We start from the raw sequence: 54203 nt of genomic DNA on the forward strand, positions 1-54203 counted from the left end.
CTTCGACCCGTTCCCCGGAGTGGTGACTCACCTTGGCGACGTGCCGCTCAAGTGCTGGGCGGCCGAGCTGACCGACGGGACCGGGGCGCCGGGCACGGTGCTCGCGGTCGACGAGCGCGGCCCGGTGGTCGCCTGCGGCGAGGGGGCGTTGCGCCTCACGCAGCTGCAGAAGCCGGGCGGCAAGCGGCTGCCGGCGCGGGAATTCCTGCGCGGCCATGCGGTCGAACCCGGCATGGTGCTGGAACGCCGCGTGGCTTGAATTCCGGTCCCGAAGCCGCAACTGGGCGGCTGCAGATCCTCAGAAAAGACTCATCGATAGCGAGGTCCGATAGATGTTCAACATGCTGAAGACCGCCGTGCTGATGGCGGCCATCACCGGCCTGTTCATGGCCATCGGTTCGTTGCTGGGGGGCCAGCAGGGCATGGTGATCGCGCTGGTGATCGCGCTCGGCATGAACTTCTTCAGCTACTGGTTCAGCGACAAGCTGGTGCTGAAGATGTACAACGCGCGCGAGGTCGACGAGACCACCGCGCCGCAGTTCTACCGGATGGTGCGCGAGCTGGCGCAGCGCGCGAACCTGCCGATGCCGCGCGTCTACATCATCAACGAGGACGCGCCCAACGCCTTTGCCACCGGCCGCAACCCGCAGAACGCGGCGGTGGCCGCCACCACCGGCCTGATGCGCATCCTCACCGAGCGCGAGCTGCGCGGCGTGATGGCGCACGAGCTGGCCCACGTGAAGCACCGCGACATCCTGATCAGCACGATCAGCGCGACCATGGCCGGTGCGATCTCGATGCTGGCCAACTTCGCGATGTTCTTCGGCGGCCGCGACAGCGAGGGCCGTCCGGTCAACCCGGTGGTCAGCATCCTGGTGATGATCCTGGCGCCGCTGGCCGCGAGCCTGATCCAGATGGCGATCAGCCGGGCGCGCGAGTTCGAGGCCGACCGCGGCGGCGCGGAGATCTGCGGCGACCCGCAGGCGCTCGCTTCGGCGCTGGACAAGATCCAGCGCTACGCGCGCGGCATCCCGCTGGAGGCGGCCGAGCGCCACCCCGAGACCGCGCAGATGATGATCATGAACCCGCTGTCCGGCGGCGGCCTGAGCGGGCTGTTCAGCACCCACCCGAGCACCGAGGAGCGCATCGCCCGCCTGATGGCGATGGCCCGCGGCGCGATGGCACGCTGACCGGAGCCCGGCACGACGACGCCCGGCCCGCCGCCGGGCGTCCTGCTTTTCGGGCTCAAGTTTGCGCGCGGACGGCCGAAGACCTGGGAACGAACTTCCTGCCTGCCATGCGTCATCCGTCCGCCTTCCTCGCCAGCCTGCTCGTGGGTGCCGCACTCCTGGGGTGCGACGCGCTCGGCATCGAGTCGGCCGAGACCGTCGCGCAGCGCCGCGAGGCCGAGGGCCGGGCGCTGGGGGCGGCCTGCCGGCACGCCGGCCGCGCCATCGAGGACTGCTACACGCTGAATCCGCGCGCGGACAAGGCGGCGATCTTCGCCGGCTGGCGCGAGATGAACGACTACATGCGCGAATACGGCATCGAGGCGGTCGAGCCCAAGCTGGCCCGCGCCCCCGACAAGGGGCGCCGCCGCGCGGCCGCCACGGCCGGCGACGCCGGGCCGTACGACGAGGGCCGCTTCACCGAGTGAGCCGGTGCGCCGCGGCGTGCCCGTGCCTACACTGGCGTCCATGGCCACGCTCGCCAGGACGTCTTCTCCTCACGACGAATACACCGAACACTGCCTGGAGCTGCTGGGTTCGCTCGGCCCTTGCCAGGTGCTGCGCATGTTCGGCGGCCACGGGATCTACCTCGACGGGCTGATGTTCGGCCTGATCGCCGGCGAGCGCCTGTACCTCAAGGTCGACGCGCAGACGCGGCCGCAGTGGGAGGCGGCAGGCGGCGAGCCGTTCGTCTTCACCGCCCGCGGGCGGCTGGTCGCGACGAGCTACTACACGCCGCCCGACGAGGCGATGGAGTCGCCCGCGCTGATGCGGCCCTGGGCCCGGCTGGCGCTGGAGGCGGCGCTGCGGGCCCGGGCGGCGAAGCCGGCGCTCAGGAAGAGCAGCACTGCGGCGCAGGGGCGGGCGCGCCCGCGCGGCGCGAAGCACTGAGCGCGCGCAGCAAGGCGCCCACGCGTCCCGGCAGCCGGGCCTTGCGCGCGGCTGCCGCGGGCACCAGTTCGTAGCGCGCCTCGGGCCAGCCTTCCAGCACCGCTTCCTGTCCGGCGGCAAGCATCAGCGTCTCGCCGGCGTGCAGCACCAGGTCGGCCGAGGGCTGCCGGGCGGTGCTGCTGGGCGTCACCCACAGCCGGCCGCTGTGCACCTTCAGCTGCGCCGCCGTGCGCGCCCGCAGCGTCACCGCCGTGCCCGGGCGCAGGTGGTCATGCGCACGGGATTGTTGCGATTGAGGCATCAGTTCCTGGGGGAGGGCGCGTTCCATGTTGCTTCCTTCGCTCGGTGTGGAGGTCTCTGTGCATTGAATGCTAGGCGCCGCACAAAGCGTGGTCCAATGAGACGTTTGCGCGGGATTGATGAGGAGGACGCATGAATCGCAACATCCGGCAGCGGCCCCTGGGCGTGGGGCCGCTGCGTGCCTTCGAGGCCGTGGCGCGCCACCTGAACTTCCGGCTGGCGGCCGAGGAGCTGCACCTGACCCAGTCGGCGATCAGCCGGCAGATCCAGGGGCTGGAGGACGAGATCGGTGCGCCGCTGTTCCTGCGCGGCACGCGGCATGTCGAGCTGACCAACGCCGGCGCGGCGCTGCTGCGCGCGGTGGCGCCGCTGCTGGACCGGCTCGACGCCACCGTGCGGCAGATCCGCCAGGCGCGCGGGCGGCGCACCGTCAGCGTGACGACCTTCGCGTCCTTCGCGTCGATGTGGCTGATCCCGCGCCTGGAAGCCTTCCAGCGCCAGTTCCCGGACCTGGACATCCGCGTCAGTGCAAGCGACGCGATGGTCGACGTGGATGGCGGCGAGGTCGACCTCGCGCTGCGCTTCTGCCCGCCCTCGGCGGTGTCGGAGGGCGCGGTGCGGCTGTTCGGCGAGGTGCACACGCCGGTGGCCTGCCGGTGGCTGGTCGAGCGCGGCGACCGCGGCGAGGGCCGGCCGCTGCGCCGGCCGGAGGACCTGACGCACCACACCTTGCTCGAGGAGGACGCGGTGCACCTGACCCAGGGCGTGATCGGCTGGCGCGAATGGCTGTCGCTGCACGGGCTCAAGGAATTCGAGCCGCAACGCTGGCTGTACTTCAACTACACCTACCAGCAGGTGCAGGCGGCGCTGGCCGGGCAGGGCGTGGCGCTGGCGCGGCTGCCCCTGGTCGCCGAGCTGCTGCGCTCGGGGGAGCTGGTGGAGCCCTTCGATCCGGCGGCCTACCGGGTGCCGAGCCAGTACGCCTACTGGCTGGTGCCGGCGCGTGCCGCGCGCCAGCGCGACGAGGTGGCGCAGTTCTGTCGCTGGGTGCTGCAGCAGGCGCAGCAGACGCGCGAGGCGATCGGCGAGGTCGACCCCGTCGAGGACACGCTGGGCGAACGGGACTGAGCAGAAGGCGCGTCAGTCGGGCGTGACGATGCCGCGCTCGGTGACGATCACCATCAGCGGCAGGTCGTGCGGCTCGGGCGCGAAGGCGACCTCGCTGTCGGCCCAGGCGACGCCCACCGGCGTGACGTGCGGATGGCGCTCCAGCCAGCGGTCGAAGTAGCCGCCGCCGTAGCCGAGCCGGAAGCCCTGGGGCGAGTACCCGACGCAGGGCACCAGCACCACGTCGGGCACGACCGCGGCGCCTTCGACGCTCGGGATGCCGCATTCGTCATGGGTCGCGGGCTCGCGTCCGTCCCAGCGGCGGTATTCCATTTCGCGAGGGGATTTGCGCGCCCAGGGCAAGGCTATCGGCACGCGGACCGGGGTCTTGTCGCCTTGCCATGCAACCCGTGGGTTAAATTCAGATCGAATCGGCCAGTACGCGCCCAGCAGCTGCGGTTCGAGCTGGGCGAGCACCTGGTGCAGATGGGCGGCGAGCGCGTCGTGCGCCGCCTGCCACGTGCCGTTGGCGTGGGCGGCTGTGGCCCAGCGCTCCCGCTCGGACAACAGGTGCCGGCGCATCGCGGCTCGGTCAAGCCCCTCGGCGGGCGGGGTCCAGGCCATGCAGGATCATCGACAAGAGAACGACTTGAATTCCTCAGTATATCGACGCACCCTGGCGGCCTTTGCCGCCGCCATCGGGCTGGGACTGGCGGCACTGGCCGCCACCGCGCAATCCCAGGCCGATCCCATCCTCGAAGCGCGCGATGCCTGGCAGCGCAAGGACGCGCAGCGACTCGCCGCCGCGAAGGCGAACGCGATGGCGCGCAAGCATCCCCTGGCCATGTGGGCCGACTACTGGGAGCTGAACCTGCGCCTGCCGACGGCCACGCAGGAAGAACTCGACGCCTTCTACGCGCGCTGGCCCGACACCTACGTCGAGGACCGGCTGCGCAACGACTGGCTGCTCGAGCTCGGCCGCCGCCAGGACTGGTCCAACTTCGCTGCCGAGTTCCCGCGCTTTCGCATGCAGGACGACCGCGAGGTCGCCTGCTACGCGCAGGTGGTGCGCCACCTGCGCGGCAACGACGTGAGCGAGGCGGCGCGGCAGGCGTGGCTGGCGCAGACCTCGGCGACCGACCAGGGCTGCGGCTTCATGGCGGCGTTGCTGTACCGCGCCGGCCGGCTGGCCGAAGCCGACCTCTGGTACAAGGCGCGGCTGATGGCCGACGTCAACCGCCGCGCGCAGGCGCGCCAGGCGGTGGCCATCGTCGGCCCCGAGTGGGCGCAGCGCTTCGACGAGATGTACGACAACCCGGCGCGCTTCCTGGCGCGCAAGGCCGGCACCGGCAGCCGAGCCGAGGCGGAGCTGGCCACGCTGGCGCTGATGCGGCTTGCCGCCTCCGATCCGCTGGTCGCCGCGGCGCAGCTGGAGTCCTGGTCGTCCCGCCTGCCGGCCGACCTGGCCTCGTGGGCCTGGGCCAGCGCAGGCCGGCAGGCCGCGCTGCGGCTGCTGCCGCAGGCGCCGGACTATTTCCAGCGCGCCTCGCTGGGGGCCGACGAAACCCGCTGGAGTGCCGACATGCTGGCCTGGCGTGCGCGGGCAGCGCTGCGTGCCGGCCGCTGGCAGCAGGTGGTGCAGGCCATCGACGCGATGGGCCCGGCCGAGCAGGCCGACCCCGCCTGGGTCTACTGGAAGGCGCGTGCGCTGCAGGCGATCGCGGGCGATGCGCAGGACGGCGAGCCGCTGCGCGCCGAGGCCCGCCGGATGCTCGAATCGATCGCCGGCCAGCATCACTACTACGGCTTGCTGGCCGCCGAGGACCTCGGCCAGCCGCTGGTGTTGCCGACGCCGCCGGTGCCGCTGACCGGGGAGGAGAAGCGCGCGGTGCGCCGCATCCCGGGGCTGGTGCGCGCGCTGCAGCTGATCGAGATGGGGCTGCGCAGCGAAGGCGTGCGGGAGTGGAACTGGACGCTCAGCTTCACCAGCCGCGGCCGCCTCGGCGAGCGCGAGCTGCTGGCCGCCGCCGACCTGGCCTGCGAACACGAGGTGTGGGACCGCTGCATCAACACCAGCGAGCGCACCCGCTCGGTGTTCCACCTGGAGCAGCGCTACCCGATGCCGTTCCGCCGCGAGGTGGTGGCGCGCGCGCGCGAGATCGGGCTCGACCCGGCCTACGTGTACGGGCTGATCCGGCAGGAATCGCGCTTCGTCATGGATGCGCGCTCGCACGTGGGCGCGTCCGGGCTGATGCAGCTGATGCCGGCCACCGCGCGCTGGACCGCGCGCAAGATCGGGCTGCAGTACACGCCCGCACGCCTGACGGACCGTGACACCAACATCATGCTCGGCACCAGCTACCTGAAGCTGGTGCTGGACGACCAGGGGGGCTCGCAGGCGCTGGGGGCGGCGGCCTACAACGCCGGGCCGGCGCGGCCGCGCCGCTGGCGCGAGGGGCCGGAGCTCGACGCGGCCATCTGGGTCGAGAACATCCCGTTCAGCGAGACGCGCGAGTACGTCAAGCGCGTGCTGGCGAACGCGACCTACTATGCCGCCCGCCTCAACGGCGGGGAGATGCCCTCGCTGCGCGGGCGGCTGGGGCACACCATCGGGCCGCGTCCGGCCGAGGAGGCGCCGATGGTGGCCGATCTTCCCTGAGTCAACCGGAACGACCAAGACGTTCAGGAGGTGAGGGCATGGCCATCGGTCGTGTGGTGGTCCTGGGTGGCAGTGGCTTCGTCGGCACCCACGTCTGCGAGAAGCTGGTCGAGCATGGCGGGGGTGCGGGGTCGTTGCGGGTGCTGACGCGCCGGCTCGGGCATGCGCGGCACCTGCAGCCGCTGCCGGGTTGCGTGATCGACCAGGTCGACGTGCACGACGACACCCAGCTGCGGCACGCGCTGGGCCAGGCCGATGCGGTGGTCAACCTGGTGGCGATCCTGCACGGCCGCGAGGCCGACTTCCAGAAGGTGCACGTGGAGCTGCCGCGCCGGCTGGTGCGTGCCTGCCAGGAAGCAGGCGTGCGCCGGCTGGTGCATGTCAGCGCGCTGGGCGCGGCCGCCGACGGGCCGTCGCACTACCAGCGTTCCAAGGCCGGCGGCGAGGACGCGGTGCGCGCCGCCCACGGCCTGGGCTGGACCATCCTGCGGCCGTCGGTGATCTTCGGCGAGCGCGACCGCTTCCTCAACCTGTTCGCGTCGCTGCAGCGGCGCTTCCCGCTCATGCCGCTGGCCGGCGCCCAGGCGAGATTCCAGCCGGTGTGGGTGGAGGATGTCGCGCGCGCCGTCGTCGCCTGCCTGGAGCGCCGCGACAGCATCGGCCAGGTCTACGAATGCGTCGGCCCGCGCGTCTACACGCTGGCCGATCTGGTGCGGTTGGCCGGACGCTGGGCCGGCGTGCCACGCCCCGTCGTGCCGCTGCCGGCGTGGCTCGGCCGGCTGCAGGCCGGGCTGCTGGAGCTGCTGCCGGGCGAGCCGCTGATGAGCCGCGACAACCTGGATTCGATGCGCGTCGACAACGTCGCCAGCGGGCGCCTGCCGGACCTGCGTGCGCTGGGCATCGAGCCGGCCGCGCTGGAGGCGATCGCGCCGCTCTACCTGGGGCAGGGGGGCGCGCACCACCGCCGCAACCTCTGGCGCATGGCCGCGCGCCGCGGCTGACCGCGACCGGCGCGCCGCGCTTGCGCGCACCGCATCAATGCGATGCAAAAAGCGCAACGCGGCCGCGCGCGCGGCCCGGTAGCATGCGGGGCACCGTTCCCCCACGCGCAGGAGCTCCGCGATGCAGCTGTACATCGGCAACAAGAACTACTCGTCCTGGTCGCTGCGCCCCTGGGTGCTGATGACCCAGGCGGGCATCCCGTTCGAGGAGGTGCGGCTGCGGCTGAGCCTCGCCGAGGGCTCCGAGTTCAAGGAACGCCTCCAGGCCGTCACGCCGGCCGGCAAGGTGCCGGTGCTGGTCGACGACGGCTTTGCGGTGTGGGAGTCGCTCGCGATCGCCGAGTACCTGGCCGAGAAGTTCCCCGCGCTTGGCCTGTGGCCGGCCGATGCGCAGGCGCGGGCCCGCGCGCGCAGCGTGTGTGCCGAGATGCAGTCGGGCTTCGGCGCGCTGCGCACGCACTTCCCGATGAACATCGAGGCGTCGTTGCCCGAGGTGGGCGCCGAGGTGCTGCGCACCCGGCCGGAGGTGGGGCGCGACGTCGAGCGCCTCACCGGCATGTGGAGCGGGCTGCTGCGCGAACACGGCGGGCCCTTCCTGTTCGGCGCGTTCGGCGTCGCCGACGCCTTCTTCGCGCCGGTGGTCACGCGCTTTCGCACCTATGGCGTGCCCGTGCCCGAGGCGGTCGGGGCGTACATGGCGCGCGTGCTCGACCTGCCCGCGATGCAGGCCTGGGTGCACGATGCGCTGGCCGAGCAGGATTTCCTCGACTTCGACGAACCGTACCGCACGTCGCGTGGCTGAACGCCTGCCATCGGACGAAGGCAAGGCGAGCCCGTGGGCTCGCCTTGCCGTCGGCATGGCGCTGCCGGGGCGCGTCAGCCGTTGCGCCGGCGGCGCGCGATGTAGCCGACCACGTCCAGTCCGGCGAGCATCAGCGCATAGGTCTCCGGCTCGGGGATCGGCGCCGCGGTGAAGTCCACCGAATAGGTCGTGACGCCCCGTGCGGTGCCGGTGACCGTCAGCGTGTAGTCGCCGGCCCACAGCGTGTCGACGCCGGCGGCCCACTGGAAGCCGCTCACGCCGCCGGAGGTGAACGGCGTCCAGCTGGCCAGGTAGCCTTCCGGCCCGGCCAGCGTGACCGCGAAGTCCTCGATCAGGCCGGTGGCCTGGGTGTAGACCGAGCTGACCAGGCCGGAGAAATCCGCCGGCAGCGGGCCGATCGAGAAGAACCAGTTGTCGGAGATCGCCTCGCCTGCGGCAAAGGTGGTGGATCCGTCCGAGAACGAGGTGAGGGTCGACAGGTTGCCGATGTCGTAATCGACCGCGACGGCGCTGCCGGCCATGGCCGACAGCGCGAGCGCCGCCAACGATGCCTTGAGTTGCATGGAGACTCCCTGGTTGGTGATGGTGGACAAGCACAGCCCCGCAGTCCGCCCCGCCGGGAAGGTCCGGCGCGAGGCGGCCCGCGATGTGGTTGTAGCGGGCGCGTGCCGGCGCCGGCACCCCGTGGCCCCGGGGGCCGGCCAGGCACGGCGGCTGCGCGGCGCGCGCGGACGTAACGCCCGTGCGGTGCAGGCGGGCCGATACACTTGCCGCATGAAGGTCTACATGGTCGGCGGGGCCGTCCGCGATCGCCTGCTCGGGTTGCCGGTGCAGGACCGCGACTGGGTCGTGGTCGGCGCCACGCCCGAAGCGATGGTCGCTGCCGGGTACGTGCCGGTGGGCAAGGACTTCCCGGTCTTCCTGCATCCCCGGACGCACGAGGAATACGCGCTGGCGCGCACCGAGCGCAAGACCGCGCGCGGCTACCACGGCTTCGAGTTCCACACCTCGCCCGACGTCACGCTCGAGCAGGACCTGCAGCGCCGCGACCTCACCATCAACGCGATGGCGCAGACCGAGGACGGCGAACTGATCGACCCCTACGGCGGGCTGGCCGACCTGCGCGCGCGCGTGCTGCGCCATGTCTCCGAGGCCTTCGTCGAGGACCCGGTGCGCGTCCTGCGGCTGGCGCGCTTTGCGGCGCGCTTTGCCGACTTCCGCGTGGCCGACGAGACGCAGGCGCTGATGCGCCGCATGGTCGAGGCCGGCGAGGTCGACGCGCTGGTGCCCGAGCGCGTGTGGCAGGAGCTGTCGCGCGGCCTGATGGAGGCCAGGCCCTCGCGCATGTTCGAGGTGCTGCGCGGCTGCGGCGCGCTGGCGCGCATCCTGCCGGAGGTCGATCGCCTGTGGGGCGTGCCGCAACGTCCCGAGTACCACCCCGAGGTCGACACCGGCGCGCACCTGCTGCTGGTGCTGGACATGTGCGCGCAGCTGCAGGCCAGCCTGCCGGTGCGCTACGCCTGCCTGACCCACGACCTGGGCAAGGGCACCACGCCGGACCACCTGCTGCCGCGCCATCACGGGCACGAGCAGCGCAGCGTCGAGCTGCTGCGCGCGGTGAGCGAGCGCCTGCGCGTGCCCACTGAATGCCGCGAGCTGGCCGAAGTGGTGGCGCGCGAGCACGGCAACGTGCACCGCAGCGGCGAATGCGGCGCGGCGGCCCTGGTGCGGCTGCTGGAGCGCTGCGACGCCTTCCGTCGCCCGCAGCGCTTCGCGGAGCTGCTGCTGGCCTGCGAATGCGACGCGCGCGGCCGCCAGGGCCTGGAAGACCGTCCCTACCCGCAGCGCGAGCGGCTGCTCGCGGCGCTGCAGGCCGCGCAGTCGGTGTCCACCGCCGAGGTGGCGCGCCAGGCGCAGCAGCGCGGGCAGCAGGGGCCACAGATCGCGCAGGCGATCCACCAGGCGCGCGTGGCGGCGGTGGCCGCCCGCCTCGAGGCGCCTGCCTGACACCCATCCAGGCGAAGCGCCGGGCACGACCCCGTTGTTACACTCCGCGGGCGCTGTACGGCCGAGGCCGGAGAGGCCCGGCCGATTTTTTCGTGCATGAGGAGGCGCGCCGCCCGCGGCGCGACGAGGGACGAGGGTCATGAAGAAGACGCTGCTTGCAGCCACCGCCGTGGTGGTTGCCCTGGGCGCTGCCTACGTCGGCAGCAGCCATTTCGTGGGTCGTCAGGTGCAGCAGCACCTGCGCGCGCAGACCGACCGGCTGACGACCCAGATGCCGTTCATCAAGGTCACCGAGCAAGGCTACGAACGGGGCCTGTTCGCGTCGACCCGCACCGTGAGCGTGCAGCTCGGCTGCGACCGTGCCGGGGCCGCCCACCTGCCCGGCCGGCCGCCGGGGGCGCTGGAGTTCACGCTGCGCGACCGCATCCGCCACGGCCCGCTGCTCGAAGGCGGCACCTGGGGGGCGGCCTCGGTGCAGACCGAGCTGGTGCTGCCGCCGGCGCTGCAGTCGTTCGTGGTCCAGACCTTCAACGGGCAGCCCCCGCTGTCGATCCGTACGACGATCGGGTTCGACCGCCGGTACGACGCCCGCGTGGTCAGCCCGCGCGCCCGCCTCGAGGGCAAGCCCGGCCAGCAGGTGGTGTGGCAGGGCCTGCAGGGCCGCTTCACGGGCGGGGGTGACGACGGCGCGATCCACCAGGAGATCAGCATGCCGGGGCTGGAGATGTCCGACAGCGACCAGGGCGTGCGCATGGTGCTCAGCGAGCTGCACTGGAAGAACGACGGCCGGCTGCTGGGCGATTCGGCGTGGCTGATGGCCAGCGGCAGGACCGAAGGCCGGCTCGGGCTGGTCGAGATGAACCTGCCGCTGCCGATGCCCGGCGGCGGCGACGTGCGGCCCTTCCTCTTCGCGCTGACCGACCTGACGCTGGAGGCGGAGGGCGCGGCCGAGCAGGACCTGCTGCACACCACCAGCCGCCTGCACGGCAGCGGCAGCCTCGACGGCGTCCGGCTCGACCGCATCGAGCTGGTCGCCTCGGTCAAGCGCGTGCACGCGCCGAGCTACCAGCACCTGGTCGAGACGCTGATGCAGCAATCCTTCAGCTGCGAGGAAGACGAGGAGGCCGATCCCCTGGCACAGCTCGCCGCCCTGCAGTCCGACCTGATGCAGCTGCTGCGGTACGACCCCGAGTACGCGGTCGAGAAGCTCGCCGTCGAATCGGGCGGACAGCGCGGCGAGGTCTCGTACGCCTTCGGCGTGCAGGGCGTCACCGAGGCCGACAAGGACCTGCCCCCGTTGCAGCTGCTGGCCACCCGCGCCCGCGCGCGCGCCGACGTGAGCCTGCCGGTGGCCTGGATCGCCCGGCTGCTCGACCAGCCGCAGCTGCGCGCCTCGGGCGCGGCGCCCGAGCCGGAGATGCTCGAGGTGCTGCTCGACCAGTTCGCCGACCAGGGCTACCTGGTGCGCCGGGGCGAGCACGTCACCGCCAGCGTGCGCTACGAGGCCGGCCGGCTGCTGCTCAACGGCCAGCCGCTGCCGATCGGCCGGTCGGCGCTGCGCTGAGCGGAACGGCCGTACGACGTTCCCCGTCGCGAGCCGGGGCGCTGCCCGGCTTCCTGGTGCCCGCCGCGCCCCGACACCCTGCGCTTGGCAGGGCCGGCGGCGCGGTGCGATGATGCCCGGCATCGGCCGGCCGTGGCGCCGGCCAGGGTCCGTCATGGCCCATGGGGGCAGCATGAAGGCAGCACAGACCATCCGGCGGCTCGGCTTTCGCAAGTGGTACGAGCGCGAACTGATCCAGAGCCACCTCCACCTGGTGCTGCTGATCCTGGCAGCCGTCGGGCTGCTGGGCAGCCTGGAGGTCTACGGATTCCAGGAGGTGGCGGGGGGCCGCCTGCTCGCGGTGGCCTGCGCGGCCGCCAGCGCGGCCATCGGGGTGTGGGCGCTGCGCCGCTACCTGTTCCTGCTGATGCGTGCGGAAAACGCCGCGCACCAGGCGGTCTGCCCGAGCTGCCAGGCCTATGCGCGCTGGACGTTGCTCGACGAGGACGACCCCGCCGGGCGCCTGTGCGTGCACTGCCGCGCCTGCCAGCACGACTGGCAGATCGAGCTCTAGGCGCTCCCTCAGACGAACTTCGCGATCAGTGCCGCCAGCAGGCTCAGCACGATGGTGCTGGCGATCGGCAGGTGCCACTCGCGCCCGCCGATGCGGAAGCGGAAGTCGCCCGGCAGCCGCCCCAGCCCGAGCTTCTCCAGCCAGGCGCGCAGGCCGCTGAACAGCACCAGCACCAGCACGATGACGACCAGCCAGCGCAGCATCGTGTCCTCAGAGCGTGTGGGTGCGGTCGCCTGCGGCGAAGCCCAGTGCGTCGTCCAGTTCGGCGCCGCGGCAGAAGCCGATCACCTTGAACAGCTCGCCCATCTCGTGCTCGGCCACCAGCTTCTGCACCGCGGCCAGGTCGCGCAGCCGCGCCGCGTCCTGCGCCTCGGCCGGCGGCAGCAGCTCGAGCAGCCCGCAGTTGATCAGGAAGCGGCCCTGCGAGGTGTAGCCGATCACCTGCAGGCCGGCGTCCTGGCCCGCGAGCGCGATGCCGGTGAAGTTGACGTGCGCGGTGATGTCCTTCAGCCCCACGTCGACCAGCGGGTCCGGGTCGGCGCGGTGCGCGCGGTGGCACATCAGCGTGCCGCCGGTGCGCTGCGGGTGGTAGTACTCGGCCTCGGGGAAGCCGTAGTCGATGAAGAAGGCCGCGCCGCGCGTCAGCCGCTCGGCCAGCGTGCGGATGAAGGCCTCGGCCTGCGGGTGGACCTCGGTCGTGGTGCCGGGCACGAAGGGGCCCTCGACCGGCGGGCGCAGGGGGGTCGGTCGGTCCTCCCAGGCGAAGGCCTCGCCCTGCACGACCACGCCGCGCTCCAGCCACTGCGTGCCGTCCCAGTGCAGCAGCTGCACCGGCATCGCGTCCAGCACCTCGTTGCCGACCACCACGCCGCGGATCTCCTCGGGCAGCCGGTCGTGCCAGTGCACGCGGTCGACGGCCTCGGGCGCGAGCCGGGCGATGGTCTCGCGCTGGCGCTCGCGCAGCGTGCCCGACAGGTCGACGATGTGGTAGCTGCTGCACGCGCTGCCCAGCGCGTTGAGCAGCTGCGCCGCCAGCGCGCCGGAGCCGGCGCCGAACTCCCACACCTGCGAGGTGCCGGTGGCGACCATGGCCTGGCGCAGCTGGCGCGACAGCGCCTGGCCGAACAGCGGGGTCAGCTCCGGGGCGGTGACGAAGTCGCTGCCCGAGCCGGGCAGGGCGCCGAACTTGCGGCTGTCGTTGGCGTAGTAGCCCAGTCCCGGGGCGTACAGGGCCAGCGCCATGTAACGGTCGAAGGGCAGCCAGCCGCCCGCCTCGGCGATCGCCTGGCAAATCTGCCCGCGCAACCCGGTCTGCGGGTCGGCCGGTACACTGACGGGTTCTTCGTGCTGCATCGCTGCATTGTAGAAAGCATGCCATCCCCCTCCCGTCCCGTCGTGCTCGTGACCGGCGCCGCCCGGCGGCTGGGGCGCGAGATCGCGCTCGAGCTGGCGCGCGGCGGCCATGACGTGGCCGTGCACTACCGGCACTCCGAGGCCGAGGCCGCCGGGTGCGTCGAGGCGCTGCGGGGGCAGGGCGTGCGGGCGGAGATGTTCGCCGCCGACCTGGCCGACGAGGCCGCCTGCCGGGCGCTGCTGCCGGCGGTGGCGGCGTGCTTCGGGCGGGTCGATGCGGTGGTCAACAACGCCTCGCTGTTCGAGTTCGACGACGCCGGCAGCTTCTCCCATGCCGCGATGGAGCGCCACTGGCGCGCCAACACCGCCGCGCCGGTGCTGCTGGCGCAGGCGCTGCATGCGCACGTGAGCGCCCGCGGGGCCACCGGTTGCGTGGTCAACCTGCTGGACCAGAAGCTGTGGAACCCCAACCCGGACTACTTCTCGTACACGCTGTCCAAGGCCGCGCTGGAAGCGGCGACGACGCTGCTCGCCCAGGCGCTGGCCCCGGCGGTGCGGGTCGCGGGCGTGGCGCCCGGCGTGACGCTGGTCTCCGGGCCGATGAGCGAGGCGCAGTTCCGGGCGGCCCACCGCCTGACGCCGCTGCAGCGTTCGTCCACGCCGGCCGACGTGGCGCGCGCGGTGCGCTTCCTGATCGAATCGCCGGCCATCACCGGCACCACCCTGCTGGTCGACGGTGGCCAGCACCTGGCCGCGCAGCCGCGCGACGTGATGTTCCTGGCCGAGGCCGGAACCAAGGAAAACTGAAATGCATAGCCTGCTGAACCATCCGAGCCTGATCCACTGCAGGCGGCTGTTCCTGTCCAACTACGAGGTGTGGATCAACATCGGCGTGCACGATTTCGAGAAGCGCGGCGAACAGCGCGTCCTGATCGACGTCGACCTCTACATCCCGCTGGCGTCGTCCACGCCCAAGGCCGACCGGCTCGAGGAAGTGGTGGACTACGACTTCATGCGCCGCAGCATCGCCGAGCGCGTCAAGCAGGGGCACATCCACCTGCAGGAGACGCTGTGCGACGACATCGCGCGCATGATGCTGGCGCACCCGCAGGTCAAGGCCGTGCGGGTCGCGACGCAGAAGCCCGACGTCTATCCCGACTGCGACGCCGTGGGTGTCGAGGTGTTCCACGTCAAGACGGAGACGCAGCCATGAGCGCCGTGCTGCAGCCCCCCGGCAACGATCCGCAGGCCACGGCCGACGAGGCCGCCAAGGCCGCGAAGCTCGCGTTCGAGAACCACAAGCTCGGCAAGCGCCTGCACCGCCTGGTCGGGCAGGCGATCGCCGACTACAACATGATCGAGCCGGGCGACAAGGTGATGGTGTGCCTGTCCGGCGGCAAGGATTCCTACTCGCTGCTGGACATCCTGCTGAACCTGCAGAAGCGCGCGCCGCTGCACTTCGACATCGTCGCGGTCAACCTGGACCAGAAGCAGCCCGGCTTCCCGGAGCACGTGCTGCCCGAGTACCTGAAGAGCCGCGGCGTGCCGTTCCACATCGAGGAGCAGGACACCTACTCGATCGTCAAGCGCGTGGTGCCCGAGGGCAAGACCATGTGCAGCCTGTGCTCGCGCCTGCGCCGCGGCGTGCTGTACCGCGTCGCCAGCGAGCTGGGCGCGACCAAGATCGCGCTGGGCCACCACCGCGACGACATGCTGCAGACCTTCTTCCTCAACATGTTCTTCGGCGGCAAGCTCAAGGGCATGCCGCCGAAGCTGGTGAGCGACGACGGCAGGCACGTGGTGATCCGGCCGCTGGCCTACGTCAACGAGGTCGACCTGGAGCGCTGGGCCGAATTCCGCCAGTTCCCGATCATCCCGTGCAGCCTGTGCGGCAGCCAGGAGAACCTGCAGCGCAAGCAGATCAAGGCCATGCTGCGCGAGTGGGACCGCAAGTACCCCGGGCGCATCAAGAACATGTTCACCGCGCTGCAGAACGTGGTGCCCTCGCACCTGATGGACCGGAACCTGTATCCCTTCACCAGCCTCCAACCGACCGGCACGCCGGATGCTGGAGGCGACAAGGCCTTCGACGACGACGAGGACTGCATGACGCCGCCGGCCACGGCGGTCGTGCAGCTGAAGCTCGACGAATGAGCCTGCCCCTGGAGGTGTGAGATGCCGTTCTGGAAAGCGCTGACCGCGACCCTGCTGCTCGCCCTGCTGGCCGGCTGTTCGACCGTGCGGCTGGTCGAGAGCGACGTGCGCAGCTACACGCAATGGCCGGCCTCGCGCCAGCCCGGCACCTTCACCTTCGAGCGCCTGCCCTCGCAGCAGGCCAACGCCGAGGCGCAGGCGAAGATCGAACGCCTGGCGCTGCCCGCGCTGGAGAAGGCGGGCTTCCGCCTGGCCGAGCAGGGGCGCGGCGAGGTGACCATCCAGGTCGGCCTGGGCCAGACCTACTACGACCGCGCGCCCTGGGACGACCCCTACCCCTGGCACCCCTGGGGCGGCCTGTACTACGGGCGGGGCTTGCGGCCCGGCTGGGGCATGGGGCTGTCGTGGAGCATGCCCTCGCCGTACTACGTGTTCGACGCCGCGGTGCTGATCCGCGACGCGAAGACCCAGCAGGTCCTCTACGAAAGCCATGCCCGCCACGACGGGCGCTGGGCCGACGACCCGATCCGCGCCGCGCTGTTCGAGGCGGCGATGAAGGACTTCCCGCTGCCCGCCGTCAACCCGCGGCGCGTGCGCATCGAGATCCCGCGCGATGCGGGCAACGCCGCGGCGCCCGCCTCGGGCGCCAGTGCACCGGCGCCATGACGCGCGCCGCAGGCACCGCAAGCAGGGGGAAGGCAGGGCGCGGCCGCGCGCCGATAATCCCGCGGTACGCACCAGAGATCCCTCCCCCAACACACAGCATGGCACTCGACGTCGTCATCATGGCCGCGGGCAAGGGCACCCGCATGAAGTCCAACCGCCCCAAGGTCCTGCACACGCTGGGTGGCCGTGCGCTGCTGCAGCACGTGGTGCAGACCGCCACCGCGCTCGCGGCCGACCGCATCGTCGTGATCACCGGCCACGGCGCGGCGCAGGTGGAAGCGGCGGTGCAGGCGCCGGGCCTGCAGTTCGTGCGCCAGGAGCCGCAGCTCGGCACCGGGCATGCGGTGCAGCAGGCCGCACCGGCGCTGTCGCCCGAAGGCACCACGCTGATCCTCAACGGCGACGTGCCGCTGATCGCGCCCGAGACCGCGCGGGCACTGGTCGAAGCCTGCGGCGGCCAGCGCCTGGCGCTGCTGACCATCGCGCTCGACGACCCGACCGGCTACGGCCGCATCCTGCGCCGCGGCGGCGCGCCCGACGGCGACGTGCTGGGCATCGTCGAGCACAAGGACGCCACGCCCGAGCAGCGCGGCATCCGCGAGATCTACACCGGCATGATGGCCGTGCCCACCGCGCGGCTGAAGCAGTGGCTCGGCCGCCTGCGCAACGACAACGCCCAGGGCGAGTACTACCTGACCGACATCGTCGCGATGGCCGTGGCCGACGGCGTGCCGGTGGTGGCCGCGCACCCGCGCAGCGAGACCGAGGTGCTGGGCGTCAACAGCCCCTCGCAGCTGGCCGACCTGGAGCGCCGCTACCAGCGCCAGCAGGCCGAGCGCCTGATGGAAGCCGGCGTGCGACTGGCCGACCCGGCGCGCTTCGACCTGCGCGGCACGCTGGAATGCGGCATGGATGTCGAGATCGACGTCAACTGCGTCTTCGAAGGCCAGGTGGTGCTGGGCGACGGCGTGCGCATCGGCGCCAACTGCGTGATCCGCAACGCGCGCATCGCCGCCGGCGCGGTGATCCATCCCTACACCCACATCGACGGCGAGAAGCTGGGTGTCGAGGTCGGCGAAGGCGCGCTGGTCGGCCCGTTCGCGCGGCTGCGCCCGGGCGCGGTGCTCGGCGCCGAGGTGCACATCGGCAACTTCGTCGAGGTGAAGAACTCCACGCTCGCGCGCGGGGCCAAGGCCAACCACCTGGCCTACCTCGGGGATGCGACGGTGGGCGAGCGCGTCAACTACGGCGCGGGCAGCATCACCGCCAACTACGACGGCGCCAACAAGCACCGCACCGTGATCGGGGACGACGTGCACGTGGGCTCGAACTGCGTGCTGATCGCGCCGGTCACGATCGGCGCCGGCGCCACCATCGGCGGCGGCAGCACCATCAGCAAGGACGCGCCCGCCGGCCAGCTGACCGTGGCGCGCGCGCGCCAGGTCACCGTGCCGGGCTGGACGCGCCCGCGCAAGAAGGCATGACGACGCCGCCGGCCCCGCCCGACCCGGCGGCCTGCCCGCTGTGCGGCCGCCCCAATGCGTGCAGCATGGCGCCCGCGGCCGGCTGCGGCACCTCGGCCTGCGGCGACGGCGGCCCGTGCTGGTGCACCACGCTGAGCTTCCCGCCCGAGCTGCTGGCACGCGTCCCGCCCGAGGCGCGCGGCCGCGCCTGCATCTGCCGGCACTGCGTCGAGGCCTGGAGCCGCACCGCCTCGTCCGGGTGAGCACGGCGCCTCCGGGGCGGCATGGCGGCCCCCTGTTGTAACGCCGCCTCCCCCATTCGGGTGAGGCGTGCGCGATCCGGTGCGCATTTGTTCACTCGCGCGCGGCCGCTCGCAGGAGGCCGCACGCCGGCCCGGCCGATTTGTACCAAGATGTACGCTTTCCACACCTCGCACCTTGCGGCCTGACATGTCGAATCCTGCTCCCGCGCCGACCCCGCGGCCTTTGCCCGACGCGACGGGCGATGCCGCCGGACGGGCGGACATGCGTGCGCTGCTGTTGCTCGGCGGGCTGGTCTTCACCGCGGCCGTCCTGGGCACCTTGTCGCGTCCGCTCAACATGCTCGCCTCGTTCTGGCCTGCCAACGCGGTGATGCTGGGCATGATGGTGCGTTCGCAGCGCCTGGGATCCTCCGCGGTGGCCTGGAGCGTGGGGGCGCTGGCGCTCGTGACGTCCGCGCTGCTGATGGGCGATGCGCCGCTGAAGGCACTGTGGCTGTCGGCGGCCAACCTGGCCGGGGTGCTCGCCGGGTGGCTCTACTTCCAGCGCGTGCCGCGCCGCGCGGCGCTGCTCGGCGACCAGCTGTCGCCGCTGTACCTGCTGTTCGGCTGCGTGGTCGCCGCCTTCGCCGCGGCGCTGGTGGCCTTCGCGATGGGGCCGGTGCTGTTCGGCAGCGAGCCGCGTCGCACCTTCCTGATGTGGTTCACCAGCGAGTTCATGAACTACATGCTGATGCTGCCGGCCGTGCTGTGTGCACCGCGGTGGCCGGACTGGACCTGGCTGCGCTCGCCGCCGCGGGTGTCCTGCGTGAGCCTGGCGCCGGCGGCCGTGCTGGTCGCCTCCGAACTGCTGGCGCACCTGATGGGCGGGCCGGGCGCGCTGGGCTTCGGCGTGCCGGCGCTGCTGTGGTGCGCGCTGCGCTACCGCCTGTTCACGACCACGGTGCTGTGCCTGGTGGTCGGCACCGTGAAATCGGTGACGCTGTCGATGGGCATGATGGCCTACACCCCCGAGGTGATGGAGGAGGTGGCCTCGATGCGCGTCGCGCTGGCGCTGCTGTCGCTCGGTCCGCTCGCGGTGGCCTGTACCCAGACGCTGCGCAACGAACTGCTGGGCCGGCTGCAGCACGCGGCCACCTTCGATGCGCTGACCGGCGTGCTGTCGCGCGCGGCCTTCATCGAGCGCAGCGAACGCCTGCTGGCGCGCCCCGAGGCGTTCCCGGTGGCCGTGCTGATGCTGGACATCGACCACTTCAAGCAGATCAACGACCGGCACGGTCACGCCGTGGGCGACGACGTGCTGCGCGGCTTTGCCGAGCGCCTGCAGGCCAGGCTGCGGCCGAGCGACCTGTTCGGCCGGCTGGGCGGGGAGGAGTTCGCGATGGTGCTGCCCGGCATCTCGCGCGCCGAGGCGCAGTCCGTCGCGCAGCGCCTGTGCGAGGCCACCCGTGCGCAGCCCTTCGCGCTGTCGTCCGGCGAGGTCGGGCCCCTGCACGCCACGGTGAGCATCGGCATCGCCCACCAGGGCCGCCTGCTGCCCGAGCGCGCGGTCGACGAGCTGCTGCGCCGCGCCGACGTGGCGCTGTATGTCGCGAAGCGCCAGGGCCGCGACCGTTGCGCGATGCACGGCGAGGAGACCGTGGACGACCCCGCCGGGGGCGCCGCGCCGGCAGCGGCCGGCTGAGCGGCCCCTACCGGGGTGGTGCCGGCGGCAGCGCCAGTGCCGGCTCGAACTTGGCGCGCTTGACCGAGAAATACGCCTTCACGTTGCGCACGTTCAGGTCGCTGGTCAGCAGGCGCCGGACCAGCGCGTGGTAGCCATCCATGTCGCGCACGTGCGTCACCAGCACGAAGTCCGGCCCGCCGCTGGTGCGGTAGCACTGCTGCACCGCCGGCTCGGCCACCGCGCGCGCCTCGAAGGCGTCCAGCTTCTCGGCCGACTGCTGGTCCAGCGTCACCTCGATGATGGTGGTCAGCCCCGCGTTCCAGCCGTCGATCGACAGCAGTGCGACGCGCCGCTCGATGATGCCGGCGTCCACCAGCCGCCTGACCCGCCGCAGGCAGGTGGCCGGCGAGACGTGCACCTGCTCCGCCAGGGCCTGGTTGCTCAGCGACGCGTCGCGCTGCAGCTGCTCCAGCAGGCGCAGGTCCAGGGCATCCAGATGAGGGGGTGGAGTGGTGGAATCTTGCATGTGGTGTGGCTGTGTGAAGTAAATCGCCGTACGAAAGCCGTTCAATCCTATTCCGCCATATGGGACCATATATTGCAAGAAAATTTCTTGATGCCCTCCCTACCATGCGCGGACCCGGTCCACACCTTTGTCTTTTGTCCAGGAGTTCGCCATGTGCGGCATCGTCGGCGCGGTCAGCCAACGCAACATCGTCCCCATCCTCATCGAAGGCCTGAAGCGGCTCGAGTACCGCGGCTATGACTCCTGCGGCGTCGCGGTGCACCAGGCCGGCGAGCTGCGCCGCTCGCGCAGCACCTCGCGCGTGGCCGAGCTGGACGCGCTGGTGGCCGCCGAAGGCGTCGAGGGCTACACCGGCATCGCCCACACCCGCTGGGCCACCCATGGCGCGCCGGCGGTGCACAACGCCCATCCGCATTTCTCGCACGGGCCGGGGGCCGAGGCCTACGCCTCGCGGCCGGGGCGCATCGCGCTGGTGCACAACGGCATCATCGAGAACCACGACGAGCTGCGCCAGGAGCTGATCGCCAAGGGCTACGTGTTCGCCAGCCAGACCGACACCGAGGTCATCGCGCACCTGATCGACCAGCTCTACGACGGCGACCTGTTCGACGCGGTCAAGCGCGCCACGCTCAAGCTCAAGGGCGCCTACGCGATCGCGGTGTTCTGCCGCGACGAGCCGCACCGCGTGGTCGGCGCGCGCGAGGGCTCGCCGCTGGTGCTGGGCGTGGGCACGGCCGAGGGCGCGGACGAGAACTTCCTCGCCTCCGACGCGATGGCGCTGGCCGGCGTGACCGACCAGATCATCTACCTGGAGGAAGGCGACGTCGTCGACCTGCAGCTGGGCAAGTACTGGATCGAATCGGCCGCCGGCGCCGAGGTGCCCGGCCGCTTCGCGCGCGTCGAGCGCCCGGTGCGTACCGTGCTCGCGCACACCGGCGCAGCCGAGCTGGGCCCCTACCGCCACTACATGCAGAAGGAGATCTTCGAGCAGCCGCGCGCGGTGGGCGACACCATCGCCGACATCGAGAGCATCACGCCCGAGCTGTTCGGCGACGGTGCCTATGCGGTGTTCAAGGACGTCGAGCAGGTGCTGATCCTGGCCTGCGGCACCAGCTACTACGCCGGCTCCACCGCCAAGTACTGGCTCGAGTCGATCGCGAAGATCCCCACCAGCGTCGAGATCGCGAGCGAATACCGCTACCGCGACAGCGTGCCCAACCCGAAGACGCTGGTCGTGACGATCTCGCAGTCGGGCGAGACGGCCGACACCATCGCCGCGCTCAAGCACGCGCGGTCGCTGGGCATGGCGCACACGCTGACCATCTGCAACGTCGCCACCAGTGCGATGGTGCGCGAGTGCAAGCTCGCCTACATCACGCGCGCCGGCGTCGAAATCGGCGTGGCCTCGACCAAGGCCTTCACGACGCAGCTGGCGGCGCTGTTCCTGCTGACGCTGGCGCTCGCGCAGGTGCGCGGCCACCTGACCGAGGAACAGGAAGCCACCCACATCAAGGCGCTGCGCCACCTGCCCGTGGCGCTGCAGGCCGTGCTCGCGCTCGAGCCCCAGGTGATCGCCTGGGCCGAGGAGTTCGCGCGCAAGGAGAACGCGCTGTTCCTGGGCCGCGGCCTGCACTACCCGATCGCGCTGGAAGGCGCGCTCAAGCTCAAGGAAATCAGCTACATCCACGCCGAGGCCTACCCGGCCGGCGAGCTCAAGCACGGGCCGCTGGCGCTGGTGACCGCCGCGATGCCGGTGGTGACGGTGGCGCCCAACGACGCGCTGCTCGAGAAGCTCAAGAGCAACATGCAGGAAGTGCGCGCGCGCGGCGGCGAGCTGTTCGTCTTTGCCGACGCCGACACCCGCATCGAAAGCGAGCCCGGCATCCACGTGATCCGCATGCCCGAGCACTACGGCCCGCTGTCCCCCATCCTGCACGTGGTGCCGCTGCAGCTGCTGGCCTACCACACCGCCTGCGCGCGGGGGACGGACGTGGACAAGCCGCGGAATCTGGCGAAGTCGGTGACGGTGGAGTGACTTGGGCTGATCCTGGACGGACGCGATCGCCCACAACGTCTGTCCGACCGGTCGCTCTGATCGCGAACCTGCGCTGCACCAGCTTCCCAGTCAGAGTAGAGAGGGGCACATGGGGCGATCGGCAGAATGCGATCGACATCGAACTGGACACCATGAAGAAGACAAGGCTAAGCACGGACAGGGAAATACTTGAGTGCATCTACAGCGAGTACGCAAGTGCACTCGCCTGCTCGGGACGTGGCGCAAGCCACAGCGTTGACCGCCTGGTCCTTGCGGATGGTGCGACGAGACCATCCGGGTTACGGTCCGTGGCAATCCCTTGAAGCCCGTTCCTGCATGATCTCGCCCGACACCCATCGCATCCAGACTCCCCACGGTTCACTGCATGTCCAGTCCTGGACCCCGCCGGTGCCGCAGCGCGCGCCATCGCTCATCCTCCTGCACGACTCCCTCGGCAGCGTCGCCCTCTGGCGCGACTTCCCCGAGCGCCTGGCCCAAGCCACCGGGCGGCAGGTGATCGCCTATGACCGGCTGGGGTTCGGCCAGTCGGACGCGCGGCACGACCGGCTGCCGACGAGCTTCGTGCGCGACGAGGCGCATGGCGACTTCGCGGCGGTGGTGCGGCACTTCGGGCTGGAGCAGTTCGTCGTGCTGGGCCACAGCGTGGGCGGCGGCATGGGCGTGTGCGTGGCGGCGGCGTATCCGCAGGCCTGCGTCGGGCTGGTGACGATCTCGGCGCAGGCGTTCGTCGAATCGGTGACGCTGGACGGGCTGCGCGAGGCGCAGGCGCGGTTCGCGCAGCCGGGGCAGCTGGAGCGGCTGCAGAAGTATCACGGCGACAAGGCAGCCTGGGTGCTGGAGGCGTGGCTGGGCACCTGGCTGTCGGAGGAGTTCAGCACCTGGACCCTGGACGAGCGGCTGGCGCAGGTGCGCTGCCCGGTGCTGTGCATCCACGGCGACCGGGACGAGTACGGGTCGCTGGCCCACCAGGAGCGCATCGCCGCCGGCGTGCGGGGGCCGGTGGTGCGGCGCGTGCTGTCGCCGGGCGGGCATTTCCCGCACCGGGAGCAGCCCGAGTGGGTGATCGCCGAGGTGCAGCAGTTCCTCGCCGCCCACGTGGCTCCGGCGGCCCCGGTGGCCTGAAGGCCCGGGCCTCTCTTACCGACTTCACGCCGGCATGGCTCGCCGGGCCGGGCTCAGTCCTCGAACCGGGTCGAGGTGTCGCGGTCCCGCTCGTAGTGGTGTCGCAGCGGAAACGGCGGCAGCCAGGATTCGCGCCGGACGGTCCAGCTTTCGTAGGTGGGCACGAACTGGTCCGGCGCATCGAGGGCGCCCAGGTTGACGAAGACTTCGTCGCCGCCGCGCCCGAACACGGGCGAACCGCAGCGGGGGCAGAAGTGCCGGCCGCGGTAGCTGGCGGACTCGCCTTCGACGGTCACGGCGTCCGCGGGGAACACCGCCGACCCGTGGAACAGCGCGCCGTGGTGCTTGCGGCAGTCGAGGCAGTGGCACAGGCCGACGCGGTAGGGGCGGCCGGTGGCCACCAGGCGCACCTGGCCGCACAGGCAGCCGCCGGTGTAGCGATCCATGCGGTGGGTCCTCCTTTCCCGGCCCGAGGGGGACGGGCTGCGGCCATTGTCGGGCGGCGCCGCGGGGCGGCACGACATCGTAAGCTTCCCCGTCAAGCAGGCATTTCAAAAGTAGAACTTCCGGCGACGCGTTGGCGGTACTCGGCCGGGGTCAGATCGCCGAGCGAATCGTGGGGACGCTCCTCGTTGTACTCGAGCATCCACCAGTACGCGGCCTCGCGCACGTCGTCGAGGCGGGTGAACAGGTGCTGGTCCAGGACCTCCTCGCGGAAGGTCCGATTGAAGCGTTCGATGTAGGCGTTCTGGTTGGGCTTGCCGGGCTGGATGTACCGGATGGCCATGCCGTTGAGCTTGGCCCACTGCACGAAGGCCTCGCCCAGGAACTCCGGGCCGTTGTTGGTACGCAGGACCTGCGGCAGGCCGTGGTCGCGCTTGAGCTGCTCGAAGATGCGGACCAGGCGCGTGGACGAGATCGAGGTGTCGACCTCGATGTGCAGCGCCTCGCGGTTGAAGTCGTCGACCACGTTGAAGGTCCGGAAGCGGCGGCCACACGCCAGCGCGTCGGCCATGAAATCCGCTGACCAGACGGCATCGGGCAGCAGGGGAACGTAGAGCGGTACGCGTTCGCGCTTGGGCAGCCGCTGCTTGGCCTTGCGGCGCAGATTGAGCTTCATCGCCTTGTACACTCGGTAGATTCGCTTGTGGTTCCAGTCCGGACGCGCACGGCGCAGGACCTTGCAACACTTCCAGAAGCCGCGGCTCGGGCGATTCTCGACCACCTCGGCCAGGGCCGCGATGATCTCGGCATCCCGTACCGTCCAGTGCACCGGCGGCTGGTACCACGCTGCCCGCGACAACCCAACGCAATCACAGGACCGGCTCAGGGGCCGCGTGTGCACCTCGACCAGGTACCGCACGGCCTCGCGCTTCTACTCCGGCCCTACAGTTTTTTGGTTCTTCACCCAAGTCCGGGGAAGGCCGCCCGGATCTTCAGGAAGAAGTAGGCGTCGTCCCGGTAGCCGTAGGCCACCCGCTTGATGACCTTGATCTTGTTGTTGATGCCTTCGACCAGATTGGTTCCCAGCGGCCAGCGGCAGTGGGCCAGGATCCCCGACAGGTAGGGCTCGAGCCGCCGCACGAACACGCGCAGCGGCTCCAGGCCGCTGCGCAGGGCTCGTCGCTTCCAGCTCTTCCACGCTTTCCAGGCCCATGCCTCGCGCCGGTAGCGCCATAGCCCCTTCAGGTCTTCTTTCAGCAGGTAGACCGTCAACAAGGCCTTGTTGGCCGCCAGCAGCTCTTCCAGCCGCACCACCTGCTCGTCGGGCACGTTCTCCCGATTACGAAGTAGCAGCCAGCGCGATGTCTTGACCACCCGCCGGGCCGGCTTATCGGCGCGCAGCCGGTCTGCCTCGTCCACCCGGACCCGGTCGATCACCTCCCGGCCGTACTTGGCCACGACATGGAACAGGTCGTAGACGACCTCCGCGTTCGGGCAATGCGCCCGAACCTCCAGGTCGTAGGCGGAGTTCATGTCCATCGCCACGGCGCGGACCTGGGCGCAGCGCACCGGGCCCAGCAGCTCAAAAAACGGCCTGATTTCCGCTCTCGAACGCCCGCGCCCCACCCACAGCACCCGCTTGCGCTCGGGGTCGACCACCACGGTCGCGTACCGGTGGCCCTTCTGGATCGCGAACCCGTCCATCGCCAGCAGCCGCACGCCGTCCAGGTTCGGCGGGCCCAGCGAGCGCTCCAGATGCCGGAAGTCGATCGCTTTGACCGTCTTCCAGTCCAGCCCGAACCACCGGGCGGTGTGCCGCACCGATGTCCCGGCGCACAGCCGGGCCACGCTCTCGGCCAGCCGCCGGGTCACCCGGGCGTGGGGGGCTAGCCAGTCCAGTCGCTCAAGCCTCGGGCCGCAGCGCGGGCAGGCCAGGCGCAGCCGCGGTACCCACAATTCCACCGCGTATTCGAACAGCGGCAGGTCCCGGATCCGGCGAACGGTCTGGTCGTGGATGGCCGCTACCGGCTGGTCACAGCCCGAACAAAGGCGCTCTGCGCCCTCTACGGGCGCCAGTTCCAGCACCGCCCAGGACTGGCCGCCCCGATCCTCCTGACGCCAATCCCATACGCGATAACCCTTCCAGCCACCCAGCTGGGACATACAATCCACTTCGGCCACGGCCGGCCCCGTTTTGTTGCCTCGAGAACAACAATTCTGCCGGGTCGGCCGTGCGCCTCTCTCCCCTCAGTTGGGAGAAGAACCGTTAAAATGGGGCCGGGAGTTCAGGGCTGAACCTGGCCCCGTTTTTTATCGAACGCCTTTTTTCACTAATAGCTCAGGGGGAGCTATGAACGTTGGTGAGATTCAGCGCATAAGGGATCAGTTTCAAGGTGGGTTGTGGCCTCAGTTCCTAGATCGGGTCGACATTAGCGGGCTTCGTGGTTGGCAGGGGCAGTCCGTTCAATTCAAATTCCCGGTATCGGCGATTGTTGGCGAAAATGGCGCAGGAAAAAGTACTGTCTTAAAAGTTGCCGCTTCTGCGTACGAGAGGACGAAAGAAACGGGTTACTACCCTTCCGATTTCTTCCTGGACACGCACTGGGATAAGTTGAGCAACATAGAATTGGGATACTCAATAAAGCTTGGAGATGCGTCTGTTAGTTTCAAGATAAAGAAGCCTACCAAGCGGTGGAGCTTCCCAGAGAAACGTCACGCGCGGCCCGTGTACTGGTTCGATGTTGCTCGAACGCTTCCGCTGGATGCAACTGCAGGTTACGCAAAGGTTGCTCGCTTGGCTGCAGGCGAGATCTCAACAGAAGCCTTAAGTGACGAATATAGGGCCAAGCTTTCTTACATCCTTGGTCGTGAGTATAAAGATGCGCGATTCGCGGCCCCGGATGTAAACGAGAAGCGCACAGTAGGGTTGCTCCGCAGGGATTCGGTGAGATTTCGCAATTTCACCAAGGTGCAGGTGAGGATACATCTCTCGACCTCATGCGGGTACTACAAGAGGTGCCGGATTACTCTCTGATCATTATCGATGAAGTCGAAGCTTCACTACATCCTAAAGCTCAAAGGCGGCTTATAAACTTCCTGATTGAATTGAGCAGGTTGCGTCGCGCGCAAGTTATTGTTTCGACGCATAGCCCATATATATTGGAGGAGTTGCCGCCTGAGGCTCGCATTCTCCTTCTTCCAACTGCTACCGGGCCGAGCGTTGTATACGGCGCCAGCCCTGAGTTCTCGTTGACAAAATTGGATGATGTGGCGCATCCAGAGGCTTTCCTCTACGTCGAAGATAATTTCGCTCAGATCTGGTGTAGGGAGATCTTGGCAACGCACCCCGAGGGTGCTGACCTTCTGTCTCACATCAAGATATCAGCGGTGGGGCCGGCGAATGTGGTTGCGATGATGGGGAAGCTAGCCTCTGAAGGCAAGCTTCCGCGGCCGGGCTTGGGCGTTCTTGATGGCGATCAAGAATCCAAGCCTGGTTGTGTGAAGTTGCCGGGTGACAAAGCTCCCGAGCAGATCGTTTTTCATGGGTTACGGGCGGCCAATTGGGGTCAGCTGCATGACCGTTTCGGTGTCGGTGCTGGGAGCTTGCATACGTATTTTGAAGACGCGATGCTCAATCCGGACTTCCATAAGTGGCCTGAATTAGTGGGCGATAAGATTCTCAAGAGCCGAACGAGTGTTTGGGAAACTATAGTGACGGAGTGGTGCCGAATTTGTCTGGATAACCAGACTCGGGATGCCTTCGTGCTTTCGGTGAAGAATGTGCTCCCGGAAAACAGCGGGCAAGGTGCTAAGAACATATGACTAGCGGGTTCGACTAACGGGGTCAGGTTTACTTCAATGCTGTGGACTTGCGTGTTGTCCTCGGCCGAGAACTGAACCTGACCCTTTCCTCGACCAGGTTCCTCCCGGGCCATCCGTCCGCTCTTGGTTAGTAAGGCTCCTGCTGGTCAGTGCTAAAGCATGGCCTCCGCCTGCCCGCAGCGGTTACGCTCCCGTCTCCGCAAGACCACGCACTGCCCGCGCTCCCGATGGCCCGCAAGCTCTGGCTGATGTTGCTGCTGTTGATCCTGGTCGAGGTCGTGCGCGCACGTAAGCTTCCCCGTCAAGCAGGCATTTCAAAAGTAGAACTTCCGGCGACGCGTTGGCGGTACTCGGCCGGGGTCAGATCGCCGAGCGAATCGTGGGGACGCTCCTCGTTGTACTCGAGCATCCACCAGTACGCGGCCTCGCGCACGTCGTCGAGGCGGGTGAACAGGTGCTGGTCCAGGACCTCCTTGCGGAAGGTCCGATTGAAGCGTTCGATGTAGGCGTTCTGGTTGGGCTTGCCGGGCTGGATGTACCGGATGGCCATGCCGTTGAGCTTGGCCCACTGCACGAAGGCCTCGCCCAGGAACTCCGGGCCGTTGTCGGTACGCAGGACCTGCGGCAGGCCGTGGTCGCGCTTGAGCTGCTCGAAGATGCGGACCAGGCGCGTGGACGAGATCGAGGTGTCGACCTCGATGTGCAGCGCCTCGCGGTTGAAGTCGTCGACCACGTTGAAGGTCCGGAAGCGGCGGCCACACGCCAGCGCGTCGGCCATGAAATCCGCTGACCAGACGGCATCGGGCAGCAGGGGAACGTAGAGCGGTACGCGTTCGCGCTTGGGCAGCCGCTGCTTGGCCTTGCGGCGCAGATCGAGCTTCATCGCCTTGTACACTCGGTAGATTCGCTTGTGGTTCCAGTCCGGACGCGCACGGCGCAGGACCTTGCAACACTTCCAGAAGCCGCGGCTCGGGTGATTCTCGACCACCTCGGCCAGGGCCGCGATGATCTCGGCATCCCGTACCGTCCAGTGCACCGGCGGCTGGTACCACGCTGCCCGCGACAACCCAACGCAATCACAGGACCGGCTCAGGGGCCGCGTGTGCACCTCGACCAGGTACCGCACGGCCTCGCGCTTCTGCTCCGGCCCTACAGTTTTTTTGCGATCAGATCCTTCATCGCGGCGTTGTCGAGCGCCAGCTCGGCGTACATCCGCTTGAGCCTGGCGTTCTCCGCTTCCAGGTCCTTGACACGCCGCAGCTCGGAGGCCTCCAGGCCGCCGTACTTCGACTTCCACTTGTAGTAGGTCGGAACGCTGATGCCGGCCTGCCGGCAGATGTCCTTGACCGGCACGCCGGCGTCGGCCTGCTTGAGGATCGAGACGATCTGGGTCTCGGTGAAACGGGACTGCTTCATGGAACCTCCTGGCTGGGGAAAACATGCCAGAAAGTTCTACTTATGGGGTGTCTGCGGATCGGGGAAGCTTACGGGGCCCTGGTGGCAGGAGCCGGCAGCGGGCAGGGGCGAGGGCGGCGGAACCGCGAAGGTCCGCCACGGCGACGACGACATGCCGGGCACCGGATCGGGCGTACCCGGCGGGGCCGGGCAGGGCGGGCGAGGCCGGGGGCATTCTAGGCAGCGGGCGGCGTGCCGACCTGGCTGTGGCGCAAGGCCCAGCGTGCCGCTGTGCCGCTGTGCGGCTGGCGTGCGCGGCGCGCCGGCCCGGGGGGTGAGGGCGGTACGATGCCGCTCGATGCGGCGGCCGGCGCATCGCGTCCGGTGCCGCAGCCGATGAACCTCGCCATCCACACAACGCACACGGGATCCGTACATGACGACCAGCGTCCTCGTGCTCGGCGCCGGCATGGTCGGCACCTGCACCGCCCTGCACCTGGCCCTGCGCGGCCATCGCGTCACGCTGGTGGACCGCAAGGGGCCGGGGCAGGAAACCTCCTATGGCAATGCCGGGATCATCCAGCGCGAGGCGGTGCAGCCCTACGCCTTCCCGCGCGAGCCCGACGTGCTCGCGAAGATGCTGCTGGGGCAGGGCGCGGCGCTGCACTACCACTGGGGCGCGCTGCCGGCGCTGGCGCCGCGGCTGTTGCGCTACTGGTGCAACTCGCACCCCGAGCGCCATGCGGCCGCCACCCGCCACTACGCCCGCCTGATCGAGCATGCCCTGAGCGAGCACGAGCCGCTGATCCGCGCAGCCGGCGCCGAGGACCTGGTGCGCCAGGTCGGCTACCGCGTGGTGTACCGCGACGCGCGGGCGCTGCAGCAGGGCGCGGACGAGGCGCGGGCCGTCGCGCAGGCCTACGGGCTGCGCCACGCGGTGCTCGACGCACAGGCGCTGGCGCAGGCCGAGCCGGCCTTGCGGATGCCGCTGGCCGGTGCGGTGCACTGGCTGGACCCGTGGGTGGTCAGCGACCCGGGCGAGCTGGTGCAGCGCTATGCGCAGGCGCTGGAGCGCGCGGGCGGCGTCATCGCGCAGGGCGACGCGACGACGCTGCGCGCGACGGCCCGCGGCTGGGCCGTGCGCACGCAGGCCGGCGAGGTCGACGCCGAGCACGCGGTGGTGGCGCTCGGCCCGTGGTCTGAGACGCTGACCCGCCGCTTCGGCTACCGGCTGCCGCTGTTCGTCAAGCGCGGCTACCACCGCCACTACCGCGGCGGCGAGGGGCCGCGCATTCCCCTGCTGGACGAAGCGGGCGGCTACGTCCTCGCGCCGATGCGGCGCGGCGTGCGGCTGACCACGGGCGCGGAGTTCGCCTTCGTCGACGCGCCACCCACGCCGGTGCAGGTGGACCGGGCCTACGCGCAGGCGCGGCGCCTGTTCGACCTGCCCGAGCCGGTGGAGGCGCAGCCCTGGATGGGCGCGCGGCCCTGCACGGTGGACATGCTGCCGGTGATCGGCCCGGCGCCGCGCCATGCGCGTCTGTGGTTCAACTTCGGCCATGCACACCAGGGCTTCACGCTGGGGCCGGTCAGCGGCCGGCTGATGGCCGAGCTGATCGAGGGCGGCCCGACCGTGGTGGACCCGGCGCCGTACGCGCCGACCCGCTTCGGCTGAGCGCGGCGGCTGCCGTACAGTAGGCGGCACGGCCTGCACGCCGTAGGAGTGCCGCACGATGTACATCCCCGCCGCCTTTGCCGTCCCCGAACTCGACGAACTGCACCGCATCGTGCGCGAGCATCCGCTGGGCACGCTGGTCACGCATGGCGCGGACGGCCTCGACGCCAACCACCTGCCGTTCGAGCTGGACACCGACGCCGGGCCGCACGGCGTGCTGCTGGCCCACGTGGCACGCGCCAACGACGTCTGGCAGCGCGTCGGCGACGGGGCGCAGGTGCTGGTGGTGTTCCGCGGCGCGCAGGGCTACGTGTCGCCGAACTGGTACCCGAGCAAGGCGCTCACGCACCGGCACGTGCCGACCTGGAACTACGAGGCGGTGCACGTGCACGGGCGGCTGCGCGTGCGCGACGACGGGACGTCCGTGCGCCGCATCGTGGCGCGGCTGACGCGCCGGCACGAGGCCCGCGAGCCCCGGCCGTGGAAGATGGGCGACGCGCCGGCCGAGTACCTGGATGCGTTGCTGAAGATGATCATCGGCATCGAGGTCGAGATCGAACGCATCGAGGGCAAGCGCAAGCTGAGCCAGAACCGCGAGCCGGGAGACTTCGCGGGCGTCGTGCGCGCTTTGTGCGACAGCGGCCAGGAGGAACTGGCCCGCGCGATGGAGCGCGTCGCGCCGCGCGGCTAGCTCGCGTGCGTTGGTGTACCGTGGGCGCCTGATCCGTCCGGGAAACGCCATGCATGACATCATCCGCAGCCTGCTGGACACCGACCTCTACAAGTTCACGATGTGGCAGACCATGCTGCATCGGCACCCGGCCACCCAGGCCGAGTACACCTTCGTGTGCCGCAACCGGCCGGCGTTGCCGCTGGCGCAGCTGCTGCCCGAGGTGAACGAGCAGCTCGACCGGCTGTGCGCCCTCAGCTTCACGAAGGACGAGCTGGCCTACCTGGGCAGCCTGCGCTTCATCAAGTCGGACTTCGTCGACTTCCTGCGCATCTTCCGGTTCCAGCGCGAGTTCATCGCCGCCAGCGCCGACGGCGAGGCGCTGCGCATCGTCGCGCAGGGACCGCAGGTGCACGTGATGGCCTTCGAGGTGTTCGTGCTGGCCATCGTCCACGAGCTGTACTGCCGCCGCTTCGATGCCGCGCAGGCATTGCGCACGGGCCGCGAGCGGCTGGCGGCCAAGATCGAGGCGCTGCGCGGCTTCACCGCCGAGCCGCCGTGCCGGCATCCGTTCCGCTTCTTCGACTTCGGCACGCGGCGGCGCCACTCGGCGGCGTGGCAGCGCGAGGTGCTGCAGACGCTGCAGCGCGAGGCCTCGCCGTGGTTCAGCGGCACCTCCAACGTGATGCTCGCCAAGGAGCTGGGCCTGGTGCCGATCGGCACGATGGCGCACGAGTACCTGCAGACCTACCAGGCCACCGGGGTGCGGCTGCGCGACTTCCAGCAAGCGGCGCTGGAGGACTGGGTGCAGGAGTACCGCGGCGACCTGGGCATCGCGCTGACCGACGTGGTCGGCATGGACGCGTTCCTGGCGGACTTCGACCTGTACTTCGCCAAGCTGTTCGACGGGTTGCGCCACGACTCGGGCGACCCGGTCGCCTGGGGCGAGAAGGCGCTGGCGCACTACGCGCGGCTGCGCATCGACGCGCACACCAAGCGGCTGGTGTTCTCCGACGCGCTGGACTTCGAGCGCGCCTTCGCGCTGTACCGGCACTTCGGCGACCGCACGCAGCCGAGCTTCGGCATCGGCACCTACCTCACCAACGACGTGGGGCTGGCGCCGCTGAACATCGTGATGAAGCTGACCCGCGCCAACGGGCAGCCGGTGGCCAAGCTGTCGGACAGCCCGGGCAAGACCCTGTGCGACGACGAGACCTTCCTCGCCTACCTGCAACAGGTGTTCGACGTCGCGCGTTGAAGCGCTCAGCGCGAGGCCGGCGCGGCGGGGACGATCTCGCGCGTCTCGCGGTAGATGCCCCCGCCTTCGACGCTGCCGCTGGTGTAGCCCTCGCCGCGCACGCGCTTCTCGCAGGCGGGGCGGTCCTGCAGCGGCAGCGCCTGGCAGCGTTGCAGTGCGTTGCGTTCGTAGTCGGGCGCTCCCGCCGCGGGCGTCGCGCCCTCGCGGCGGGCTTCGGCGCGCGCTGCGGCGATGTCGCGCCGGCAGGCGCGGCGCGATGCGGGGTCGGCCAGCTGCGCGCAGGCGGCGCGCTCGTCGGTGGCCGGCGGGGCCGTGGCGGGCGAGACCTGGGCGATGGCAAGCGGGGCGGCGATCGCCCCCGCCAGGGCGATCCACCGGGCCGCCCGCAACGATGCGTTGGTGTGCATGGTGATCCTTCCAGGTTGCGGCGAGGTGCCTGATCCCATCTTCGTGTCCAGGCGGCGCCTGGCCGTCAGTGCACGACCCCCGGGGGCGTAGGCGCGGCCCGACACCGGCGCCGCAGGTACGGCCATTGCCGCACCGGGACATCCCTGCAACCTCCACTCCCGGAAGGAACCGGCATGAAAAGCTTGCTGCAGTCCCTGTTGTTCCTGTGCATGCTCCTCGCGGGCCCGGCGTCGGCCCAGCGCGTCGCCGAGGACGACGCCGGCTTCCTGCGCCAGGCCGCGCACAACGGCCTGGCCGAGGTGGAGGCCAGCCGGCTGGCCTTGCAGAAGGCCGAGGACGCGCAGGTGCAGGCCTATGCGCGGCAGATGGTCGAGGAGCACACCCGTGCGCACGAGGCGCTGGCGCAGCTGGCCGGCGAGCGCGGCGTCGCGCTGCCCCAGGCGCCGGATGCCACGCAGCAGGCGAAGCTGCAGGCGCTCGGGGCGCTCGACGGCGCCGCCTTCGACGCGCGGTACGTCGAGGAGATGGGCGTGAAGGCGCACGAGCAGACCATCGCGCTGTTCCAGCGCGGCGCCTCCAACGCACGCGACCCGCAGATCAAGGCGTTCGCGTCCGGGCAACTGCCAGTGCTGCAGCGCCATCTGGAGCGGGCGCGCGAGCTCCGGCGCAACTGACGCCGCGGGCTCAGTGCAGCTGGCGGCGCAGCGCCGCGATCTCGTGGCGGGCGGTGTGCACCGCCATGCGCAGCTGCGGGTCGATGTGGCGCTGCTCGCGGCAGGCCTCGACGGCGCGGTCGCCGATTTCCTCCAGCGTCTCGAGGCAGGCGCGCAGCGAGGTCGCGTCCAGCGGGTGGCCCGCGGCAGCCTCCACCTCGGCCCAGCGCCGGTCCAGCTCGCGCACCCAGGCCTTGAGTTCCTCGGGCGCATAGCCGGTCTCGCGGCAGGCGAGGGCCGCATCGTCGATGCACTGCTCGATGAAGGACAGGCGTTCCCTGACCAGCTCCCTTTGCATGGCGACCTCCTCGCAATCGACATCACGCGAAGCGCATCGGAGCAACCGACGTTCCCACCCCGCCTGCGTGCGGGGGCTTCATCCGGATGTCACGCCGGGGACATAGGATGGCAACAGAGGAGACAGCCGGCCCGGCGGGCCACCACATGCCATGGACTTCCTAGTCGTTGAAGACGATCCGGTGAGCGCCCAGGTGGCGGCCGGGATGCTGAAGGCCCTGGGCTATGCCGTGCGCATCGCCGAAGACGGCGTCCAGGCCATCGCCGCGTGCCGGCGCCAGGCCCCCGACGCGGTGCTGATGGACGTGCAGATGCCGGTGATGGACGGGTTGGAGACGACGCGCCAGCTGCGCCTGCTGCAGGGCGACGGCGAGCTGCCGTACTTCTCGATCATCGTGGCCAGCGCCCACTACACGCCGGCCGACCGCGCTGCCTGCTTCGCGGCCGGGGCCGACGGCTTCGTGACCAAGCCGCTGATGATGGCCAAGCTGGGCGCCGAGATCTACAACGTCACGCGGGCCCGGCTATTCCCGGGCGGCGGAGGGCCGGCCATGCAGCCGCTGGCGGAGTAGCTAGCGCAGCGGGTGCCCGGACTGCCGCTGGCGGCGGTGGCGCTCGATGTCGTGCAGCACGCGCTGCAGCGTGTCCATGTCGACCGGCTTGGGCAGGTGTTCGTCGAAGCCGGCCTGCAGCGTGCGCCGCCAGTCGTGGTCCTGCGCGTAGCCGGTCATCGCCGCCACGTACAGCTCGTGCCCGCCGGACAGCGCCCGCAACGCCTGCAGCACCTCGAAGCCGTCGGACTGCGGCATGGTCAGGTCCAGCAGCACCGCATCGGGGTGCCACTCGCGCGCGATGGCCAGCGCCTGCTGGCCGCTGTAGGCGACGCGGGTCTCCTGGCCGAGCAGTTCCATCACGGCGGCCATGCTGTCGGCCGAGTCCTGGTTGTCGTCCACCACCAGCACCCGGGTGTGCGCGCCGTGGCCGGCGAGCGTCTCGGACGACGGGGCGCCTGCTTCGGGCTCGGCCGGCCCGAGCGGCAGGCGCACGGTGAAGTGGCTGCCGCGCCCCGGGCCGTCGCTGTGTACGCTGATGATGCCGCCGTGCATCTCCACCAGCGAGCGCGCCAGCGTCAGGCCGATGCCCAGGCCGCTTTCGCTGCCGGTGCCGGCCGCGTGCCCCTGCACGAACAGGTCGAACATGCGCTCGGCCAGGTCGGGGGCGATGCCCGCGCCCGTGTCGATCACGTCGATCACCGCGGTGCGGCCGTCGGTGCGCACGCGCAGCGTGACCTGCCCCTCGGACGGGGTGAACTTGGCCGCGTTGTTCAGCAGGTTCTGCACCACCTGCGAGATGCGGGTGGTGTCGCCGACCAGCGGCACCGGCTCGTCGGGCAGCTCCAGCTGCAGGTGCTGGCGGCGCGCGTCGAACTCCGGCCGGGCCGCCTCGACGCTGCGCATGACCGCCTCGATCAGGTCCATCGGCGCCTTCTTCAGCGCGATCTTGCCGGTGGCGATGCGGCCGACGTCGAGCAGGTCGTCGACCAGGTGGGTCAGGTGGCTGAGCTGGCGGTCGATGATGTCGCGGCAGGTGCGCAGCCGCTGCATGTCCAGCGCTTCGAGCTGCATGATGCTGACCGCGTTGCGGATCGGCGCGAGCGGGTTGCGCAGCTCGTGGGCCAGCATGGCGAGGAACTCGCTCATGCGGCGGCTGGAGCGCTCCAGCTCCTCCAGCCGGCGACGCTCGGTCATGTCGCGCGTGACCTTGGCGTAGCCGCGCAGCTGGCCGTGCTCGTCGTACAGGGGGTTGAGGATCGCATGGGCCCAGAAGCTGCTGCCGTCCTTGCGCACGCGCCAGCCTTCGACCTCGGCGCGGCCCTGGGCCACGGCGCGGGCCAGTTCGGCCTCGGGCACGCGCGCGTCGACGTCCTGCCGGGTGTAGAACATCGAGACATGCCGCCCCAGCGCCTCGCTGGCGGCATAGCCCTTGATGCTGGCGGCCGCGGCGTTCCAGCTGCGCACGAAGCCCTGGGCGTCGAGCATGTAGATCGCGTAGTCCTTGACCCCTTCGACCAGCAGCCGGAAGCTTTCCTCGCTGCGGCGCAGCGCCTCTTCCTGGCGGCGGCGCTCGCTGAGGTCGCGCGTGACCTTCGCGAACCCGCGCAGGCGGCCGTCGGCGTCGCGCATCGCGGTGATCACCACCAGCGCCCAGAAGCGCGAGCCGTCCTTGCGCACGCGCCAGTTCTCCTCCTCGTAGCGGCCGTCGCGCGTGGCGCGGCGCAGCTCTTCCTGCGGCCAGCCGGCGGCGGCCACCTCGGGCGGGTAGAACAGCGAGAAATGCCGGCCGATGACCTCGTCGGCCGCGTAGCCCTTGATCTTCTGGGCCCCCTGGTTCCAGCTGACGACGTGGCCCTGCGGGTCCAGCATGAAGATGGCGTAGTCCTGCACCGCGTCGACGAGCAGGCGGAAATGCTCGTCCGGCAGCGGGGGGACGTGGATGGGGGTGGGGGCCATCGTGCAGCTTCCGCGTGGAGACCCCCATTGTGCGTTACGTGGGCGATCCATGCGCAAGTCTTTGTAGGCGCCGGCTGACCCGCGCCCGCGCGCCGGGCCGACAGCGTGCTGCGGTCGGCGCGCCGGAAGATGCCGCCATGGCGTCGCCCACCTTGCCTGCGGCGCCTTTTATCCACCCGAGGAGACGCACATGTTGAAGTGGGCCCTGATCTTCGCCGTGATCGCGCTGGTGTCCGGCGCGCTCGGCTTCACCGGCATCGCCGCCGGCGCGGCCGGCATCGCCAAGGTGCTGTTCTTCGTGTTCCTGGTGCTGTGCGTGATCGCCCTGGTGGCCGGCGCCAGCATCTTCCGCGGCCTGCGCAAGTAGCGACGGCCGCCCGCACGGCCGGTCCCCGCCCCGGCGCGGCAGCGTGCTTCCCCCATTGGAGGGTGACACCCCTCGGAGGGATGCGCCCGCCTGCACGCCCCACTAGGATGAAGTGCATGGTTGCGCAGGGGCGCACATGCTCACGGGACCTGTCGATGGATACTCCTACCGCGATGCACTTTGACCACGTGAACGGGCGCTTCACCTACCGGCAGCTCGACCTGGGCTGGGATGCCGAGGCGATGGCCTGGATCGGTCCGGCGCCGCAGCTGGGGCCGAATGCCCGGCTGTGCCTGCAGGCCTCGCACGGCGACCATCCGCCGTCCATCCTGGTGTGCGAAGTGGCGCTCGCGACGCTGGTGCTGATCGAGCGCATGGACCAGGACGCGCGCCGCTACCTCGCCACCGAGGCCGAGGGTTACATCCGCAACACCTACCACAGGCTCGCCGGGCCGGAGGACTTCAGCGTCCTCACGCTGGAGATGAACGGCGAGAGCTGCTCCGACCGCTTCGCGCTGACCTACCGCGCCGGCTTCGACGCGGGCGCGGTGTGGAAGGTGCGCTTCAAGGGCCTGGTGCCGCTGCACTGGCGCGTCGAGCACGAGGCGAGCACGATGCCGGTGGCCGACGGCAGCGGCCGCTCCGACCCCTCCGCCTCGCACGACGACTCCGAGGCCCCGCTGCCGCTGGCGCGCCTGGGCCGGCGCTGGTTGGGACCGTTCGCCTGGATCGCGCGCCCGGCCTGAAGCGGCTGGCGCGTCCGGCGCCGCTGCCGCCATGGCCCCGCATCGACGGCCGCCGCAAGGCGGCCGTGCCGTTTCCGGGTTCCCCGCTGGCCCGGCCGGGCTTCCCACTGCGTGCGAGCCGGCTTTGGGCTCCCCTTGTTGCAGCGCGTATAGACTGCACGACCTTGTTGCACTGCGCCGGCTCCTGGGGCGCAGCGCGCCTTTCCGGAGGGTTACATGGGTCACAAGGAACATTCACCGGCCGAGCAGGCGCTGCGGGACGCCGCGCTCGAGTACCACCGCACGCCCACGCGCGGCAAGATCGCCGTGATGCCGACCAAGCCGCTGTCGAACCAGCGGGACCTGTCGCTGGCCTATTCCCCCGGGGTGGCCTATGCGTGCCTGGCGATCGAGGACGACCCGGCGCTGGCCGCCGAGTACACCTCGCGCGGCAACCTGGTCGGCGTGGTGACCAACGGCACCGCGGTGCTCGGCCTGGGCGACATCGGGCCGCTGGCGGGCAAGCCGGTGATGGAGGGCAAGGGGTGCCTGTTCCGCAAGTTCGCCGGCATCGACGTGTTCGACATCGAGCTCAACGAGAAGGATCCGGACAAGCTGGTCGAGATCATCGCGGCGCTGGAGCCGACGCTGGGCGGCATCAACCTCGAGGACATCAAGGCACCCGAGTGCTTCTACATCGAGCGCAAGCTCAAGGAGCGCCTGAACATCCCGGTGTTCCACGACGACCAGCACGGCACGGCGATCATCTCGGCGGCCGCGCTGCTCAACGGGCTGGAGCTCACCGGCAAGCAGATCGACCAGGTGAAGGTGGCCGTCTCGGGCGCGGGTGCGGCGGCGATCGCCTGCGTGGACCTGATGGTGCGCCTGGGCGTCAACCCGGCCCACGTCTACATGTGCGATTCCAAGGGCGTGCTGCACCACGAGCGCGCCGACCAGCTCGACGAGACCAAGCGCCGCTACGTGCAGCACACCAGCGCGCGCACGCTGGCCGACGTGGTGGCCGGCGCCGACGTGTTCCTCGGCTGCTCCGCGGCCGGCGTGCTGACGCCCGAGATGGTCAGGACCATGGCCGAGCGCCCGCTGATCCTGGCGCTGGCCAACCCCGAGCCGGAGATCCGCCCGGAACTGGCCAAGGCCGCGCGGCCGGACTGCATCATCGCCACCGGCCGTTCGGACTACCCGAACCAGGTCAACAACGTGCTGTGCTTCCCGTACATCTTCCGCGGTGCGCTCGACAGCGGCGCGACGCGCATCACCGAGGAGATGAAGGTCGCCTGCGTGCACGAGATCGCCAACCTCGCCAAGGCCGAGATCAGCGGCGAGGTGGCCGCGGCCTACCCGGGCGAGGAGATGAGCTTCGGGCCCGAGTACCTGATTCCCAAGCCCTTCGATTCGCGCCTGATCCTGCGCATCGCGCCGGCGGTGGCCAAGGCCGCGGCCGAGTCGGGCGTGGCGACGCGGCCGATCGCCGACCTGGACGCCTACCGCGACTCGCTGCAGAAGTTCGTCACGCACACCAGCATGTTCATGCGCCCGGTGTTCATGGCCGCACGCAGCGCGCCGCGGCGCATCGTGTTCGCCGAGGGCGAGGACGAGCGCGTGCTGCGGGCGGTGCAGATCGGGCTGGAGGAGGGCATCGTGCGGCCCATCCTGATCGGCCGCCCGCCGGTGGTCGAGCAGCGCATCGCGCGCGCCGGCCTGCGCCTGAAGCCCGGCGTGGACTTCGAGCTGACCAACCCGGAGGACGACCCGCGCTTCCGCCAGTACTGGGAGGCCTACCACCGCCTCAAGGGGCGCGACGGCATCACGCCCGAGGCGGCCAAGGCCGCGGTGCGGCGCTCCAACACGCTGATCGGCTCGCTGATGGTGCACCTGGGCGATGCCGACGGCCTGGTCTGCGGGCTGGTGGGGCGCTACGACCACCACCTGGAACACGTGCGCGAGGTGATCGGCCAGCGCCGCGACGTGCGCACGCTGGCCGCGCTCAACGCGCTGATGCTGGACCAGTACACGCTGTTCATCGCCGACACCTTCGTCAACGAGGACCCGGACGCCGAACAGCTCGCCGAGATCGCGGCGATGGCCTGCGAGACGGTGCACCAGTTCGGCCTGACGCCGCGCGTGGCCTTCCTGTCGCACTCGATGTTCGGCTCCAGCACGCGGCCCTCGGCACGCAAGATGCGCGCGGCGCGCGACCTGTTCCGCCAGCGCCATCCGGACATCGAGGCCGACGGCGAGATGCAGGGCGACGCCGCGCTGGACGAGGACGTGCGCCGGCGCTTCCTGCCCGACAGCACCTTGAGCGGCACGGCCAACGTGCTGGTGCTGCCCAACATCGACGCCGCGAACATCCTGTTCAACGTGCTGAAGATGACCGGCGGCCACGGCATCACGGTGGGCCCCATCCTGCTCGGCGCGTCGGCCCCCGCGCACGTGCTGACCCCCTCGGCGACGGTGCGGCGCGTGGTCAACATCATGGCGCTGGCCAGCGGCGCGGCCCATCCGTCGCGGCCGGATTGACCCGGCTCAGGCCAGGGGCAGCGCCGCCGGGCGAGCATCCCTGTCGCACGCCGGTCCGCACGGCAGCGGGCCGGCCGCATGGCCGCAAGGAGCTGCGACGATGAAGCATCTTTCCGCTTTGCGATGTGCCGGCCTGGCGCTGGCCGGCGCGCTGGTCCTCGCGACGGGGCTGCCGGCGCCCGCGCAGCCGGCCGACCCTCCACCCCCGCGCCGCATCGTGCCCCCGCCCTACGGGCTGCGCGTGGCGCCGCTCGACGAGGCGCAGCGGGGCGCGCTGCAGCAGGCCTATGCCGTGCAGGCGACCTACGTGGTCGGCCTGGCCTACCACTGCGGCCTGCGGCTGGGCGACGTGATCGTCGCGGTCAACGGGCAGGCCTTCGACAGCGAGCGCGCCTTCTGGGACCTGCTCGCGGCGCACGCGCCGGCGATCCGGCTCGACGTGCAGCGCGGCGAGGCCCGCCTGTCGCTGCCGCTGGACGAGGCCGCCCCCGAGTGCGCCGGCTGAGGCGTCGTCGCGGTGCTTGACGCCCGGCGGCCGGGCAGCAACAGTACGCCGCAGGCACAGGGCGAGCCGTCCGCGCGGCGTCCTGGCGGTTGCGGCACGTCAATCCCCCCGGGGAAGGCCGCTGGTACGGTGTCACCACTCGTTCAAGGAGCGCCGCGTGAGCATCCGTCATCTCGAGCACCTGTTCCGGCCTGCTTCCGTGGCTGTCGTCGGCGCGTCGGACCGCGAACGCAGCATCGGTGCGCTGGTGATGCGCAACCTGCGCGAAGGCGGCTTCTCCGGGCCGGTGTGGCCGGTCAACCCCAGGCACGCGACGATCGCCGGGCAGCAGGCCTGGCCGGACGTCGCCGCGCTGCCCGAGGCGCCCGAGCTGGCGGTGGTGTGCACCCCGGCGCCCACGGTGCCCGGCATCGTGGCGCAGCTCGGTGCGCGCGGCACGCGCGCGGCGGTGGTGCTGACGGCCGGCCTGAAGGCGCCGGCCGAGGGCGGCGGCACGCTGGAGCAGGCCATGCTCGCGGCCGCTCGGCCGCACCTGCTGCGCATCCTGGGGCCCAATTGCGTCGGCCTGCTGGTGCCCGGCATCGGGCTCAACGCGAGCTTCGCGCAGGCCAGCGCGCGGCACGGGCCGCTGGCCTTCGTGTCGCAGTCCGGGGCGCTGGCCACCGCGATGCTGGACTGGGCCAACGCGCGCGGCATCGGCTTCTCGCACTTCATCTCGATGGGCGACAGCGCGGACGTCGATTTCGGCGACGTGCTGGACTACCTGGGCAGCGACCCGGGCACGCGCGCGATCCTGATGTACATCGAGTCGATCAGCGCGGCGCGCAAGTTCATGTCCGCCGCGCGTGCGGCCGCGCGCAACAAGCCGGTGATCGTCGTGAAGGCCGGCCGCGCCCCCGAAGGGGCCAAGGCCGCCGCCTCGCACACCGGGGCGCTGGCCGCTTCCGACGCGGTGATCGACGCGGCGATCCGCCGTGCCGGCATGCTGCGCGTGGACACGCTGGAGGACCTGTTCGACGCGGCCGAGACGCTGGCGCGCGCGCGGCCGCTGCGCGGGCATCGCCTCGGCATGGTCACCAACGGCGGCGGCGCCGGCGTGCTGGCCGCCGACGCGCTGTCGCTCGCACATGGCACGCTGGCCACGCTCGAGGACACGACCCGGCAGCGGCTCGACGCCTGCCTGCCGCCGACCTGGTCGCACGGCAACCCGGTGGACATCATCGGCGACGCGCCGGCGCAGCGCTACGTGGAAGCGCTGGCCGTGCTGCGCGATGCGCCGGAGATCGACGCGCTGCTGTTCATGCACGCGCCCACCGCGGTGGTGCCGCGCAGCGACGTCGCGCAGGCGGTGGTGCCGCTGCTGCGCGAGTTCCCGCGGCCCGTGCTGAGCTGCTGGCTGGGGGCCGACCGCAGCGATCCCGCGCGCCGCGCCTGCGAGGCGGCCGGGCTGCCGACCTACGACACGCCCGAGCGCGCGGTGACCGCCTTCATGCACCTGGTCAACTACCAGCGCAACCAGGAGGTGTTGACCCAGGCCCCGCCGGCGGCCGCCGAACACTTCCGCGCCGACCGCGAGGCGGCGCTGGCCATCGTCGAGGCGGTGCTGGCCGACGGGCGCGAGATGCTGACCGAGCCGGAGGCCAAGGCGCTGCTGGCGGCCTACGGCATCCCGGTGGTGGCGACCAAGATCGCGCGCGACCCCGATGCGGTGGTGGCCGCCGCGGCCGAGGTCGGCTACCCGGTGGTCGTGAAGATCCTCTCGCGCGAGATCTCGCACAAGTCCGACGTCGGCGGCGTCGCGCTGGACCTCAAGGACGAGCACGAGGTGCGCCTGGCGGTGCGCACGATGCAGCGCCGCGTGCGGGAGCTGCGCCCGGACGCGCACCTGGACGGCTTCACGGTGCAGCAGATGGTGCTGCGCCCGCGCGCACACGAGCTGATCGCCGGCGTGGCGAGTGATCCGGTGTTCGGCCCGGTGCTGCTGTTCGGCCGCGGCGGCACGGCGGTGGAGGTGATCCGCGACCGGGCGGTGGCGCTGCCGCCGCTGAACGCGACGCTGGCGGCCGACCTGGTCTCGCGCACGCAGGTCTCGCGCCTGCTGGCCGGCTACCGCGACCGCCTGCCGGTCGACCATGCCGCGCTGTACCGCGCGCTGGTGCAGATGTCGCAGCTGGTGTGCGACCTGCCGCAGGTGGTGGAGCTGGACATCAACCCGCTGCTGGCCGACGACCAGGGCGTGATTGCGCTCGATGCGCGCGTGCGCGTGCAGCTGGCCGGCGGCGAGGCCGCGGCGCGGCTGGCGATCCGGCCCTACCCGACCGAGCTGGAGAGCTGGATCGAGGTGGCCGACACGCCCCTGATGCTGCGCCCGATCCGCCCCGAGGACGAGGCGCGCCTGCGCGACTTCTACGCCGAGGCCGACCCGCAGGACCTGCGGCTGCGCTTCTTCTCGTCGCGCCGCGAGGTGCCGCGTTCCGAACTGGCGCGCTACAGCCAGATCGACTATGACCGTGAGATGACCTTCGTCGCGATCGACGGACACGGGGGCCTGGTCGGCGAGGTGCGCGCGGCCTGCGATCCGGACAACCGCGAGGCCGAGTTCGCGATCCAGGTGCGCCGCGACTGGCAGGGCCGGGGCCTGGGCCGGCTGCTGCTCGAGCGCATGATCGGCTACCTGGCGCAGCGCGGCACCGGCCGGCTGGTCGGCGTGTGCCTGCGCGAGAACGACGCGATGGCCGCGCTGGCGCGGTGCCTGGGATTCACGATCGAGGCGGACGCCGATCGCAAGGCGGTGCGCCTGTCGCTCGACCTGCAGCGGGCCGGGTGAGCCGGGCGCCCGGGCCGGTCCGCAAGCTTGCGTTGCCACAGGAGGCAGACATGAGTTACCGCACCATCCTCGTCCATCTCGACGACAGCGCGCGCTGCGCGGCCCGCATCGACCTCGCGGCCGACATCGCGGCCCACCAGGGCGGCCACCTGATCGGCTTCGCGCCGACCGGCTGGGTCGAGATGCCTGCCGGCATCGGGCACGCGGTCGGCGGCACCAACTACGTCCAGCTGTCGTTCGAGCACCTGCTGCAGCGCGCCCAGCGTGTCTCGGCCTCGTTCACCGGGCGCCTGGCGGCGCAGCACGCGGGGCTGTCGTACGAAAGCCGGGTGCACGAGGGCGACCCGGTGGGCGGCATCATCCGCATGGCGCGCGTCAGCGACCTGGTGGTGGTGGGCCAGACCGAGGACGAGGCCGCGGCCTCGGTGCCACCGGACTTCCCGCAGCGGGTCGTGCTGGGGGCGGGCGTGCCGGTGCTGGTCGTGCCCTATGCCGGTCGCTTCGACACCGTCGGCCGGCGCGTGCTGGTGGCCTGGGACGGCAGCCGCGAGGCCGCGCGTGCGCTCGGGGCCTCGCTGCCGCTGCTGGCGCGCGCCAGCCACGTCCATGCCGCGGTGTTCGACCGCAAGGGCCGCCCCGAAGGGGTGCACGGCTGGCAGCTCGAATACCTGCGCCAATGGTTCGCGCGCCACGGCGTCGACGCCAGCGTCGCGCGCGAGACCACCGAGATCGGCATCGGCGAAGCGGTGCTGTCGCGCGCTGCGGACGTCAGCGCCGACCTGCTCGTGATGGGCGCTTATGGCCACTCCCGAGTGGCCGAATTCGTGCTCGGGGGGGTGACACGCACCATCCTCTCGGGCATGACCGTGCCGGTGCTGATGGCGCATTGAGGCCTGCCCACGGCAGGTGATTCGCTTACACCCGCAGCCCTTGCTAACGGGCCCGTGGCCCCCTCGGTTCCAGAAGCCGCTAGACTGCGGGGTTCCCGCGCGCGGCAACGACGCGCGTTTTTTCCTCAGTTCTTACCCAGTCAGGACCATGAACAAAGCAGAACTCGTTGATGCCATTGCCGCCGATGCCGACCTGTCCAAGGCCGCTGCGCAGCGCGCCCTCGACTCGTTCATCAACAACGTGACCAAGGCGCTGGCTTCCGGCGACACGGTCTCGCTGATCGGCTTCGGCAGCTTCTCGGTCACCGAGCGGCAGGCCCGCACCGGCCGCAATCCCCGCACCGGCGAGGAAATCACGATCGAGGCCAGCCAGGGCGTCAAGTTCAGCGCCGGCGCCTCGCTGAAGGCCGCCGTGCAGAAGAAGAAGTAAACCTTCTTTTCGTTCTTTTCCCCTCTTTTCCATGACCGGTCCGGCCGCCTGCAAGGCGCCGCCGGCATCAGCGACAGCCTCGCGGCAGGTCGGTGCCCATCGGCCCGCGCGGGCTGCGCTTTCCGCATCTTCCCCTTCTTTATCCGTCCGGCGATCGCGCGCTGCGCCGCACGCCGTGCGCACCCCCGTGCCGCAAACCGTGAAATTGTCGGCATGGCGCTTGCTGTTTCCGTGGTGTCTCCGGGCCCCGCGGAGGCCATCGCCGTTGCCGTCATGCGGCGGTCGATGACAGGCGTGACGTGGTCCGGCGCGCAGTGAAACGGCGGCAACGAGGCGCAAGCCGGTTGCCAAATTGCTGCAATCTTTTCAACCGTTGGTGGTTTTTCCGTGCTGCCTGCGGTTGGGAAACGGTAAGAGCGCGTGGGCCGACCGGCTCGGGGAGGATTTGTGGAATTCGCATCCGATCGAAATGAATCGCTGATCGTCGAACTGGGCGTCCGCTATGGGCAGAGCCAGGAGGTGGATCAGTACCGCCTGCAGATCGGCCCGTTGGGCGACGCCAGCGGCAAGCTCGAAGTGCAGTTGCGCAGCCCCACCATCGGCACCTCGACCACCACCGTGCTGCCCGCGCGCTACGCGCAAGGCTGCGACAGCCTCGCGGTGCTGGCCATCAAGGCGACGATCTTCGGCCTGTTCGGCCAGGAGCGGCCGGCGCCGCGCATCGTCGGCGTGCCCGAGTGGAGCTGGGCCTCGCTGGAGATCACCCGGGTGCGCCCGCGCATGACGCAGCACCTGCGGCGCTACGAACTCACGGCCGAATCCGCGATCAGCGCCTGCCTGATGCGCTACCAGGGCGGGACCTTGGCGGCGATGGAAACGTTTGAGCTGTGCCGCGAGGATGCTGACCCCCTGTACGCGCTGACGCGCCTGACGCTGCGCAGCGAGACCGCCCGGGCGATGGCGGTCAAGCAGCTGCCCGCCGGTGCGGACGCGCCGGCGCTGCCCGATCCGGGGCGGATGCGCCCTCCTCAGGGCGGTCGGGTGGCCATGGCCCGCTGAACCCGGGCTCTCGCTGAGGCCGCCTGCACCGCCCCTTGCCGTGCCGGGGCACGACCGCGGGGGAGCCCGCGGCCGCCCCGTGGGGCGTTCAGTGCAGCTGGTGTTTCAGGCTGGACAGTTCGGCGTGCGCCTGCTGCACCGCCGTCTTCAGCTGCGGATCGACGCTGTCCGCACGCCGGCAGGCGGCCATCGCGCGGTCGCCGAGCTGCTCGAGGTCGTCGACGCACTGGACGATGCGCTGCTCGTCCTGGGTGCCCTGCATCATCTGCATCGCCTCGTGCGAGCGGCGGTCCAGTTCGGTGACGCACTGCTGCAATTCCTGCGGCACGCCGCCGGCGGACTGGCACGCCTGCATCGCGTCGCTCGCGCATTGCTCGACGCGCCCGAGGCGTTCCTTGACCTGGTTCATCTGCATGGATGTCTCCTGATGGGGGTGAGGCAGGCGGGCCGGTCCTGATGCGCCCGGAAGGCGGCCTGCCGGCGGGCGGGGCAGCGGTGCCGCCTCGCGGGATGAGCGGGAGCCCCGCTCCGGTGGAAGCGGGCAGGCGCCGCCGGTCAGGACCGCCACCGGCGCGATGCGCCCCGTCGGGATCGCGGCAGGCGGCATGCCTGCGCCTGGCCCTTGCGTGCTTCCGTGCCGGTGGGCGCCGCGGGGCGGCGTCCTGCCGCCGTCGTCACTCCATGAACTGGAAGCCCATCGTGCGCGCCTGGTAGTACAGGCCGCCGTCCTGCACGATCAGGAACTCGGCGCGCCGGCTGCCGTCGTTGTGGTGCGAGTGCACCGCGGTCGGCGGCGTGACCAGCGTGGCCCAGGGCGACCAGGGGCAGCGCACGCCGTCGACCCGCGAGTGGCAGTCCTCCCCGGCGATCACCAGCGTGAGCGCGGCGGAGTTGTGGCGGTGCGCCGGCTGGTGGCGGTGCGGCGGCAGGGTGTTGAGCGACAGCGTCAGCCCCGGCATCAGGTTGCGCGTGTGTTCCAGGGCCGCGCTGGAAAACACCACGGCCATGCCGGAGGTGCCGGCATCGGGCACGGTGCGGTGGATCGCGTCGATCTCGCCGGCGATGTCGGCCGCCGTGAAATGCACGGCCCCGGCGCGGGCCGGGCGCGTGCCCAGGCCGAGGTGCGCCAGCAGCGGCTCGTCGGTGACCAGCCACAGCACGGCGGGCGTGGTGCCGCTGGCCAGCAGCTCGGCCGGCCCGGCGGGCAGGTGGAAGATGTCGCCGGCACTCCAGGCCAGCGTCTCGTCGCCGCAGCGCGCCTGCCCGGTGCCGGCGATCACGTACCACAGCGAGCCGCTGGCCACGAAGTCGGCCTCGAGGCGTTCGCCCGGCCGCACGCGGGCATAGCGTGCCAGCATGAACGGCGTGGTCGCCGGCCAGGGGCAGGCCAGCGCCGCGGACTGGTCGCACGGCACGTAGCCCGTGGGCGCGTCCGCGGCCAGGGCCTGTCGTGCCGGCTCGGCGTGGATGCCGGCCGGCACCGGTGGCAGCTTCACGTTGAAGGCATTGGCCGAGTTGAAGAACCGCCCGCGGCGTTGCGCATCGGTGCTCGCGTGCCGCGCCCGCCGCACGCCGAGCGTGGACATGGGCGGCGCGGCGTCCGGCGCGTCACTTCCAGAACACATAGCGCTTCTCGACCAGGTTGACGAGGCCGAAGAACGCCAGGCTCGCGGCCGAGGCGACGAAGATCGCCGACCACACCTGCACGAAGTCGATCTGCAGCACGGCCTGGTAGATGGTCCAGCCCAGGCCGCTTTGCGCGCCGAGCATCTCGGTGACGATCGCGACGATCATGCTGCGCGCCGTCGAGACGCGCATGCCTGCGGCCGTCAGCGGCACGGCCGCCGGGATGCGCAGGCGCCACAGGATCGTGGCCGGGCCGGCGCCGAAGCTGCGCATCAGGTCCACGGCGCGACGGTCGACGCGGTCCAGCCCGGCCAGCGCGTGCAGGAACACGGTGAAGCCCACCGCCAGCGACACCATCGCGACCTTGGAGGCCGGGCCCATCCCCAGCCACAGCAGCACCAGCGGTGCATAGGCCACCACCGGCACCGAGTTGAGCGCGGTGGCGGCCGGCAGCAGCACGCGCCGCGCCGGTGGCAGCATCGTCAGCAGGATCGCCAGCACGATGCCGCCGGCCGAGCCGAGCGCGAAGCCGCATACCGCTTCCATGATCGTGGTCCATGCCGCCTGGCCGAGCAGGCTGCGCTGCGCGACGACGGCTTCGAGGATGCTGCTGACGCTGGGCAGCACGTAGGCGGGCAAGTCCAGGCCGCGCGCGGCCAGTTCCCACAGCAGCGCGAAGGTGGCGATGCCGGCCAGCGCGCGGTGCGCCGGGCGCGACAGCAGGGTGGGGGGCTTCACAGCTCGGTCCTCCAGAACACGGCGCGGCGCTCGACCAGCGCGACCAGGCCGTAGAAGCTCGTGCCGAGCAGGCCGCACACCAGGATGGCGGCCCACAGCGCCGGCACCTGCTCGTTGTACATGGCCTGCAGCAGCAGCACGCCCAGCCCGACGGTGTCGCCGAACCATTCGCCGGCGATCGCGCCCAGCAGGCTCAGCGTGCAGGCCAGCCGCAGCGCGACGAAGATCTGCGGCAGCGCCGCGGGCAGCTCCAGACGCAGCAGCAGCTGCAGCCGCGAGGCGCCGAAGCTGCGCAGCAGGTTCACCTGCAGCCGGTCCACCGACTCCAGCCCGTGCACCGTGTTGACGGTGACGGGGAAGAAGGTCAGGTAGAAGGCGATCAGCGCCTTCGCGAACACGGTGTTGCCGAACCACAGCACGACGACCGCGCCGAACGCGATCACCGGGATGGTCTGCGAGATCACGAACAGCGGGAACACCAGCTCGCGCAGCAGGCGCGACTGCTTGAACAGCACGCCGTTGACCACGCCGACCACGGCGCCCAGCGCGAAGCCGAGCACGGTCTCGCTGGCCGTGCGCAGGAAGCCTTCGACGTACGGCTCGGGCACCGTGGCGATCAGCGCCAGGATGTCGCTCAGCCGCGGCAGGTAGTCGGGCCGGATGCCGGCCAGCACGACCAGCGCCTCCCACAGGACGCCCGCGGCAAGCAGGGCCGCCGCGCCCCGCAGGGCGCTCATGGCAGCGGGGCGCAGCGCGGCGTTCACGGACGGCGCTCCTCGACCGGGATGGCCTTCAGGAAGGACGGGTCAAAGCCGGCGGCCAAGTCCAGCGGCTTGCTGATGACCTTGTTGTTCAGCAGGAAGTCGTGCGTGGCCTTCATCGCGCCCGCGTCGATCCAGAACAGGCCCTGCTCCTTGGCCTTGCCGGAGGTCATCAGCCGGTAGGCCTCGGTCAGCATGAACTCCTGGTGCGCGCGGTCCAGCGTCGGCGCGACCTTCATCAGGATGTCGACCGCTTCCTTCGGGTTGGCCATCGCGTCGTGCCAGCCGCGGATCGAGGCGCGCAGGAAGCCGGTGACGAGCTTGGGGTTGTCCTGCGCGGTCTTCTTCGCGACGACCAGGGTGTCGCGCGGGAAGGTGACGCCGTAGTCCTCGGCGACGAACATGCGCAGGTTGTCCGCGCCCATGCGCTGCCGGATGGTGTAGAGCTCGTTGTACCAGGTGGCGGTGACCACATCGACCTCGCCGTTGACGAAGGGCGTGACGCTCACCTGCTGCGGCTGGATGTCGACCTTGGCGCGGTCCACGCCCTGGTTGGCGAGCATGCCGAACAGCACGTACTGCGCGCCGGTGAACCACGCGGTGGCCTTGCGGCCTTCCAGGTCCTTCAGCGACTTGACCGGGCCGTCCTTGCGCGTGACGAACGCGAACGGCGTGACCTGGTGCGACACGCCGACGCAGACGATGGGCAGGCCCTTGTCGAGCGCGGCCATCACGCTGTCGGTGCCGCCCGACAGCGCGAAGGTGTCCGCGCCGGTGGCGACCAGGTTCTCCGGCAGCAGGTTGGGGCCGCCCGGGTTGATCTTCAGGTCGATGCCCTCGTCCTTGTAGTAGCCCTTGGCGACCGCATAGTAGAAGCCGGCGAACTGCGTCTGCGGCAGCCACTTCAGGCGCAGCGTGGCAGGCACCAGCTCCTTGGCCTGGACGGCCGGCGCGACATGGGCCAGGGCGACGACGGCGGCCGAGGCCAGCAGGGTGAGGAAGCGACGGGTGTTCATCTCGGTTTCCTTGACGGGGTGGCGGGAAGGGGCGGGACCGTTCAGAACGGCCGGGTGCCGGCGACCGTCGTGCGGTGCATGATCCGGCGGTAGCGGGCGTCGTCGTACGGCGTGGCGCAATGCATCGTGCAGCGGTTGTCCCAGATCAGCAGGTCGCCCTGGCACCAGCGGTGGCGGTAGACGAACTCGTCGCGCACCGCGTGGGCGTTCAGCTCGGCCAGCAGCGCGTCGCTTTCCTCGGGCGGCAGGCCCTCGATGCACTTGACGATGTCCTCGCCGACGTAGAGCGACAGCCGCCCGGTGACCGGGTGCGTGCGCACCACCGGGTGCACCACGTCGGGCGTGCGCGCCTTCTGCTCCTCGGTCAGCGGGGCGCGGTCGGCGAAGGCCTTGGCGTAGTAGCCGGCGTAGGAGTGGGTCGCCTTCAGGTGGCGGATGCGCGCCTGCATCCCGGGCGACAGCCCTTCCCAGGCCAGGTGCATGCTGGCGAACAGCGTGTCGGCACCTTCGGGCGGCACCTCCACCGCGTAGAGCAGCGAGCCCATGCTCGGCTCGGCCACGTAGGAGAGGTCCGAATGCCAGTTCCAGCCTTCCTTGTGGTTGCCGATCGGCTTGCCGTTCTCGGTGACGTTGGACAGCACGTAGATCTCGGGCAGGCCGGTGGTCAGGAACTGCTTGAGCACGTGGACCATCAGCGTGCCGAAGCGGCGGCTGATCTCGACGTGGCGCCGGTTGCTCAGCTGCTGCCCGCGCACCAGGATCACCGAGTGCACGTCGAGCGCCTCGACCAGCGCGTCCACCGCCGCATCGCTGGCGGGATCGGACAGGTCGAGGTCGAGCACCTCGATGCCGAAGCCGGGATGCAGGGGGCGCGTCTTGAGCGCGAGGGACGGGGCGGGGGTGGCGAGGGCGGTGGACATGGGGGTCAGCTCCGGTAGGAAGGGTCCACGCGGTCCAGCTGGCGGATGAAGGCGGGCCACTCCCGTTCGCCGGGAATGAGGATGTCGCCCTCGTTCTGCCAGAACTGGCGCGCGGCTTTTTCGCAGACGTCGTGCGGCGGGATGAGCAGCGGGCCGGGGGCCCCGGCGGCCGCGGCCTGCATCGCGAGCTGGATGCGCGCGGCCCGCTCGAAGTAGTACAGCAGCATGAAGGCCTCGCCGGGCGTGCGGCCCACGGTCAGCAGGCCGTGATGGCGCAGCAGCATCACCGGGTGCTGGCCCAGGTGGGCGACCAGCCGCTGCTGCTCGTCCAAGTCCAGCACCACGCCTTCATAGGCGTGGAAGGCCTGGCGGCGGTAGAAGCGCATCGCGAACTGCGACAGCGGCAGCAGCCCCTGCTCCTGCGCAGACACCGCGATGCTGGCATCCGAGTGCGTGTGCAGCACGCAGGCCGCGTCCGCGCGTCCCTGGTGGATCGCGCTGTGGATCACGAAGCCGGCGACGTTCACCTCGTGGGGCGAGTCGCACAGCTTGCGGCCGTGCACGTCGATGCGCACCAGGCTCGAGGCGGTGATCTCCTCGAACAGCAGGCCGTAGGGGTTGATGAGGAACTGTCCCTCGGTGCCTGGCACGCGCAGCGAGATGTGGTTGTAGATCAGGTCGTCCAGCCCCAGGCGGGCGACCAGCCGGTAGCAGGCGGCCAGGTCCACGCGCGCGCGCCACTCGGCCTCGCCGTAGCGGGCCACCCCGTCCTGCCAGGCGTGATCCGCGGCCAGGGTGCCGAGGGTGGGCGCCGGGGCGTTCATGCCGCGTCCTCCTTCTTCGCGAGCGTGAAGGTCTTGATGCTTTCCTCCTCGATCGCGTCGAGCAGCGTGCGCTTGAGCGCGATGAACTCCGGCGTCGTGACGATGTCCGGGCGGCGCGGGCGCGGCAGGCTCACCGGCTGCTCCAGCTTGACCCGGCCCGGCCGCGCAGTCATCACCAGCACGCGATCGCCGAGGAACAGCGCCTCGTCAACGTCGTGCGTGATGAACAGGATGGTGCGGCGGTGCTTCTGCCACACGTCCAGCAGCCAGCGCTGCATCAGCGTGCGCGTCAGCGCGTCGAGCGCGCCGAACGGCTCGTCCAGCAGCATCAGGTCGCGCTTGAACAGGAAGGTGCGCATCAGCGCGACGCGCTGGCGCATGCCGCCGGAGAGCTGGTGCGGGTACTGGTGCTCGAACCCGGCCAGGCCGAACTCGCCCAGCATGTCCAGCGCGATGCGGCGTGCGTCGCCGCGGCGCGCGCCCTCGATCTCCATGGCCAGGATCGCGTTGTCGATCACGGTGCGCCAGGGCAGCAGCAGGTCGCGCTGCGGCATGAACGACACCTTGCCCAGCAGGTCGCGTGCGCGGCAGCGCTTGCCGAGGAACTCGATGGCGCCGCCCTCGTCGGGCTCTTCCAGGCCCGAGACGATGTTGAACAGCGTGCTCTTGCCGCAGCCGCTCGGGCCGACCACGGTGACGAACTCGCCCGGCGCGATCGACACGCCCAGCCCGTCGAGCGCGCGCACCGCGCCGAAGGTCTTGGACACGCCCGACAGCACCAGCAGCGGCGCGCGGCGGGGTGCTTCCGCAGCGGGGGGCGCTTCGGCCGGGGCATCCAGGTCGCCGGCGCGCAGCGCCGGTGCCGCCGCAGGGCGTCGCATGGGCTGCAGCATCATGCGGGCTCCGGGACGGGCGCGTGCGGGGCGCGGCGTGCGGCGGGCCGGTGCGCGGGGCCTTGGCCCGGGGCGGTGCCCGTCGCCCGTGCCGGCCCGCCTTCGAGACCTGGATTCATGCGGCGTGATCCTTCGTTCAATGTATGCAATAGACCGCCAAATGCATGCGTGAAGTGCAGGCAAGGGGCGCCGGCTTGCTGTGCCGGGGGGTTAGCAAGGCCTGTACCAAGTCATCCAGGCCGATCATGGCTTCAATCGAAGGGTCACGGGCCCAACACGGTGCATGCAGGAATGCATGCATGTGATGTGTTGGTGCATACATGAGGCGCCGGAAGGCGGGCCGGGCGCCTTATAATCAGCCGCGCCGCCGCCGCTTCCTGCCGGCGGCCTCGCCCCTCGAAATGACGTCCAAGCCTGCGCCGTCCGCGTCGCGCCTCAGCCACTCCCAGCGCATCCAGCAGGTGCTGGAGGCCGAGATCTTTTCCGGCGCGCTGCCGCCCGGCGCGCGGCTCGACGAGGTCGAGCTGGCCGCGCGCTTCCAGGTGTCGCGCACGCCGGTGCGCGAGGCGCTGCGGCACCTGGCGTCGGCCGGGCTGGTGCAGGTGCGCAGCCGCCAGCCCGCGCAGGTGGTCGAGCTGCCGGCGCACAAGCTGGTCGAGATGTTCCAGGTGATGGCCGAGCTCGAAGGGCTGTGCGCGCGCCTGGCCGCGCGCCGCATCACCCCGGCGCAGATCGCCGCGCTCAACGCGTTGCACCAGGCGCTGGTCGCGCTGGCCGACACCGACCGCGTGGACGACTTCTACGAGGTCAACCGGCGCTTCCACGAGCTGATCTACGAGGCCGCGCAGAACGAGTTCCTGGCCGAGCAGACGCGCGCGCTGCGCAACCGCGTCGGCGCCTACCGCCGCCTGGTCACGCACCGCTCCAGCCGGCGCGCCGGGACGCTGGACGAGCACGCGCAGGTGCTGCGCTGCATCGTCGCCGGGGACGAGGAGGGGGCGGCGGCTGCGATGCGCGACCACGTCAACCTGCTCGGCGAGAAGCTGCTCGACTTCATCGCGCTGTTTCCCAGGATGGCGCCTGCCCCGGCGTCGCGGCCGGGACGCGTGGCGCTGGCCCCCTGAGTTGTCGCGACCCCCGCCGTGCACTACCTGACCTTCGACCTGAGCGAGGACGACGCCGGCACGCTGACCATCGAGGCGCTGGCCTCGACCCCGGCGGCCCAGCACGCGGCCGTGATGGCCGAGGTGCGCCGCATCCTCGAGTGGGCCCGCGCGCGCTTTCCCGACACGCACGGCCCGCTCGACGAGGGCATGGACTGGGACGACGACCTGCAGGTGCAGGTCGAGGACGGCGGCTGGCACAGCGTCGCGCTGACGCTGGCGGCCTCGGCGCGCTTTGCCGAGGCGTTCCGCGAGGCGTTCCCCGGCGCGCTGGGCGAGGCGGACTAGCCCGCGGGGAAGGGCTCCAGCGTGTTGACCATCCAGCC

General features: G+C 70.8%; 59 protein-coding genes (2 of these 59 cut by a window edge). 37 read left to right on the top strand and 22 right to left on the bottom strand.

The annotated features are described in order from the left end of the window. The 4 genes from fmt to IS481_RS02170 all read left to right on the top strand — a co-directional run. Positions 1-259 carry the final stretch of a methionyl-tRNA formyltransferase gene (fmt, locus tag IS481_RS02155; protein ID WP_104358782.1) on the top strand. 701 nt of this gene lie to the left of the window's left edge, so the window shows 259 of its 960 coding nt (coding positions 702-960); its start codon lies off the left edge, out of view; the stop codon is at positions 257-259. A gap of 73 nt (positions 260-332) precedes the next feature. Continuing rightward, the gene (gene htpX / locus IS481_RS02160) at positions 333-1190 is read left to right on the top strand and encodes a zinc metalloprotease HtpX (RefSeq protein ID WP_104358781.1); all 858 of its coding nucleotides are present in this window, start codon (positions 333-335) and stop codon (positions 1188-1190) included. A gap of 107 nt (positions 1191-1297) precedes the next feature. Beyond that, positions 1298-1657, top strand: coding sequence for a hypothetical protein (locus tag IS481_RS02165; RefSeq protein ID WP_232529430.1), 360 nt, complete (start codon positions 1298-1300; stop codon positions 1655-1657). A 40-nt stretch (positions 1658-1697) separates the two neighbouring features. Further along, entirely contained in the window at positions 1698-2120 is a 423-nt protein-coding gene (locus tag IS481_RS02170) for a TfoX/Sxy family protein (protein ID WP_104358780.1), read from the top strand. Here IS481_RS02170 and IS481_RS02175 read toward each other — a convergent pair. Then, positions 2062-2448 carry a DUF2917 domain-containing protein gene (locus IS481_RS02175; RefSeq protein ID WP_104358779.1) on the bottom strand — a complete coding sequence of 129 codons (387 nt, stop codon included), beginning with the start codon at positions 2446-2448 and terminating at the stop codon, positions 2062-2064. The genes IS481_RS02170 and IS481_RS02175 overlap by 59 nt on opposite strands. Positions 2449-2552: 104 nt before the next feature. Here IS481_RS02175 and IS481_RS02180 point away from each other — a divergent pair, with 104 nt between their 5' ends. Further along, positions 2553-3548: a LysR substrate-binding domain-containing protein gene (locus IS481_RS02180; RefSeq protein ID WP_104358778.1), complete on the top strand. Its 996-nt coding sequence runs from the start codon at positions 2553-2555 to the stop codon at positions 3546-3548. A 12-nt stretch (positions 3549-3560) separates the two neighbouring features. Here IS481_RS02180 and IS481_RS02185 read toward each other — a convergent pair whose 3' ends face one another. Further along, positions 3561-4151, bottom strand: a complete 591-nt coding sequence (locus IS481_RS02185; RefSeq protein WP_104358777.1) for a 5-formyltetrahydrofolate cyclo-ligase — start codon at positions 4149-4151, stop codon at positions 3561-3563. Between IS481_RS02185 and IS481_RS02190 the strand changes: the two genes are divergently transcribed. From IS481_RS02190 to IS481_RS02200, 3 genes are all read left to right on the top strand, one after another. Beyond that, positions 4150-6186: a lytic transglycosylase domain-containing protein gene (locus IS481_RS02190; RefSeq protein WP_104358776.1), complete on the top strand. Its 2037-nt coding sequence runs from the start codon at positions 4150-4152 to the stop codon at positions 6184-6186. The genes IS481_RS02185 and IS481_RS02190 overlap by 2 nt on opposite strands. 38 nt (positions 6187-6224) lie before the next feature. Continuing rightward, positions 6225-7187, top strand: coding sequence for a complex I NDUFA9 subunit family protein (locus IS481_RS02195; RefSeq protein ID WP_419186832.1), 963 nt, complete (start codon positions 6225-6227; stop codon positions 7185-7187). A 121-nt stretch (positions 7188-7308) separates the two neighbouring features. After that, the gene (locus tag IS481_RS02200) at positions 7309-7989 is read left to right on the top strand and encodes a glutathione S-transferase family protein (protein WP_104358775.1); all 681 of its coding nucleotides are present in this window, start codon (positions 7309-7311) and stop codon (positions 7987-7989) included. Positions 7990-8063: 74 nt separating this feature from the next. On the opposite strand, the gene IS481_RS02205 is transcribed toward IS481_RS02200, so the two are convergent. Further along, positions 8064-8573 (bottom strand): FxDxF family PEP-CTERM protein, encoded by a 510-nt coding sequence (locus IS481_RS02205; protein ID WP_170067489.1) that lies wholly within the window; start codon positions 8571-8573, stop codon positions 8064-8066. Positions 8574-8784: 211 nt separating this feature from the next. Between IS481_RS02205 and IS481_RS02210 the strand changes: the two genes are divergently transcribed. The 3 genes from IS481_RS02210 to IS481_RS02220 all read left to right on the top strand — a co-directional run bounded on the left by IS481_RS02210 (position 8785) and on the right by IS481_RS02220 (position 12134). After that, positions 8785-10017: a multifunctional CCA addition/repair protein gene (locus IS481_RS02210; protein WP_104358773.1), complete on the top strand. Its 1233-nt coding sequence runs from the start codon at positions 8785-8787 to the stop codon at positions 10015-10017. A gap of 139 nt (positions 10018-10156) precedes the next feature. Continuing rightward, positions 10157-11581 (top strand): YdgA family protein, encoded by a 1425-nt coding sequence (locus IS481_RS02215; protein WP_104358772.1) that lies wholly within the window; start codon positions 10157-10159, stop codon positions 11579-11581. A 172-nt stretch (positions 11582-11753) separates the two neighbouring features. Beyond that, positions 11754-12134: a hypothetical protein gene (locus IS481_RS02220; RefSeq protein WP_104358771.1), complete on the top strand. Its 381-nt coding sequence runs from the start codon at positions 11754-11756 to the stop codon at positions 12132-12134. 8 nt (positions 12135-12142) lie between these two features. Here the strand turns inward: IS481_RS02220 and IS481_RS02225 are convergent, their stop codons facing one another. Together IS481_RS02225 and IS481_RS02230 are read right to left on the bottom strand one after the other, a co-directional pair. Then, positions 12143-12337 (bottom strand): DUF2905 domain-containing protein, encoded by a 195-nt coding sequence (locus IS481_RS02225; RefSeq protein WP_104358770.1) that lies wholly within the window; start codon positions 12335-12337, stop codon positions 12143-12145. Positions 12338-12344: 7 nt separating this feature from the next. Beyond that, positions 12345-13487 (bottom strand): class I SAM-dependent methyltransferase, encoded by a 1143-nt coding sequence (locus IS481_RS02230; protein WP_104358769.1) that lies wholly within the window; start codon positions 13485-13487, stop codon positions 12345-12347. An 18-nt stretch (positions 13488-13505) separates the two neighbouring features. Between IS481_RS02230 and IS481_RS02235 the strand changes: the two genes are divergently transcribed. The 7 genes from IS481_RS02235 to IS481_RS02265 all read left to right on the top strand — a co-directional run bounded on the left by IS481_RS02235 (position 13506) and on the right by IS481_RS02265 (position 19714). Further along, positions 13506-14294, top strand: a complete 789-nt coding sequence (locus IS481_RS02235) for an SDR family oxidoreductase (RefSeq protein ID WP_104358768.1) — start codon at positions 13506-13508, stop codon at positions 14292-14294. Position 14295: 1 nt separating this feature from the next. Continuing rightward, the gene (locus IS481_RS02240) at positions 14296-14700 is read left to right on the top strand and encodes a dihydroneopterin aldolase (protein WP_104358767.1); all 405 of its coding nucleotides are present in this window, start codon (positions 14296-14298) and stop codon (positions 14698-14700) included. Then, positions 14697-15641, top strand: coding sequence for a tRNA 2-thiocytidine(32) synthetase TtcA (gene ttcA, locus IS481_RS02245; RefSeq protein ID WP_104358766.1), 945 nt, complete (start codon positions 14697-14699; stop codon positions 15639-15641). Before IS481_RS02240 ends, ttcA begins: the two co-directional genes overlap by 4 nt. Before the next feature lie 21 nt (positions 15642-15662). Further along, positions 15663-16307 carry a DUF4136 domain-containing protein gene (locus IS481_RS02250; protein WP_104358765.1) on the top strand — a complete coding sequence of 215 codons (645 nt, stop codon included), beginning with the start codon at positions 15663-15665 and terminating at the stop codon, positions 16305-16307. Positions 16308-16405: 98 nt separating this feature from the next. Then, a complete protein-coding gene (glmU, locus tag IS481_RS02255) occupies positions 16406-17791 on the top strand; it encodes a bifunctional UDP-N-acetylglucosamine diphosphorylase/glucosamine-1-phosphate N-acetyltransferase GlmU (protein ID WP_114699309.1) in 1386 nt (461 codons plus the stop codon). Next, positions 17788-18033, top strand: coding sequence for a cysteine-rich CWC family protein (locus IS481_RS02260; protein WP_104358764.1), 246 nt, complete (start codon positions 17788-17790; stop codon positions 18031-18033). Before glmU ends, IS481_RS02260 begins: the two co-directional genes overlap by 4 nt. A gap of 262 nt (positions 18034-18295) precedes the next feature. Beyond that, on the top strand, positions 18296-19714 hold the full coding sequence (locus IS481_RS02265; protein ID WP_104358763.1) for a GGDEF domain-containing protein: 1419 nt from the start codon (positions 18296-18298) through the stop codon (positions 19712-19714). A 7-nt stretch (positions 19715-19721) separates the two neighbouring features. On the opposite strand, the gene IS481_RS02270 is transcribed toward IS481_RS02265, so the two are convergent. Further along, on the bottom strand, positions 19722-20222 hold the full coding sequence (locus IS481_RS02270; protein WP_104358762.1) for an Lrp/AsnC family transcriptional regulator: 501 nt from the start codon (positions 20220-20222) through the stop codon (positions 19722-19724). A gap of 151 nt (positions 20223-20373) precedes the next feature. Between IS481_RS02270 and glmS the strand changes: the two genes are divergently transcribed. Both glmS and IS481_RS02280 read left to right on the top strand, forming a co-directional pair. Continuing rightward, a complete protein-coding gene (gene glmS / locus IS481_RS02275; RefSeq protein ID WP_104358761.1) occupies positions 20374-22257 on the top strand; it encodes a glutamine--fructose-6-phosphate transaminase (isomerizing) in 1884 nt (627 codons plus the stop codon). 336 nt (positions 22258-22593) lie between these two features. Continuing rightward, positions 22594-23400, top strand: coding sequence for an alpha/beta fold hydrolase (locus IS481_RS02280; protein WP_104358760.1), 807 nt, complete (start codon positions 22594-22596; stop codon positions 23398-23400). A gap of 53 nt (positions 23401-23453) precedes the next feature. Here IS481_RS02280 and IS481_RS02285 read toward each other — a convergent pair whose 3' ends face one another. The 3 genes from IS481_RS02285 to IS481_RS02295 form a co-directional block, all read right to left on the bottom strand. Beyond that, entirely contained in the window at positions 23454-23846 is a 393-nt protein-coding gene (locus tag IS481_RS02285) for a GFA family protein (RefSeq protein ID WP_104358759.1), read from the bottom strand. Between the two features lie 92 nt (positions 23847-23938). Next, on the bottom strand, positions 23939-24763 hold the full coding sequence (locus IS481_RS02290) for an IS3 family transposase (RefSeq protein ID WP_336511188.1): 825 nt from the start codon (positions 24761-24763) through the stop codon (positions 23939-23941). Positions 24764-24804: 41 nt separating this feature from the next. Continuing rightward, positions 24805-26025 carry an ISL3 family transposase gene (locus IS481_RS02295; protein ID WP_104357103.1) on the bottom strand — a complete coding sequence of 407 codons (1221 nt, stop codon included), beginning with the start codon at positions 26023-26025 and terminating at the stop codon, positions 24805-24807. Positions 26026-26194: 169 nt separating this feature from the next. Between IS481_RS02295 and IS481_RS18260 the strand changes: the two genes are divergently transcribed. Next, positions 26195-26878, top strand: coding sequence for an AAA family ATPase (locus IS481_RS18260; RefSeq protein ID WP_198425447.1), 684 nt, complete (start codon positions 26195-26197; stop codon positions 26876-26878). Beyond that, complete coding sequence (locus tag IS481_RS18265; protein ID WP_198425448.1) at positions 26842-27666, top strand: ATP-dependent nuclease; 825 nt, start codon at positions 26842-26844, stop codon at positions 27664-27666. The genes IS481_RS18260 and IS481_RS18265 overlap by 37 nt, the downstream gene beginning before the upstream one ends. A 301-nt stretch (positions 27667-27967) precedes the next feature. On the opposite strand, the gene IS481_RS02305 is transcribed toward IS481_RS18265, so the two are convergent. After that, positions 27968-29082 (bottom strand): IS3 family transposase gene (locus tag IS481_RS02305; RefSeq protein ID WP_194963331.1). Its coding sequence is split into 2 segments (ribosomal slippage): positions 27968-28830 and positions 28830-29082, totalling 1116 coding nucleotides; the frame shifts between segments, so codons are not numbered across the junction. 415 nt (positions 29083-29497) lie between these two features. On the opposite strand from IS481_RS02305, the gene IS481_RS02310 reads away from it, so the two are divergent. From IS481_RS02310 to pncB, 3 genes are read left to right on the top strand one after another with little or no spacing between them, the layout of a single operon-like run. Beyond that, positions 29498-30736 carry an NAD(P)/FAD-dependent oxidoreductase gene (locus IS481_RS02310; RefSeq protein WP_104358316.1) on the top strand — a complete coding sequence of 413 codons (1239 nt, stop codon included), beginning with the start codon at positions 29498-29500 and terminating at the stop codon, positions 30734-30736. 58 nt (positions 30737-30794) lie between these two features. After that, positions 30795-31427, top strand: coding sequence for an FMN-binding negative transcriptional regulator (locus tag IS481_RS02315; protein ID WP_104358315.1), 633 nt, complete (start codon positions 30795-30797; stop codon positions 31425-31427). Positions 31428-31476: 49 nt separating this feature from the next. After that, a complete protein-coding gene (gene pncB / locus IS481_RS02320; RefSeq protein ID WP_104358314.1) occupies positions 31477-32664 on the top strand; it encodes a nicotinate phosphoribosyltransferase in 1188 nt (395 codons plus the stop codon). Positions 32665-32669: 5 nt separating this feature from the next. Here the strand turns inward: pncB and IS481_RS02325 are convergent, their stop codons facing one another. Then, on the bottom strand, positions 32670-33071 hold the full coding sequence (locus IS481_RS02325) for a hypothetical protein (RefSeq protein WP_104358313.1): 402 nt from the start codon (positions 33069-33071) through the stop codon (positions 32670-32672). Between the two features lie 174 nt (positions 33072-33245). On the opposite strand from IS481_RS02325, the gene IS481_RS02330 reads away from it, so the two are divergent. Next, entirely contained in the window at positions 33246-33746 is a 501-nt protein-coding gene (locus IS481_RS02330; protein WP_104358312.1) for a DUF4142 domain-containing protein, read from the top strand. A 10-nt stretch (positions 33747-33756) separates the two neighbouring features. Here IS481_RS02330 and IS481_RS02335 read toward each other — a convergent pair whose 3' ends face one another. Continuing rightward, a complete protein-coding gene (locus tag IS481_RS02335; protein ID WP_104358311.1) occupies positions 33757-34083 on the bottom strand; it encodes a hypothetical protein in 327 nt (108 codons plus the stop codon). A 151-nt stretch (positions 34084-34234) separates the two neighbouring features. Here IS481_RS02335 and IS481_RS02340 point away from each other — a divergent pair, with 151 nt between their 5' ends. Continuing rightward, positions 34235-34654 carry a response regulator gene (locus IS481_RS02340; protein ID WP_104358310.1) on the top strand — a complete coding sequence of 140 codons (420 nt, stop codon included), beginning with the start codon at positions 34235-34237 and terminating at the stop codon, positions 34652-34654. On the opposite strand, the gene IS481_RS02345 is transcribed toward IS481_RS02340, so the two are convergent. Beyond that, complete coding sequence (locus IS481_RS02345; RefSeq protein WP_170067481.1) at positions 34655-36592, bottom strand: PAS domain-containing hybrid sensor histidine kinase/response regulator; 1938 nt, start codon at positions 36590-36592, stop codon at positions 34655-34657. Positions 36593-36782: 190 nt separating this feature from the next. On the opposite strand from IS481_RS02345, the gene IS481_RS02350 reads away from it, so the two are divergent. The 8 genes from IS481_RS02350 (at position 36783) to IS481_RS02385 (ending at position 45936) form a co-directional block, all read left to right on the top strand. Beyond that, a complete protein-coding gene (locus IS481_RS02350; protein WP_104358308.1) occupies positions 36783-36959 on the top strand; it encodes a DUF1328 domain-containing protein in 177 nt (58 codons plus the stop codon). 155 nt (positions 36960-37114) lie between these two features. Beyond that, complete coding sequence (locus IS481_RS02355) at positions 37115-37705, top strand: hypothetical protein (protein ID WP_132764425.1); 591 nt, start codon at positions 37115-37117, stop codon at positions 37703-37705. A gap of 216 nt (positions 37706-37921) precedes the next feature. Then, complete coding sequence (locus IS481_RS02360) at positions 37922-40225, top strand: NADP-dependent malic enzyme (protein ID WP_104358306.1); 2304 nt, start codon at positions 37922-37924, stop codon at positions 40223-40225. A 100-nt stretch (positions 40226-40325) separates the two neighbouring features. After that, a complete protein-coding gene (locus tag IS481_RS02365) occupies positions 40326-40730 on the top strand; it encodes a PDZ domain-containing protein (RefSeq protein WP_132764422.1) in 405 nt (134 codons plus the stop codon). Between the two features lie 157 nt (positions 40731-40887). Then, on the top strand, positions 40888-43557 hold the full coding sequence (locus tag IS481_RS02370) for a bifunctional acetate--CoA ligase family protein/GNAT family N-acetyltransferase (protein ID WP_104358304.1): 2670 nt from the start codon (positions 40888-40890) through the stop codon (positions 43555-43557). Positions 43558-43607: 50 nt separating this feature from the next. After that, positions 43608-44447 carry a universal stress protein gene (locus IS481_RS18520; RefSeq protein ID WP_104358303.1) on the top strand — a complete coding sequence of 280 codons (840 nt, stop codon included), beginning with the start codon at positions 43608-43610 and terminating at the stop codon, positions 44445-44447. Positions 44448-44463: 16 nt separating this feature from the next. Further along, entirely contained in the window at positions 44464-44877 is a 414-nt protein-coding gene (locus IS481_RS02380) for an HU family DNA-binding protein (protein WP_259371690.1), read from the top strand. 447 nt (positions 44878-45324) lie between these two features. Further along, positions 45325-45936: a hypothetical protein gene (locus IS481_RS02385; RefSeq protein WP_104358301.1), complete on the top strand. Its 612-nt coding sequence runs from the start codon at positions 45325-45327 to the stop codon at positions 45934-45936. A gap of 88 nt (positions 45937-46024) precedes the next feature. Here the strand turns inward: IS481_RS02385 and IS481_RS02390 are convergent, their stop codons facing one another. The 8 genes from IS481_RS02390 to IS481_RS02425 all read right to left on the bottom strand — a co-directional run bounded on the left by IS481_RS02390 (position 46025) and on the right by IS481_RS02425 (position 52717). After that, a complete protein-coding gene (locus IS481_RS02390; protein ID WP_104358300.1) occupies positions 46025-46351 on the bottom strand; it encodes a hypothetical protein in 327 nt (108 codons plus the stop codon). Between the two features lie 259 nt (positions 46352-46610). Then, the gene (locus IS481_RS02395; protein WP_104358299.1) at positions 46611-47522 is read right to left on the bottom strand and encodes a cupin domain-containing protein; all 912 of its coding nucleotides are present in this window, start codon (positions 47520-47522) and stop codon (positions 46611-46613) included. A gap of 22 nt (positions 47523-47544) precedes the next feature. Continuing rightward, on the bottom strand, positions 47545-48300 hold the full coding sequence (locus tag IS481_RS02400; protein ID WP_104358298.1) for an ABC transporter permease: 756 nt from the start codon (positions 48298-48300) through the stop codon (positions 47545-47547). Then, a complete protein-coding gene (locus tag IS481_RS02405) occupies positions 48297-49064 on the bottom strand; it encodes an ABC transporter permease (RefSeq protein WP_198425449.1) in 768 nt (255 codons plus the stop codon). The genes IS481_RS02400 and IS481_RS02405 overlap by 4 nt, the downstream gene beginning before the upstream one ends. Further along, on the bottom strand, positions 49061-50077 hold the full coding sequence (locus IS481_RS02410; RefSeq protein ID WP_104358297.1) for an ABC transporter substrate-binding protein: 1017 nt from the start codon (positions 50075-50077) through the stop codon (positions 49061-49063). Before IS481_RS02410 ends, IS481_RS02405 begins: the two co-directional genes overlap by 4 nt. A gap of 41 nt (positions 50078-50118) precedes the next feature. Then, on the bottom strand, positions 50119-50997 hold the full coding sequence (locus tag IS481_RS02415) for a TauD/TfdA dioxygenase family protein (RefSeq protein WP_104358296.1): 879 nt from the start codon (positions 50995-50997) through the stop codon (positions 50119-50121). A gap of 5 nt (positions 50998-51002) precedes the next feature. Next, the gene (locus IS481_RS02420) at positions 51003-51821 is read right to left on the bottom strand and encodes a class II aldolase/adducin family protein (RefSeq protein WP_104358295.1); all 819 of its coding nucleotides are present in this window, start codon (positions 51819-51821) and stop codon (positions 51003-51005) included. After that, positions 51818-52717: an ABC transporter ATP-binding protein gene (locus tag IS481_RS02425; RefSeq protein WP_232529437.1), complete on the bottom strand. Its 900-nt coding sequence runs from the start codon at positions 52715-52717 to the stop codon at positions 51818-51820. The genes IS481_RS02420 and IS481_RS02425 overlap by 4 nt, the downstream gene beginning before the upstream one ends. Positions 52718-53115: 398 nt before the next feature. Between IS481_RS02425 and IS481_RS02430 the strand changes: the two genes are divergently transcribed. Together IS481_RS02430 and IS481_RS02435 are read left to right on the top strand one after the other, a co-directional pair. Further along, entirely contained in the window at positions 53116-53838 is a 723-nt protein-coding gene (locus IS481_RS02430; protein WP_104358294.1) for a GntR family transcriptional regulator, read from the top strand. An 18-nt stretch (positions 53839-53856) separates the two neighbouring features. After that, a complete protein-coding gene (locus IS481_RS02435; protein WP_104358293.1) occupies positions 53857-54165 on the top strand; it encodes a hypothetical protein in 309 nt (102 codons plus the stop codon). Here the strand turns inward: IS481_RS02435 and IS481_RS02440 are convergent. Beyond that, a protein-coding gene (locus tag IS481_RS02440) for a VOC family protein (RefSeq protein WP_104358292.1) crosses the window boundary here: on the bottom strand, positions 54162-54203 show its 3' portion. 417 nt of this gene lie beyond the right edge of the window; only the last 42 of its 459 coding nucleotides appear in the window; its start codon lies off the right edge, out of view; the stop codon is at positions 54162-54164. The genes IS481_RS02435 and IS481_RS02440 overlap by 4 nt on opposite strands.

It is taken from the genome of Caldimonas thermodepolymerans, from assembly GCF_015476235.1.
In the GTDB taxonomy this organism is placed as follows: domain Bacteria; phylum Pseudomonadota; class Gammaproteobacteria; order Burkholderiales; family Burkholderiaceae_C; genus Caldimonas; species Caldimonas thermodepolymerans.

What these genes read in the sequence shown, in the direction of transcription:
- htpX (WP_104358781.1), top strand. Translation starts at nt 333, where the DNA reads ATGTTCAACATGCTGAAGACCGCCGTGCTGATGGCGGCCATCACCGGC.
- IS481_RS02165 (WP_232529430.1), top strand. Translation starts at nt 1,298, where the DNA reads ATGCGTCATCCGTCCGCCTTCCTCGCCAGCCTGCTCGTGGGTGCCGCA.
- IS481_RS02170 (WP_104358780.1), top strand. Translation starts at nt 1,698, where the DNA reads ATGGCCACGCTCGCCAGGACGTCTTCTCCTCACGACGAATACACCGAA.
- IS481_RS02175 (WP_104358779.1), bottom strand. Translation starts at nt 2,448, where the DNA reads ATGGAACGCGCCCTCCCCCAGGAACTGATGCCTCAATCGCAACAATCC.
- IS481_RS02180 (WP_104358778.1), top strand. Translation starts at nt 2,553, where the DNA reads ATGAATCGCAACATCCGGCAGCGGCCCCTGGGCGTGGGGCCGCTGCGT.
- IS481_RS02190 (WP_104358776.1), top strand. Translation starts at nt 4,150, where the DNA reads ATGCAGGATCATCGACAAGAGAACGACTTGAATTCCTCAGTATATCGA.
- IS481_RS02185 (WP_104358777.1), bottom strand. Translation starts at nt 4,151, where the DNA reads ATGGCCTGGACCCCGCCCGCCGAGGGGCTTGACCGAGCCGCGATGCGC.
- IS481_RS02195 (WP_419186832.1), top strand. Translation starts at nt 6,225, where the DNA reads ATGGCCATCGGTCGTGTGGTGGTCCTGGGTGGCAGTGGCTTCGTCGGC.
- IS481_RS02200 (WP_104358775.1), top strand. Translation starts at nt 7,309, where the DNA reads ATGCAGCTGTACATCGGCAACAAGAACTACTCGTCCTGGTCGCTGCGC.
- IS481_RS02205 (WP_170067489.1), bottom strand. Translation starts at nt 8,573, where the DNA reads ATGCAACTCAAGGCATCGTTGGCGGCGCTCGCGCTGTCGGCCATGGCC.
- IS481_RS02210 (WP_104358773.1), top strand. Translation starts at nt 8,785, where the DNA reads ATGAAGGTCTACATGGTCGGCGGGGCCGTCCGCGATCGCCTGCTCGGG.
- IS481_RS02215 (WP_104358772.1), top strand. Translation starts at nt 10,157, where the DNA reads ATGAAGAAGACGCTGCTTGCAGCCACCGCCGTGGTGGTTGCCCTGGGC.
- IS481_RS02220 (WP_104358771.1), top strand. Translation starts at nt 11,754, where the DNA reads ATGAAGGCAGCACAGACCATCCGGCGGCTCGGCTTTCGCAAGTGGTAC.
- IS481_RS02225 (WP_104358770.1), bottom strand. Translation starts at nt 12,337, where the DNA reads ATGCTGCGCTGGCTGGTCGTCATCGTGCTGGTGCTGGTGCTGTTCAGC.
- IS481_RS02230 (WP_104358769.1), bottom strand. Translation starts at nt 13,487, where the DNA reads ATGCAGCACGAAGAACCCGTCAGTGTACCGGCCGACCCGCAGACCGGG.
- IS481_RS02235 (WP_104358768.1), top strand. Translation starts at nt 13,506, where the DNA reads ATGCCATCCCCCTCCCGTCCCGTCGTGCTCGTGACCGGCGCCGCCCGG.
- IS481_RS02240 (WP_104358767.1), top strand. Translation starts at nt 14,296, where the DNA reads ATGCATAGCCTGCTGAACCATCCGAGCCTGATCCACTGCAGGCGGCTG.
- ttcA (WP_104358766.1), top strand. Translation starts at nt 14,697, where the DNA reads ATGAGCGCCGTGCTGCAGCCCCCCGGCAACGATCCGCAGGCCACGGCC.
- IS481_RS02250 (WP_104358765.1), top strand. Translation starts at nt 15,663, where the DNA reads ATGCCGTTCTGGAAAGCGCTGACCGCGACCCTGCTGCTCGCCCTGCTG.
- glmU (WP_114699309.1), top strand. Translation starts at nt 16,406, where the DNA reads ATGGCACTCGACGTCGTCATCATGGCCGCGGGCAAGGGCACCCGCATG.
- IS481_RS02260 (WP_104358764.1), top strand. Translation starts at nt 17,788, where the DNA reads ATGACGACGCCGCCGGCCCCGCCCGACCCGGCGGCCTGCCCGCTGTGC.
- IS481_RS02265 (WP_104358763.1), top strand. Translation starts at nt 18,296, where the DNA reads ATGCGTGCGCTGCTGTTGCTCGGCGGGCTGGTCTTCACCGCGGCCGTC.
- IS481_RS02270 (WP_104358762.1), bottom strand. Translation starts at nt 20,222, where the DNA reads ATGCAAGATTCCACCACTCCACCCCCTCATCTGGATGCCCTGGACCTG.
- glmS (WP_104358761.1), top strand. Translation starts at nt 20,374, where the DNA reads ATGTGCGGCATCGTCGGCGCGGTCAGCCAACGCAACATCGTCCCCATC.
- IS481_RS02280 (WP_104358760.1), top strand. Translation starts at nt 22,594, where the DNA reads ATGATCTCGCCCGACACCCATCGCATCCAGACTCCCCACGGTTCACTG.
- IS481_RS02285 (WP_104358759.1), bottom strand. Translation starts at nt 23,846, where the DNA reads ATGGATCGCTACACCGGCGGCTGCCTGTGCGGCCAGGTGCGCCTGGTG.
- IS481_RS18260 (WP_198425447.1), top strand. Translation starts at nt 26,195, where the DNA reads ATGAACGTTGGTGAGATTCAGCGCATAAGGGATCAGTTTCAAGGTGGG.
- IS481_RS18265 (WP_198425448.1), top strand. Translation starts at nt 26,842, where the DNA reads ATGCGGGTACTACAAGAGGTGCCGGATTACTCTCTGATCATTATCGAT.
- IS481_RS02310 (WP_104358316.1), top strand. Translation starts at nt 29,498, where the DNA reads ATGACGACCAGCGTCCTCGTGCTCGGCGCCGGCATGGTCGGCACCTGC.
- IS481_RS02315 (WP_104358315.1), top strand. Translation starts at nt 30,795, where the DNA reads ATGTACATCCCCGCCGCCTTTGCCGTCCCCGAACTCGACGAACTGCAC.
- pncB (WP_104358314.1), top strand. Translation starts at nt 31,477, where the DNA reads ATGCATGACATCATCCGCAGCCTGCTGGACACCGACCTCTACAAGTTC.
- IS481_RS02325 (WP_104358313.1), bottom strand. Translation starts at nt 33,071, where the DNA reads ATGCACACCAACGCATCGTTGCGGGCGGCCCGGTGGATCGCCCTGGCG.
- IS481_RS02330 (WP_104358312.1), top strand. Translation starts at nt 33,246, where the DNA reads ATGAAAAGCTTGCTGCAGTCCCTGTTGTTCCTGTGCATGCTCCTCGCG.
- IS481_RS02335 (WP_104358311.1), bottom strand. Translation starts at nt 34,083, where the DNA reads ATGCAAAGGGAGCTGGTCAGGGAACGCCTGTCCTTCATCGAGCAGTGC.
- IS481_RS02340 (WP_104358310.1), top strand. Translation starts at nt 34,235, where the DNA reads ATGGACTTCCTAGTCGTTGAAGACGATCCGGTGAGCGCCCAGGTGGCG.
- IS481_RS02345 (WP_170067481.1), bottom strand. Translation starts at nt 36,592, where the DNA reads ATGGCCCCCACCCCCATCCACGTCCCCCCGCTGCCGGACGAGCATTTC.
- IS481_RS02350 (WP_104358308.1), top strand. Translation starts at nt 36,783, where the DNA reads ATGTTGAAGTGGGCCCTGATCTTCGCCGTGATCGCGCTGGTGTCCGGC.
- IS481_RS02355 (WP_132764425.1), top strand. Translation starts at nt 37,115, where the DNA reads ATGGATACTCCTACCGCGATGCACTTTGACCACGTGAACGGGCGCTTC.
- IS481_RS02360 (WP_104358306.1), top strand. Translation starts at nt 37,922, where the DNA reads ATGGGTCACAAGGAACATTCACCGGCCGAGCAGGCGCTGCGGGACGCC.
- IS481_RS02365 (WP_132764422.1), top strand. Translation starts at nt 40,326, where the DNA reads ATGAAGCATCTTTCCGCTTTGCGATGTGCCGGCCTGGCGCTGGCCGGC.
- IS481_RS18520 (WP_104358303.1), top strand. Translation starts at nt 43,608, where the DNA reads ATGAGTTACCGCACCATCCTCGTCCATCTCGACGACAGCGCGCGCTGC.
- IS481_RS02390 (WP_104358300.1), bottom strand. Translation starts at nt 46,351, where the DNA reads ATGCAGATGAACCAGGTCAAGGAACGCCTCGGGCGCGTCGAGCAATGC.
- IS481_RS02395 (WP_104358299.1), bottom strand. Translation starts at nt 47,522, where the DNA reads ATGTCCACGCTCGGCGTGCGGCGGGCGCGGCACGCGAGCACCGATGCG.
- IS481_RS02410 (WP_104358297.1), bottom strand. Translation starts at nt 50,077, where the DNA reads ATGAACACCCGTCGCTTCCTCACCCTGCTGGCCTCGGCCGCCGTCGTC.
- IS481_RS02415 (WP_104358296.1), bottom strand. Translation starts at nt 50,997, where the DNA reads ATGTCCACCGCCCTCGCCACCCCCGCCCCGTCCCTCGCGCTCAAGACG.
- IS481_RS02420 (WP_104358295.1), bottom strand. Translation starts at nt 51,821, where the DNA reads ATGAACGCCCCGGCGCCCACCCTCGGCACCCTGGCCGCGGATCACGCC.
- IS481_RS02425 (WP_232529437.1), bottom strand. Translation starts at nt 52,717, where the DNA reads ATGATGCTGCAGCCCATGCGACGCCCTGCGGCGGCACCGGCGCTGCGC.
- IS481_RS02430 (WP_104358294.1), top strand. Translation starts at nt 53,116, where the DNA reads ATGACGTCCAAGCCTGCGCCGTCCGCGTCGCGCCTCAGCCACTCCCAG.